Origin of the sequence: Microcoleus sp. A006_D1, from assembly GCF_036702805.1 — a bacterium.
Lineage (GTDB): Bacteria > Cyanobacteriota > Cyanobacteriia > Cyanobacteriales > Microcoleaceae > Microcoleus.
This window is the reverse complement of sequence record NZ_JAUBVZ010000002.1, coordinates 1-57,671: the sequence shown is the minus strand read 5'-3', so window position 1 is coordinate 57,671 and position 57,671 is coordinate 1. Positions and strand designations below refer to the sequence as shown.

Sequence of the window (57,671 nt, the reverse complement as noted above, 5' to 3'; positions counted from 1 at the left end):
TCAAAGGTATTGTTAGTGATATATTGGTCGATCGCTGGCGAATCTCCCTCGTTAACTTAATTCACTCGCATGAGCAAGCACAAGTATTCGTTGCCCAGCTATCCGCCTTCAGGAATCTAGCATCTATTGCATCCATTAAAGAGGATGGCGCCTGAAGCATAAGCTCGATCGAACCTTAGGGAATCAAACTGCCACAAAACCAACAACTCGTCACAAATCGAAACACTTTGGACGCTGCTCTCACCTACCCATTTTTCACCAGATGCCAAGGGGATCGAGTAATGTGTAATTGAGACTTTTAGAGGTAACAGAATACCAAGCGTGACACCGATCAATCTACTGCGAACTGTTTTGCAACTGTCGGCGAGCGCTGGCATTAAATTTGTCCGCACCATCACCGATATACTTACGTATGTCGCACCTAACGATCCCTTTAAAAAATATCCCTTTCCCAAGTCACTTGAGTCCTATTTTGAAGCAGAATCGAGCCGAAATCTGCCAAAATTTTATATTATTTCTTGGCAATCATGAAACTATATCCGAGAAAATACCGAGCTTTCCTAACGCAAAAATTAAATTTTACCAGAAGATTAAAGTGGCTGGCAATTGTCAGCGCGATCGGCATAATTTACTACGGTTCAGGAAAACTAGGCATGGCAGTAGCTCTGCCAATTCCGCCCGGTAGTATTACAGCCGTTTGGTTCCCTTCTGCGATCGCTTGGGGTGCCATGCTGTGGCGAGGATATAACATTTTTCCAGCAATTTTAATCGCTGATTTTATAACGGCAATCCCCAACTACTCTGATGGATCTAACGACTTGTTGATATCGATAGTTGTCTGCTCTGTCGGCTCTTTAGGAGCCGCAATTGAGGCGGGATTAGGAAGTAGACTCATCCGGCAATTCATCCCGATTTTCGCACCTTTTGGTTCGGCAAACTCCGTACTAAAATTTGTGCTAATTGTTGCTATTTGCACCGGATTAAACGCCACGATGGGAGTGACAGTAATTTGCTTGGGCGGAATTTCCCAATGGACGGATTACGGGTTTCTTTGGTTGACTTGGTGGACGGGAAATGCAATTAGTATTATAGTATTTTTGCCCCTGCTGCTGGTTTGGCAGCGAGTACCCCCGATGCGCTGGCAGAGCCAGAAATGGATTGAAGGATTGCTACTTTTGAGCTTGTTGATGGGGACTGGCAAACTTGCTTTTTGGGATAACTATCCCGTACAATACATGATGCTGCCTTGCCTGTGGTGGGCGGCATTTAGATTTGGACAGCACGGTGCAACTGCTGCCATTGTCTTTGTATCGAGTTTGGCGCTGTGGGGTACGGTGAATGGCACCAGTTCTTTCCTGCGCGCTTCCTTGAACGAGTCATTAATATTGTTGCAAACTTTTATGGGAGTAGTGGCAGTTTCAACGCTGCTTTTATCTGCCGTTTTATTGGAGCGAAAACAGGCAGAAATCGGGCTGAAAGTGGCAAATGAAACGCTGGAAATGCGAGTTGAAGAACGCACTCTCAGTTTGACAGAAACCAATGAAATACTGCAAGTGGAAATTGCCGAACGCCAGCAAGCTGAAATTGCGCTGCGACAATCTGAAGTTGACAAGACTCAACTAATTACTTCTCTGCAACAGCAAAAAATGACTGTGGAGCGAACGCTGCAAGACCTAAAAAATGCTCAAGCGCAACTGATTCAAACTGAAAAAATGTCAAGTCTGGGACAACTGGTGGCTGGAGTCGCTCACGAAATCAACAATCCTGTCAGCTTTATTTACGGCAATATCGATCATGCCGCAGAACACTCTCAAGCACTTTTAAAGTTAATCGACTTGTACCGACAGGAATATAGCGATATTAATCCGCAGATTCAAGAGTTAACAGAGGCAATTGAGCTGGATTTCCTGATCGAAGACTTGCCTAAATTGCTGATTTCCATGAAAATGGGTGCTGAGCGCATCCGAGAGATTGTGCTGACGCTGCGCAACTTTTCGCGTCTAGATCAGGCAGATATGAAGGCTGTAAATATTCATGAAGGAATTGACAGCACTCTGATCATTTTGCAAAGCCGGCTCAAGTCCAAAACCGATCGCCCGGAGATTCAGATTGTGAAGCAGTACGGCATCTTGCCGGCGGTGGAATGCTACGCAGGCCAACTCAATCAGGTGTTGATGAATATTCTGAACAATGCCATTGATGCTTTGATGAGTCAAGCTCGCGGGAATGAGGGTTTTATGCCGACGATCGCGATCGCCACTGAAATTATAGACTCCCAATGGGTTAAGATTAGGATTAAAGATAATGGCACTGGCATATCCCCATCAACCCAGGAACGCATCTTCGACCCGTTTTTCACCACAAAACCCGTCGGACAAGGTACGGGGCTAGGATTGTCGATTAGCTACCAGATTGTTGCAGAAAAACATCGCGGACATTTGAAATGCGTTTCCGAACCCTCCAAGGGGACAGAATTTGTGATTGAGCTACCGGTGCAGCAAAAAGTTCTGGCGGCGCGATTAGAATGCCTGTAGTTGTCCGAATCAGCGATCGGCCGGTCGATCGCACTTGCATCCTATCCCAGATTACACGCAAGTGCGATCGCGTGTGAGGAAGTGACGAAGGGCGATCGACTCACAAGTCAAAACAAACTCTTCCATTTTTTTGAGTTTGAGTGTGTACCAATCATCCCTCAGCTCTAAATTTGTTACACAAAACAACGATTTAGGAGTAAAAATCTCCATAACTCGGATTTTGTGGCACTATTGAGTAAATTGTTATAGTAACCATCATCAAACCCCCTAAGTCAGTGAAATAGCTATGTTAGTCCAAGTAACCATAGAGAACTTCCTGTCCTTCAGGGAAGAAACAACGTTCAGTATGGTAGCTGTTAGCAGTGACCAACATCATGCAGACCATCTGGCTGTAGATACAGCAGGTAAGGGACGGTCACTTTTGCCTATCTCTGCTATTTATGGCGCCAATGCAGCAGGCAAATCTAACCTGATTAAGGCAATTGATTTCGCCAAGGATTTGATTGTAGAAGGAACACGTAGTAGTCAGGCTATTCTAGTTACTCCATTTAAATTAGGTAATAACAGTAAAAAACCTAGCAAGTTTGAATTTATTTTTACTCATCACGGGAATCTTTATTCCTATGGATTTAAGTTAAATGCTACCCAAATAATTGAAGAATGGCTTTACATAACCCCCGCAGGCAAAAAACGGGAAGTACCTTTTTTTGAACGGCTCACTTCTGAAAACAAAGAAACTAAAGTAGAGTATGGATCTGCCCTCAAAGGCCGGAGCAAAAAACAAGAACAGTTTCTAGACTTTATTACACAGGGAACACGTCCCAATCAACTTTTCTTAACAGAAGCTGTAGATCGCAATGTTCAGACTGTCAAGCCTGTTGTGGATTGGTTCAGAGATGTCCTAGTTATTATCCCAGCCGAATCTCACTATGAAGCTCTAGAATTTACTATTTTAAATAACGAACAATTTACTAAGTTTCTAAGTAGCTTTTTGAAATTTGCAGGCACTGGTATTGATTCTATAGGAAAAGAAGAAGTGGACTTGGACTTTGATCGCCATTTCCCAGGTATGCCAGATAGTATCAAGGAGAAAATCATTCAAAAATTTGCTGATGCCAATGAAAATTCTATTGCAATGCTTGAAAATCTCACAGGTCAACGATATTTCCTCAAGTATGGAGTAGAAGGTAAGCTAAGCCTCATTCAACTTAGGACTCAACATCGTCATGAGAACGGTAATCTTGTAGACTTTTCAATGGAAGAAGAATCCGAAGGTACGCAGCGTTTAATTAACTTAATTCCTGCACTATTTGCTTTACAAGAAAATCCTGAGATAGTTATTTTACTGGATGAGTTAGACCGCCGTCTTCATCCTCTTCTATCACGAAAATTTATAGAAATAGCCTTGAATTGTAGACAAAAAAATAGTCAGAGCCAACTAATATTTACAACTCATGATACGAACCTTCTAGACTTAGATATTATGCGGAGAGACGAAATCTGGTTTGTTGAAAAAAATGAGCAAGGTGCATCACATATTTGTTCGCTAGCCGAGTTTAAAATTAGACCAGATGTTCAAATCGAAAAAGGCTATTTAAATGGTAGATTTGGAGCTATTCCATTCTTTGGAGATATCCGTAGTTTAGGATGGCTGGATTGTGAAACAGAGTCATCTGACAAACATGATAGCAAACATGAAAAAACGCAATCGAACCAAGCTCCTAGATCGTCAGTACAATAATCGAGATGCCACACTTTTTGTTATTGCTACAGAGGGTAGGGAAACTGAAAAGCAATATTTGTCGATGTTTCGTGACTCTCGTATCAAGATAGAAATATTGCCAACGGGCGAAGATAATAAGTCTGCCCCTCAATATGTTTTGGATCGATTAGATGAATTTGCACAAAAATATAATATGACTCCAGAGGATACTCTATGGCTAATATTTGATGTGGATCGATGGGGAGTAAAAAATATCAGTGCAATCTGCCGTGAAGCCAAACAGAAAAATTATCAACTAGGTATTAGTAATCCTTGTTTTGAGGCTTGGTTATATTTACATTTTGATGACTTAGATCCTAATGATACAACCTGCAAAGATGTAGAAGCAAGGTTGCGAAATAAGTTGGGGTGCTATAATAAGAGCAATCTTAATTTAGATTCGTTTAAGGACTATATTGAGGATGCTGTTCAACGTGCCAATAATTTACATCCCCATCATCAACAGCACTGGCCACCGACGCCTGGTTCCCACGTTTATCGAGTTATTCAGATGCTTCTCAAGGCATTGAAACAATAGTAAAAATTAGTTAATTTTGGCGGATGATAACTTATTAAAGTTACGCTCCGCCAAAATCTCCCATCTAAAAATTAAAATGGTCTTAACCGACTCGTTCCGCTAACTCCAACCACCGCTCAGTCGCGCGATCGATTTCTTTCGTCAATTTAGCCAAACGATCCGATAACTTCTTCACCTCCGCAAACCCGCTCGGAGCATTGTTTGACAAAATCTTCTCAACTTCTTGTTTCTCAGCTTCCAGTCTCGGAATTTGAGCCTCTAACTGCTGGTATTCCCGCTGATCGTTGAACGAAACTTTGGTTGATTTTGCAGTAGAAGTTTTGGCTTTTGAATTGTTAGATTCAGGGGTGCGTGCAAGCTTTTCTTTGTCTTTTTGTGCTTTGAGTTCCTTGGCTTCTTCGGCTTTCTTGTAGTCCAAATACACGGAGTAATTGCCGGGATACAAGCGCAAATTGCCGCCCGGTTCTAAGGCGAAAACCATGTCGATCGTGCGATCGAGAAAATAGCGATCGTGCGAAACCACAATTACGCAGCCGTTAAAGTCTTCCAGATAATCCTCCAAAACCGCCAGAGTCTGCACGTCCAGGTCATTTGTCGGTTCATCGAGAATCAGCACGTTGGGCGCACTCATCAGCACTTTCAGCAGGAATAACCGGCGCTTTTCGCCGCCCGAAAGCTTGTTAATCGGTGCATACTGTTGGTTGGGGGGAAACAGAAACTTCTCCAACATTTGAGAAGCGGTAATGATTTCCCCGTCGGCTGTTTGCACCAATTCCGCCACACTTTTCAGGTATTCAATAACCCGCTGGTCTTCATTCGGCGTCAAATCTTCTGAATGCTGGTCAAAATAACCGATATGAATGGTTGTGCCAATTTCGACAGTACCCGAATCCGTCTTGATGCGCCCGGTGATGATATCCATCAGCGTCGATTTTCCCGCACCGTTGCAGCCAATAATTCCAATCCGGTCTTCGGGAGTGAAATTGTAGGTAAAATCTTTGATTAAGGTGCGATCGCCATAGGCTTTACGAATATTCAACAACTCAATGACTTTCTTACCAATCCGGCGCCCCGCTGTGGCAATTTCGACTTTACCGTTGGATGTTTTGAATTCCTGGGCGCGCATATCCTTAATGCGATCGATCCGAGCTTTTTGCTTGGTACTGCGCGCCTTCGGCCCTTTCTTGAGCCATTCCAACTCGCGCCGCAATACTCCCGCGTGTTTGCGCTGAGTGCTGCTAGCGGATTCTTCTGCTAGGGCTTTTTTCTCCAAGTAATAAGCGTAATTGCCAGCATAATTGTAAAGGTCGCCGCGATCGATCTCCAGAATCCGATTGGTAACGCGATCGAGAAAATAGCGATCGTGCGTAATCAGCAGCAGCGCACCGCGATAGCCGTTCAAATAGTTCTGCAACCACTCCACAGACAGCGCGTCCAAGTGGTTTGTCGGTTCATCCATCAGCAACACATCGGGCTCGGACAACAGCGCCGTGGCTAAGGCAATGCGCTTGCGGTAGCCGCCGGACAAGTCGGCAATTTTCGCATCAAAATCCTCAATCCCCAACTGAGTCAAAATCAATTTTGCCTTGGTTTCCAAGTCCCACGCGCCCACCTCGTCGATGCGCGCCGACACGGTAGACAGGCGCGACATCAACTTATCGGTATCGCCTTTGCCGTGGGACAGTTGATCGGAAATTTCTTCATATTCCCGCACTAAAGCCATTTGTTCGCCGCTGTCGGCAAATACTTGCTCTAAAACCGTGTGACTTTCGTCTAAATCTGGCTGTTGCGGGAGATACACAATTGTAGACCCTGGATTGACCCAGCGATCGCCCGCGTCGATCGACTCCATACCCGCAATCATTTTCAGCAGCGTGGATTTCCCGGAACCGTTAGTGCCGATGAGTCCGACTTTATCGCCTTCATCGAGGCTGAAACTGGCATTACTCAAGAGTTCCTTGATGCCGAAGTCTTTTTTGATCGATCGCAGAGTAAAAATAGTCATCAGTATATCAAGTCATTTACCTAGCTTAGTTTAGCTTAGTTCGATCATGTCCGGTTGCATGGATATGGTCTGTCGTTCCGATGAAAGTTTTTCAAGACAAGGGCGAACTCGATTTTTTAGACTATCTAAATCTTGATAAATGGGTAAACTTTGACTGAAGTGCGATCGGCATTGGGGATTGACAAACAAAAACCGTATACGGTAAAATCTCAATATTAAGATAATTAGACTGCATATTGCGTCTAACTATATATCTAACCTGCTGAGTTATGTGTGAGAATTCAGCCGACTTCCTATCCATGAGATACGATAATCCGGTAGCCCCTAATCCTTAGTTGTAGCGTCTTATAAATATTGGCTGTACAATAATCACACCTGGCTATGTTTTAATTATGCTACAGCTATTTAAGCAAAGTTATAAAAAAGTAGGTTCTTATGTCTAAAGCAGTTAAGCAAGACATCATCACTATGGCAGAAAAGCAAATTCTGGCGGAAGATCAAATTGACGAAAGAAGGCAAGAAATTGACTACGATACTAGGGAATTCACCATCGAATTCATAGTAAATAAATACCTCGAAAAAGATGACGATGATTTCAGTGAGATTTATGTGCCTGAATATCAAAGAGAATTTGTATGGGATATTAATCGTCAATCTAGATTAATTGAATCCATTATTCTTGGTCTGCCTATTCCCGTGCTCTTTGTCGCAGAAATTAAAGAAACTGGAAGACTAGAGATTGTTGATGGATCTCAGAGGGTTAGGACTCTTGCAGCTTTCATGACAAATCAGTTGCAATTGAGGAATCTGAGAATATTAAATGGTCTAAATGGTTCCTGTTTTAAAAATCTCGCACCATCACGCCAAAGAAAATTTAAGAACACTCCGATCAGAATGATAGTTCTCTCAGACAAAGCTGATGAGAAAGTAAGAAATGATATGTTCGATCGAATCAACACCAGTAGCCTTGATTTAACTCCAATGGAGACAAGGAAAGGTGTTTATAGGGGTGATTTTACAGACTTCATCTTTGATTGCGCTACAAATAAAAAACTCATTGAGCTTTGCCCAATTGGTAGATATTTTCAAGATAGAAATGAGGAAGCTGAACTCGTTCTAAGATTCTTTGCTTTTTCTGAAACCTATCCAGAATTTAACCTCTCCGGCGAGAACAATCAAGCCAATCTTGAAAGAACAGGGGTTGCTAGATTTCTTGATGAGTATGTTATTTTGAAAAACCATCATTTCCCAAATGAGGAAAAGCAGAAGAAGTTATCTGATTTTGAGAGGATGTTGAATTTTGTGCAGAAAACTTTTCCAAGTGGATTTAAGAGAAATCATGATTCTGATTCAACTGCACGCCCTTACTTTGAAGCTATTTCAGTAGGTTCTCATCTAGCTCTTGAGCAAAAGCCTAATTTAACTGTTCAAAATTTATGGAACCCTTCAGAAATAAGTAATCAAACCGATTATTTTCGGATTCCAATAGGTCGCTACCAAACTCACAAGCCCCAGAATATGAAAGAAAGAATTGACTATGTTAAAGACAAACTTTTAAGTCAAAGCCTATGAAAGACTTCATCAAAGAATTTAACAGGCGAGTAGCAGAAATCCAAAAATATTTTGAGTTAGTAGATAGAATTGAACAACTTGGTGCATTTTCTACTAATTCAATCACTTTCCCATCAGGTGAATATATTGTTGATAGCGATCTCCAAAAAATATTGAAGTCTCATTGTTACCTGCTATTATACAATCTGGTCGAATCTTCTATTAGAAATGGTATAACTGCAATTCATGATGTTATTTTGACTTATCAATTAACTTATAAAGATTTAAGTCCGAAAATAAAAAGATTATGGTTGCTGAACGATAGAAGTAAAAGCTTTAGAGATTCATATATCAAAAAGGATACTGTAGCAGACAATCTTCAGGAATTAATTGAATCAGTTTTAGATGATGAGATGGTTTCGTTAGATCCATCTAATATTCCAATATCGGGAAATTTGGATGCTAAAACTATCAAAGAACTCATAGATATGTATGGTTTCTTTGGGAATTTAGGAGTTCTGAGTAAAGAAATAGATGATATTCTGAATTTTGTGGTTAAGATACGATGCGATTTGGCACATGGAAATGTTTCATTTTGTGATGCTTCGAGTCAGAGTCTAATAACTTGGAGCAAGTTAGTTGATGACAAAGATAAATTAGTTAAATATTTGACTCATCTGTTGAATAATATTGATGATTACATTGAAAACAAGAAATACAGAACCCAATTGACAAACAAAAATACTCTGCGGTAAAATTAGAAATAAATAAAGCACGGATAATTCCCAAATGAACGATCGCTCCTCAGCAGATTTGATATCTGTGACAGAGTTACACCGCCAGCTTAACGACTTACTCAAACAACTATCACCAGAACGATTGCAGGTACTTACTGATTTTGCCGCTTACTTAGCCAATGCTGAAAGCGAAGCTGCAACTCAAGAACTTTTGGCAATTTCTGGATTGCTAGAGCGAGTTAAGCAAAATCAAGCAACTCCTAAAACTGATTACGCAAGCTGGAGAAATCTGCGCTCCGATGTATGAAGATCGCCTCCATCCTGATGCTCAAAAGGTTTATGTCAATGCTGACAAAGCCCTAGCGAATAAAATTGCCCGATGTTTAGCGCAGAAGCGAGCAAACTCCCCAGTTGCACCCTAATATTAAAGCCCTTAAAGGAGATTTTGCAGGGTACTATCGCTACCGAATTGGAGACTACAGAGTCATTTACTCGATCGACGATGAAATAGTGCAGGTATTTGTTGTGGCGATAGCTAATCGCAGTGAGGCCTATGAACCGTGAGGGCGAGTTGATAAGCCCAGCAGCAAGAGCGATCGCCCGCGTCGATCGACTCCATACCCGCAATCATCTTCAGCAGGGTGGATTTCCCGGAACCGTTAGTGCCGATGAGTCCGACTTTATCGCCTTCATCGAGGCTAAAACTGGCATCTGTCAAGAGTTCCTTGATGCCGAAGTCTTTTTTGATCGATCGCAGAGTAAAAATAGTCATCAGTATATAAAATTATTCACCTAACTTAGTATCAATGGCACTGAAATTTGGTAAATCACGGAGGCCCAAACCATTGGAAACTCATTGTATGCCAGCCAATAATTCAGACTTTTTCAGTGCCATTGGACTAAAGTTCTCACTACAAACCGTTACAGATTGCGGGTAATTGACCAGAGATTGTGTCACCCTTTTGACTGATTTTTCGGTATCTTAGGCGGACACCAAAACAGGTTTTTGCTAGAAACCCCGATCGACTCCAAAATCCCTCGCATCACATCCGTGCAGTACATCCAGTGTCCCAAATCCTCATACATTCGATCGGGATTAAACTCATAATTGTAATGCAGCACATTAGCAAGACCTGCAAACTCATCGGAAGATTGGGGAGAAAGCAGCAGCAATTGAAAAGGTTTTCCCTGACATTGTTTCTCCAGTTTATAGATTAGATCGATCGCACCATGGCGATCGCAAATACCCGTGCGGACAAACAGCACCTTGTCGCAATGTTCCAGCGCGTACCAAAACCGCTCAGAACGTGCCGTATATCGATCGCGCATCCGTTCGTATACCGGAGACATATCGTTAACAGGATCGTCTGTATCCTCAACTTCATGGGCAAAAGAAAGACCAGACCACTTGCTGTGATAAATCCTGCCAGCTTCAGCACTGTAGTTGAGAAAATCAGGATTCCACATATCACAAAAACGGCTGGCGATCGCATCAGCCACATCTGCAATATTGGTAGTGCGCGTCAGATCGAAGGGAAAAGCGGGGCCATCGTACTCCATTTTATACAGCATCATCCGCACGGCACAGCGATCGCCCAGAGGCAAAATCGCCACACGGCTGATATCAGATAATTGACATTTATATTGAAACAAAACAGCCGACTTAGGCGGTGCTTTCACTCGGCTTTCCAGGCCATCTTTGCCAACCATCATCGTGCGAAAGGGTGCGTCGGGATGCAGCGGATCGTCATAGACACCCGCTGGCATGGCTTTCAGGATGCCACGTACTTCCTTCCACATGGGTTGGATGTTGTATTCTTTGTCTGATTCGTTGATAATCCAAAGGTGGGTATCATCCTGTTTCAAAATACCCAAATGTCCGTCATAGAACAACAGTTGTGAGTTGTTCGGCGCAAAAATATTGAAAGCAGCAGTGTATTCTAATTTGGCGCCGGCGGGAATTTCTAGTGTAGTTTCGATCGCCCCATTCTCTTGTACTGCAAAGAAACGTGGCGTCACTGGTTCGGCATTTTTGGCAATGTAGATCCCCGGTATCAATCCTGCTTTGGATTGCAGTGCAGTTTGCATGGATTGCCAATAGGGAGCGATTTTGTAATTGTTTGGTGATGGATTGACAATCCGCAAATGCTTTTCTTCCAGACAAGCAGAGACTTGGAAACCCTCAGTGTCCCAGTAAACTAGAATGTCTTTCGGTTGCCAAAAGTATTGTTTTTCTCGTGCTAATTCGTCTTTGTCGATCGCAAACAAGCTTAGATCGATCGTCTCATACATCAGGTTGTGACCGATCGTGTTAGGATGAGCCGGATCGAAAGATATGCCAGGTTTCCAGCGTCCCTGTCCGTCGTCCAAAACTCCCAACCAATCCAGTATGGGAACGCCCCAATTCAGCATCCGCTGGTGCGTATCTCGCAGCAGCCAATAATGTTCCGACTGATAATCCCCGTGCGGATAGACAGCCCCTAAAATCGGACGTGCTCCGAGTGCCCGCGTCATTTTCACCAACTGCTGCAAACCGCTTTCAAACCGGCGTTGGGCGGCCCGTCGTTCGTGGGGGCGACAGTGGGCTAACCCTTCGTTGCCGAGAGAAAGGGCAATAATCACGATATCTGGTTGTTCTGGGGCGATAACTGAGGGAAATCGGGCGATCGTGCTGGTGACATTCGTCCCCGCTTGAGACACATTCACCAGTTGATGCCCGTATTTTTCCTGCAAAGTTTTTCCCAACTGGGTAGCCCAACCATTGAACATCCAGGCTTTATGGCCTTGCGCGACGGAACTCCCAATAACTGCGATTTTTAAATTTTCAGAGGCTGTTGCTGACGGCTTTTTGACAGCGGGTTCCTCCAGGTATCCGAAGGGATAAGGCTGCAAATAACTAAAGGCGCCATCGTCAACTACGATCGTGCTGGATTTGGGCTCTGGGTCGATCGGTATCCAGCGATCGATACCGAGTCCTTCCCATTCTGCGATGCCGTTGGCATCAATATACACGTACTTATATTCTATTTTCTGGCGATCGGCTAACTCCACAGACATCTGAATGTCTATATCGGTGTACCATACAGGATAGCGATCGGCATTTGTACGTAAATGTACGCATTTGGTGATATCCCACAATCCTAATTCGGGGGTAGAACCGACGATACCGATGGATTCGCCCGTCTGCGTGTGTCCAATAATCTGGAATCGATACATAGGTTTTTTGCCGATTTTAAAGATGCGATGCCGGACAGGAAAGCTGAATCCTCAAAGTTGCTGTGAGGATACCACATACAGTTCTTAAAATATGTCTTTGAAATAACATTAGACCTCTTGTAAAAGTCCTGTTAATCAATTTTTTGGACGGGCGGGACGCCCATCCCACAATAAAAAAATTTGTGGGATGGGCGTCCCGCCCGTCCTAGGTATTTTTGCAGTCTTGTCTATTGAATAGTATTAATAGTCTTTCCTACAGGATTCCTCCCGATTGTGTAGGGGCGAAGCGTTCCGGGGTAGTGGTGCAGAAGCGTCGCCTTTTCGCCTTCTTGATTCTTATACCCAAAGGGTTGCATCGAATTCTCTCATTCAAGAAAGCAGGACTACCCCTTGGTGATTCCACTCACAGAACCATCGCTGGGTATGATTTTGATAACGGCTTTCCCACAGGCATAATTCTACAAAGTTATGTGAATTTTAGCCAACTGTTTTAGATAATTTTCAGTTAGATATTCGCAATAAAATTAACAGCTTTATGCGTAGATATCCGATCGCCAAACCAAACATTTTTCGCATCAACCTGATTTGTGAGCCTAAGTTCTATTACAATAAATTTCGACTCATTTTATAGAAACAATCACTAAATCAGCCCTAAATCGGTAAAAGAACGTGAATCTCCCATTGATAAATCGTGTTCTAGAACACAAAGACCAAATTGCGATCGCCACCAACGAAGGAACCTATACCTATGGGGATTTGCTGCACGCATCCAGTCAAATAGCAACAAATCTGCTTCAGAATGCCGCCGATTTACAGGAAAAGCGAATTGATTTTCTCATCCCTTCTGGCTTTGAGTATGTCGCTACTCAATGGGGAATTTGGCGCGCTGGCGGTATCGCCGTACCTCTGTGCGTGTCCCACCCGCGACCAGAATTAGAGTATGTTATCCTCAATTCTGGAGCATCAACGATTGTTGCTCATCCCAATTTTGAGCAGCTATTGCGCCCGATCGCGCGATCGCACAACCTCCGATTTATCCTCACATCAGAAACCCTTCCCACTCAGATTAGTCCTCTTCCAGAAATAGATATCACCAGACGCGCCTTAATTCTCTACACCAGCGGTACCACCGGAAAACCCAAGGGTGTAGTCACCACTCATCACAATATTCAAGCTCAAGTAACTAGCTTAATCGATGCTTGGGAATGGACATCGGGCGATCGTATTCTCCACGTACTTCCCTTACACCATATCCACGGAATTGTCAATGTCTTAACCTGTGCTTTATGGGCAGGGGCGCAGTGTCATATGTTGAGCAAATTCGATCCTGAAACCGTTTGGAATCGAATTTGTGAAGGTGATTTAACCTTATTTATGGCAGTACCGACAATTTATGTGAAATTGATTGCTGCTTGGGAAACTGCTTCGGGCGATCGTCAAAAAAGCCGATCGGAAAGTTGTGCAAAAATGCGCCTGATGGTGTCTGGTTCCGCAGCATTACCCGTTCAAGTATTAGAAAAGTGGCAAAATATTAGCAATCATTTTCTGCTAGAACGCTATGGAATGACTGAAATTGGGATGGCCTTATCCAACCCTTTACATGGTAAACGGGCGGCTGGATATGTGGGAAAACCTCTACCTCGTGTAGAAGTGCGATTAGTCGATGAAAGTGGAGATGTAGTCGCACCAGGAACACCAGGAGAAATCCAAGTCAAAGGCCCGGGAGTGTTTCTAGAATATTGGCAAAACCCGGAAGCAACGGCTAAAACCTTCCGAGATGGGTGGTTTTGTACTGGAGATTTGGCGGTAGTCGAAAATGACAATTACCGCATTCTCGGACGGATTAGTGTAGACATCATCAAAACCGGAGGCTATAAGGTTTCTGCGTTGGAAATTGAGGAAGTATTGCGATCGCATCCAGAGATTCAAGAATGTGCGGTGGTTGGGGTTGAGGATCTAGAATGGGGTGAGCGGGTTTGTGCGGCGCTGGTATTGCGATCGCAGGGCGAACGCATCTAAATCTTATGTTAGCAGAACCTGGTATATTGGAGAATGATTATTGAGTGCCCACCAAACATTTAATCAGAGTTCGTTCTTATGAAGCTCAAACCTAAAATCACCATTGCCGACCATTTTGCCGACTTAGAAGATCCAAGGATTGAGCGGACGAGACGCCATCAATTAAATGATATTATTACCATCTCAATTTGTGCGGTGATTTGTGGTGCTGACACATGGGTGGATATCGAAAGTTACGGTCGCTCTAAATATGAATGGTTAAATAAATTTTTAGAATTGCCGAATGGCATACCTTCACACGACACAATTGCACGAGTATTTTCTCGCCTCAAACCGGAGCAATTTCAAAAATGTTTTTTGAACTGGATTCAATCTATTAGCTGCTTTAATCCAGGAGAGGTAATCGCAATTGATGGCAAAACTCTTCGCCATTCTTACGATCGGGGAGGAGACAAAAAAGCCATTCACATGGTAAGTGCTTGGGCGACCAGTCAAAGATTAGTGTTAGGGCAAGTTAAAGTTGACAAAAAATCTAATGAAATCACAGCAATTCCGGCTTTACTCAAAGTGTTAGAATTAAACGGAAGCATTGTCACCATTGATGCGATGGGCTGCCAGAGGTCAATTGTTAAGTCAATTGTCGAACAGGGAGGAGACTACGTGATCACGTTAAAAAATAACCAGCCATCTCTGTATGCAAGAGTAGAAGAGTTGTTTAAACAAGCAATGAGAAACAAATATTATGGCTTTACACATACAGCTTATTCGACCAATAAAGAGAGTAATCATGGTCGCTTAGAAATACGACATCACTTAATGTTAAGTAATATAAAAGAGCTAGTTGACCCCGAGAATAAATGGGAGAATCTTCAGAGTATAGGGATGATAGAATCCGTGCGAATAGTGAAGGAGAAAACAACCATTGAGACTCGCTATTACATTAGTAGTTTACCAAACAATGCTCAAAAATTTGGTGAATCAGTCCGAAGTCATTGGGGTATCGAAAATTCATTACATTGGGTATTAGATGTAGGTTTCCGTGAAGATGATTGTCGAATCAGAAAAGATAATGCTCCGCAAAATTTTGCCATTCTTAGACACATTTCCCTCAATCTTTTGAATCAAGAAAAAACTTCAAAAACTGGAGCAAAGAATAAGCGACTTCGAGCCGGGTGGGATGATGAATATTTGACTAAAATTCTCGCTGTTTCAGTTAACTAAATTCTTATAAACAACTCATTTCTAACTATTATACAACTTTTAAATAGTGGTTGTAAGCTTTTTATTATCTCAAAAATGGCAGCAAGTGAAAATCATCATTAATCAGTTCCTCTTTTCTCTTAAAAGTCATTACAAAGTGTGTCTATAGCTTCTAACAATGGTGAATTTATCTTAAAATATACTCACCACCGATGAACAGTGTTCAATAAGATGCGTTCCCCCTGTATTGCGATCGCAGCCTAGTTTAACATTAGAATCTTTCACGAGTTGGGCAAAAGAGCGACTGGCGGTTTATAAAGTACCGACCAAAATTTTGATACTTGAAGAATTACCTCGAAATGCGATGGGAAAAGTGACGAAGCCGACAGTCATTGAGCTATTTGCTTGAGCTTCGCGGTAATACCATTTTTCAAAAATGTTGCTACAACCATCAATTTAACGGAATTGTCACCAATCTCTGGGTTCAGAAACCCGGTTTTTTACAATAAAACTGAATCACGAGACCTCTTGCAAAAATACCTAAGACGGGCAAGATGCCCATCCCACAAAAAGTTTTTTATATTGTGGGATGGGCATCTTGCCCGTCCTAAAATTTGATTAAAAGGACTTTTGCAATAGGTCTACGGTCTTTAATCCCAATCGAAAACCCGGTTTCTTTGGTGTTGATACCTAATCCTAAACTTGTCTATCGCCACTCAACAGGAATTTTAGACTGCTTTCTTGATCGGCAAATACGGTATTTGAAGGTTTTTGATTTGATGATGAAAATGTCGATACCTTGGCAAGCGAGTGACAAGATTCGACATCAAAAAACGGCTCGTGTTCTGCTAAATAGCTATACATTCGAGCCTCTGGATGGAAGTATGTTAAATTTCCGACTTCTGTGGTTGCGATTCCGGCACTGCAACTTCTACATCCGGCGGCAGATTGACAGCAACTTCCGCAGATTCTGTAAGAGATTCTACAATCTCCACCGACTCGGGAGTGCGCTTAGAAAATCCCCAGACAAATATCACAGCAATACTGGCAACTACCAGCCACTGCGGAGGTACTAAATTTTCATTAATTACTTTCACCAGCAATCGCATTCCCACGAAGCCGACTGTAATGTAGCCAGCATCTTCTAGGTGTACGAACTCGTCTAGCCAGCGGATGAACAAGCCGGCCATAAATCGCAGGGTGATAATTCCTATTGTGGCGCCTGTGAGCACCAGCCAAGTTTGGTCAGAAATTGCGATCGCCGTGGTAACGCTATCCAAAGAAAATGCTAAATCCGTCAAAGCAATCACTGGAATTGCTTTCCACAGAGACGAAAATCTGGGGCCGTGATGTTCTCCTTCGGAGTCAGAATCTGAGGAAAAGTGCTGGAAAACTAGCCACAGTAGATACAGCGCTCCCAGCAGTTCAAACTGCCAGAACTGGATCACCCAAGTCGCTGTTAAAATTAGTGCTATCCGCAGTACAAAAGCAATTATTAAACCGAGGTTGAGAGCTTGTTGCTGTAGCTTTTCATTTTCCAAACCTTTGGAAATAGATGCCAGGGCGATCGCGTTGTCAGCCGAAAGCACCGCCTCTAAAGCTACCAAAACCAACAATAATAAAAAGGTGTCAACTCCCAAATTTGGGGAAGCGTCGAGAAATTGATCTAGCATTAATTAATTTGTGCACCTAAGATTTGCAAGCTAAGAGCGCAGTGCAAATCACCGGCTCTGTCTAAAATGAGTGTCACCTTTATTTATCTTAACCTAGTGCGGCAACTTTGTCGCGGGCGATCGCTCTCAAGGCAGTTCCGCAACCAGCAATGTACGGGATTTTAACGGATGTAGCGGATTTACGCGATCGATGTTGAGCCTCCGGTTACAGTTGAGCACTCAGTACAATGCCATCTTCGGCGGCAAGCGCCAGCATCAGGGCTTAGGGTTGATATCAGTCTAGGAGACGGACAAAAGTATTGTCCGCCCCCTCAATAGCTAATTAGCTATCACTCCCACTCGATCGTTCCCGGCGGCTTAGAAGTAATATCGTAAACCACCCGGTTAACGCCCTTAACCTCATTCACAATCCGGTTCGAGATCAATTCCAACAAATCGTAAGGAACCCGCGCCCAGTCAGCCGTCATCCCATCTTCGCTCTTAATAAATCGTAGAACGATCGGGTAAGCATAGGTGCGCTGATCGCCCATCACGCCCACACTGCGAATCGGCAGCAAAACTGCAAAAGCTTGCCAAAGTTCGTTGTACAATCCGTGTCGGTTAATTTCTTGACGAACTATAAAGTCCGCATCCCGCAAAATATTCAGTCTCTCTGCGGTAACTTCTCCCGTAATCCGAATCGCCAATCCCGGGCCTGGGAAAGGTTGTCGGTTGACGATTTCTTCGGGAAGCCCGATCGAGCGGCCGACTTTTCGCACCTCATCCTTGAACAATTTTCGCAGCGGTTCAATCAGCTTAAAGCACAAATCTTTAGGCAAGCCGCCCACATTGTGGTGGCTTTTAATTTTAACAGCAACTCGTTCGCCACTTTTCGGGTCTGCATTCGTATCAGCCGATTCAATCACATCAGGATAAAGAGTACCTTGGGCGAGATAATCGAAGGGGCCGAGGCGCTTCGATTCTTCTTCAAATACACTGATAAATTCGTGGCCGATCCGCTTGCGTTTTACTTCAGGATCTGTAACGCCTTCAAGTTGAGCCAAAAAGCGATCGCGAGCTAGAACGTACTGCACCGGAATGTGGAATTCCTCTTGAAATAATTTCACCAACCGTTCCGGTTCGTACTTACGCATAAACCCTTGGTCGATAAACATACAGGTAAGTTTGTCGCCGATCGCCTGGTGCAGCAAGAAAGCTAAAGTTGAAGAATCAACCCCGCCGGATAGAGCCAACAAAACTCGTTGGTCTCCCACTCTGGCTCTAATATCGCGAATAGTTTCCTCGACAAAAGTAGCTGTTGTCCAAGTCGGTTCGCACTCGCAAATATGATAAACAAAATTGCGAATCAAAGCTTGTCCGCCGATCGAGTGAACCACTTCTGGGTGAAACTGAACACCGTACAAATTTTTCTCGTGGTGAGCAACAGCAGCAGACGGAGTATTGTCCGTGTGAGCGAGGATTTCAAAGCCAGGAGGCAAATCGCTACAGGAGTCTCCGTGGCTCATCCACATCGTGGCGCCTTCTTCGACATTTGTCAGCAAATCTGTAGGATCGTCAATAAATAGCGATGCCTTGCCGTATTCGGCTAACTTAGCCCGCTCAACTGTCCCGCCGAGCTGCTTTACCATCAACTGCATCCCGTAGCAGACGCCCAACACCGGTATTCCCAAATTCCAAATTTCCGGGTCGCATTGGGGAGCTTTTTCATCGTAGACAGAACTCGGGCCTCCTGAAAGAATAATTCCTTTAGGAGCGATCGCTCTTAACTGTTCTGCCGTAGTGCGGTAAGAAATAACTTCAGAATATACTTGAGTTTCGCGAATCCTGCGAGCAATCAGTTCGGAATATTGCGAACCGAAGTCGAGAATCACGATCGTCTGGCGGTCTACTTTCCCCAGAGAAGAGTTTGTGAGGTCTGATTCAGTTTCTATTTGAGTAGTCACGGTTATTGCGTAGTTGCTAATTGCTAATTGGGCAGAACGTAGCGGAGTATTTGTCGCCGCCGAGATCCAATATTGATGAATGCGAGCGAGCATTAGTCGCTAGGAATAAATCTTATTTAGACTAGATTGCTGTCCGCGATGTTAGTCGATTAATATGGTCTGCGACCAGCATAGATTTACTTCGAGCCTTACCATGATTAATGGAACTATTGAATCACAAATTTCTTCAGGACGCAACCCAGTATAATCAAGGTCTAGGGACTGAAAATTATTAGTTGTTAAATATTATCCCGATCGCTCTTTTAAAAAGAATTACGGGATATTCACACTACATTAACAAATTTGGGTCAAAAATGTATCCCCTATGTCACTTTTAACAATAATTTTGCGATCGCGCCCAAACATCACCGAACCCACGGGGATACGCTGGTTAGTGTGAGTAAAAATGCAATCCGACGATCGCAAGTCGATTTGTCGAGCAATGTCGCCGTAAATTCGATCGACCAAATTGCTGTTAGTTGCAGCATCCAAAGCCCGCAGTTGCCCGAGAGCATCTTCGGCTGTCGCGGCGGCAAAAATTGCGGAACAGGCTTCTTGCGGCATTCCAGCTCGAGCACAGTAAGCTGTCAGAATTTCCCTGCGCCCGTCAGCGAGGTGGTGGTGAGTATGAAAAATCCCCGCCGCCAATTTCATCAATTTACCGTGATAGCCAAACAGCAAGATCGATCGCACGCCCTGACATCCAGCCTCTACCAGAAGCGGGCCCAGCCAGTTAGCGGTTTTCACCAGCCGCTGCGGATTGACGCCCAGTTGTCGCGCCAAATCCAACCCGTTTTCACCGATGCAGAAAACTAAACAGTCAAACAGTTCGGCTTTTTGTTGCAGTTGTTCGCGGTAAACTTCCAACTGTCCGGGGGCGCTCAGCGGTTGAGAAATGCCAGTTGTACCCAGCAGCGAAAGTCCTTCTACGACGCCGAAAGCTTCGTTAGAAGTGCGGGTGGCCAGTTGGCGCCCTGACGGCAGAATCAGGGTGACGGTGATTTTTTCTCCCGGTGCGAGTTGTCGCCCCAGATTCGTGAGCAGCAGCCGCATCGCATAATCATAGATCGCCGCTCCACCACCTACTTTGTGATGTCCAATTCCCTCGCCCCCAACAATCGCGATTTGCTCTCCCTCGCACCCGCGAACCAATTCCACCATTGCCCACACGGGGGTATGGCGAGTCAGATCCAGGTTGTCCCCCGGCTCTGAGCGAGTCACGCCTAAAGCGGTATCAGTTTTGAGCACCGACGCCTGTTCGATCGCAATTTCTGCCGTGATTGGCGGCAAGAGTAAATCCACTGATACGCTATCTACACACTTAGTAGCATCACGCAAGCACCGCAGTGCTGCAAGTGCTGCGGCACAGGCAAATACTGGCAGTGTATACCCGGATAAAGGTTGAGTTTTTGTCACGAAAATTCAAGAATCCGTAAATTTGCCGGCGATCGACATCACGCACTAGCAGTGATACCCCTTAAGCATTTAAGCTTAATTCTAGGGTTTGCTATTATTATCAGTTAACGTGATTTTTGTCAAGTGATATTTTGTCTTGTCAGTTGCCCTGAAGCAAGGAACAGTTTTTTTAGAAGTGCGATCAGCAACTCGATCGTATTTCATTCTATAGATTTAGCTAGCTGTAAAGGTTTGAGAGCCCAATGGAGGAGATCTCGCGAAATTTGTTTTGGCCCTTGGGGCGACTTGTTTGAGGGGGAATTCGAGCAATTTTTGGCCCTTGCGAAATGCTGCGATCGCTTCCTTGTTAAGCCCTAAAACCTACTTTTTTATAATCCGCAAATTAATATCTCCCAAGCGGTTGATGCCCCAGCGAGCGCTTGTCATCTATATTTATAACAATTACCCGGAAGTGCCAGTCTAGCTTTCAAGCTAACATCTTGAAAGCGTGGCTGGTTTTATCTTATCAACAGGCTAGCTCAGCAATTATCCCCAGAAAATTAAATTGTATTGACGCCAGCGCGTGAAAAATAATTTAATCCCCAGCAAGCCCAAGACCTTTACAAAGCAAGGATTTTGCAATTCTTTAATCTTTAATCTAAAATCCTATGACTATGGTTGAACCAGTTGCAGAGTTAATTGAGCCTCTATCTCTTCAGGCTCCTGAAATACTAGAAAAGACAAGATCTCAACTCGTTCTACCTTCAAAAACAGCCCTCAAAATTCCCAAACAAGACATTCGACCGACCCTGAAAGCCTCAACTATAGACGGCGTTTTTGCCACTGTCTTCGAGTCGGCGACAGGCGGCGTGCTCCTCAGCAACTTCTTGCTGCAACTCGGCGCTAGCAGTGTGGAAATAGGTATATTATCCGCTATTCCGATGGTGGTAAATTTCTTGCAACCATTAGGAGCCTACATCGCAGACCGTACAACCAGCCGCCACTGGTACAACCTAGGGATATTCGGCTTGTCGCGGCTGCTGTGGCTGATGCTGGTGGTGGCAATTTTTTGGGGATCTGCTCGCGCTGACCTTCATCAACTGCTGGAGTGGACGCTGGTGACTGTCTTCGCAGCTAGCGTGCTGGGAGCTTTTGCTAGTGCTAACTGGTTTAGTTGGATGGCGGCCGTGGTTCCTCACCGCTTGCGGGGACGCTATTTTGGCTTTCGCAACAGTGCTACCAGCTTAATTACTTTGCTGGGAGTGCCGTTGATGGGATTTTGCGTGTCAACTTGGGGCACCGATCCAATTTCGGGCTACGGTGTTGTTTTATTTTTGGGAGTTTTGGCGGGACTGATTAGTTTGGGATGTCAATTCTGGATGGTCGATGTGAATCCGCAGGTATACGGAAAAGATGCAGAGACCGATCGACTCCCAGAGAAAAAAGAAAACTATGTAACAGATTTTGTACCTTCTGTGCTGAAAGATTCTAATTTCTTAATATTTATCCTTTACTTTAGCGTGTGGACGTTTGCAGTTAATCTCAGCGCGCCTTTTTTTAATGTCTACCTGCTGAAAGATTTAAGCTTGGATGTGAGTTTGGTAACGGTTTACAGCAGTTTGAGTTCGGGAGCAAATCTGCTGCTGCTGATGTTTTGGGGCAAGTTGGCCGATCGCTGGGGAAATCGCCCCTTGCTAATTGCTGTTGGACTGGTGGTGGCTGTAACGCCTTTGCTGTGGTTGGGTACGGGCAATTACCCGTTTGCGGTGTGGGTGTGGCTGCCGCTGCTGCACTTGCTGGGAGGAACGACTTTAGGGGCGATCGCCCTTTGTACTAACAATATTCAAATGGAGATAGCGCCGATCGAGCAACCTTCGACTTATTTTGCGATCGCCGCAGCAGTTTCGGGAGTAGCTGGGGCTTTGGGAACTACCGCCGGCGGCTTTCTTGCCGAACTTCCGGGCATGAGTTTGGGGGCACTGTTTGCCCTTTCGGCTGCTGTGCGGCTGCTGGGATTGCTGCCGTTGATTTTGGTGCGAGAACCCCGCAGTGTGTCGCTGAGGTCGATCGTCCCGAGTTTTGTATTTTTGCAACTTAAACGATTAACGGCCAACGATTAACCGTTAAAAGTTAATTGTTGACCGTTGAAAAGCTTTTTTTGATCTTTCAGCATAGGTGCTGATCAAGAAAAAATTACTTTTGATTATTAACTAGCAATTAACTAATAACTGGGTTTGTCCCCAATTATTAATTACTTGCTAGCAATTGACTGTTGACTAATTACCAATGACCGATCGCCAATAGATTAAGCTTGACGCGAGTAGTATTCCACCACTAGCAGTTCGTTAATCTGAAGAGCAATCCACTCACGTTCGACAATGCCGTTAACTTTGCCAACCATTTTTTGCTTATCAAATTCCAAGTGACTGGGCAAGTTAGCCAAGCCTGGGTCTTTGAGATTAGCTTCAACCATTGTGCGCGATCGCTCTTTATTTTTCACTGCAATCACTTCACCAGGCTTGCACTGATAGCTGGCGATGTTCACTTCACGATCGTTCACAGTTATATGACCGTGATTTACCAATTGTCTAGCGGACGGAATGGTTGGAGCCATTCCCATCCGAAACACAGTATTGTCCAAGCGCATTTCCAAGAATTGCAGTAACACTTGACCTGTGGAGCCGGTGACACGGCGGGCTTTGCGGACGTAACGGAGCAATTGGCGTTCCGTCACACCGTAATTGAAACGGAGTTTTTGCTTTTCTTGCAAGCGAACCGCGTACTCAGAGAGTTTTTTGCGGTTTTGACCATGCTGCCCAGGCGGATAATCCCGTCTGGGAGTTTTGCGGGTTAGACCCGGCAACTCTTTCAGGCGACGGACGATTCTTAATCGGGGGCCTCGATATCGAGACATTTATTTTCCTCTCTAATTTCTGTATGCAATTTTATGCAGACTCTATATTATATGTTTGTAACGGTCAAAATTCCAACAAATATCAATAAAAAATATCGATCGACCGCAGCGCGATCCAGAATGTGCGGTAAATTTTGAAGTAAAAGCCGATCGCGCGATCGACCCAACCAGCCCAAAAAACTCACAAATCGAGCTGCCATGCACAACCGCAATTTTTTCCGCACTGCTACCCCAAAGCCAGCACCGCGCTGGATGTTGGCTCTCGGCACTCCCCTAGTAGCGCTGAGTTTGTTAGCAGCAGCCCTGCCAATCTCGCCAGCATCAGCCATCACTCTGAGATTCCCTCGCACTCAAAATCCCTATCGCGTCTGTGCTAAGGAATTAATCGAAGCCGGAGTCGGGGCCGAGGCAGCAGCAGCAGCTTGTGCCGACGCGCTCCACCCCCGGGACATATCTAGATGCGCCCTGCAAATCAACCGCAAAACCAATATTTCTGGCCTCGAAGCGCTCTCTAGCTGTCGGCAGGTGAGGCGCCCCGACGAATTGACGACTTGCGTAGTGAACATTAATAGCAAAACTAAAACTCAACCTGCTGCTGCTCTGTTAGTGCTTGATGGGTGCCGCCGCAGTTTATTACCAGAACGGTTTGCTGAATGCGTCGTCGGGTTGAGCGGCAGGCTCGACTTTCCCACGGACAGGTTAGTTGCCACTTGTCTCGACCCCAGGGACAGAGTGAGCCAGTTGGACGGGCGTCCTGCACCGACGCCTCCTGCGGAGCTAATTTCACCGCCTTCGCGGCTCAATTAATCACTGTTGACTGTTGACTGTTAACTGTTGACTGTTGACTGTTAACTGTTAACTGTTGACTGTTGACTGTTGACTGTTGAGTAAGCGGTAAGGTGCGCAGTGCGCACCCTACATAAGTCGGTTCTGCCTAAGTCTTGTGATTGTTACCAATCACCAATAACCAATAACCAATAACCAATAACCAATAACCAATAACCAATAACAACTAACCAATAACCAATAACAACTAACCAATAACCAATAAAATGTCAGAAATGTTTGCTCAAATTACAGTAGAAGAATTAGGTCGCTACTTAGCAAAAACCAATGCTGAGAAATTGCAGCTTGTGGATGTGCGGGAACCTTACGAAATTGAACTCGCGGCGCTACCGGGATTTGCAGTTTTTCCGCTGAGCGAATTTGCTGAATGGTCTGGTGAAATTGACGATCGACTAAACCGCGACACAGAAACCCTAGTGCTGTGCCACCACGGAGTGCGATCGGCTCAAATGTGCCAGTGGTTGAGCGATCGAGGATTTACCAACGTTAAAAATATCGTTGGCGGCATCGATGCTTACTCAATGGTGGTCGATCGCACCATTCCCCGCTATTAATCCGATGTCCGCTCCAACTACCACTCGCGTTCGAGCGGACATGATATGAATCCTAATTCACCGCAGCAAATCGAAAATTTAAGAGGGTGCTCATAGTCAGCCTATCGCGCCCGTGCCTTTTCGAGTCGTAAAGAGCCTCATCAGCCGCCAGTACCAGCGTTGCTGCATCATTATCCGGGCCCGGAACAACGCTGGCAATTCCCAAACTAATTGTCACCACAGAATTAGGCAAACATTCAACACTCTCCGGCTTAAAAACAATATTCAAAGCTTTAATTTTCGATCTAACGTGTTCGGCAACCAGCAGAGCGCCCGCCGCATCAGTTTGAGGTAAAATCACGGCAAACTCCTCGCCACCGTAGCGAGCGGCTACATCAGCGGGACGATCGAGCGATCGGCGAATTGCTTGAGCGACTGATCGCAAACAACTATCTCCAGCTTGATGTCCATAGGTATCGTTATAAATTTTGAAATAATCGATATCGCACAAAATCAAAGATATCGGAGACCCGTCACGAGCCATATGTTTCCATTCCGCTCGCAAGCAGCTATCAAAATGTCGTCTGTTGCCAATTTGAGTAAGTTCGTCTACATTCACTAAACCTTGCAGCCTTTCATTTTCTTGCTGCAACTCCTCAAAAACAACAGCCGAGAAACCATCTTCGCACAAATTTTGCTCTTGAAAATACAGGCGATATAATTCGCAAGACAAACTACAGTTATTTCCCTCTAATTTGACCAGTCCCATGCTATCTAACTGATAGGCCATTAAAGGTTCGAGGTGAATGCTATTTTTGGCATCGAGAACTTGTTGGAAGGCGGCGGCGAGTTCGGGATTCTGTTGAATCGCGATCGACTGATTTCGCAGGTAGTCGCTATAAATTCCGCTTTGAGTAGGAGCTGCTGTTAATAGTTCTTCTAACTCGGCTCGCCCCAACTCCTCCCCAATCGACAGGCGGTTTTGCTGCAAAATTGTCAGGTGGTAGAGTGCTAAATGCACTAAATAAGGATGCCCGCCTACCATTTGCATTAATTGCTCGATCGGATAGCTATCGCTCCAGTTCAGTCCGTGTCGGCGCGCCAAATCTTGGACTTGTTCGGCCGTGAATTCTGAGAGTTTAATCGGCAATCCTACATTAAATGGAGATTGATTGAGACTCAAAGCAATATAAATTTCTGTCGAGTGAATGACGGCGATGCGGAGTTTTTGCCAGGTTTCGCTAGCGCGAGCTTGCTCGTACCAAAAACGGAGCAGCGGCAGGAATTCTTGAGCAATCTTGGCGCGTTCAAATACTCGGTTTACTTCGTTGAGTACCAAGACAACGGGACTGTCAATTTGTTCGAGCAAATAGTTTTCAAAGTAAAGAGAGCAGCTTACTTTGCTCCCCATATCTTCATCCCAGAATTCATCGAGATTTGGTTCGAGTTTGAGTTGTCGAGCGACATTTACACACAGCCAGCGCAAAAATTTATCTAAAGTAGCAAAAACTGCTTCGTCGGCTTGCTGAAAGTCTACAGTAACTGTGCGGTATCCCCGATCGACCGCCGCGTTAATTATCCGCAGCATCAGCGAACTTTTGCCCATTTTTCGGGGAGCTTTAATGCGAATTAGGCTCCCGGGCTTGCCAATTTCTGCACAAGCTCGGGCTTCGGCGGGCGATCGATCGATATAAAATGGAGAGTCGATCGGTATCGGGCCGCCGGGAAATTCCAGGTGTGCAACCGTTTGGATTAAGTTTGGTGATTTTTCGATTCCTGCCATAGTCCTTCTGCGAAGCGATACCCTGACTGTATCTTACCTTTGTCAGGTTAGGGGGGTAGAGGATCGGTGTCAAAGACTTATTGACAATCCTACAAAATGTAAGTTTTTCGGGACTTCCCACGACTGACTTTGCTATAGTAGTGTGACTTTACCCAATGTCAAACCCTGCTTCAACACTTCTCCAGACCGACAAAAATTCGACGGCGGCCCAGACGCGATGATTCTTGGCCTCTAGCTGAAAAGTCAGTCGTCTGTCGCCGATGTCAAACAGGATTCGCCACTATCAAAGGAGAAATAATCATTGTCACGCCGCTACCTGTTTACCTCTGAATCCGTCACTGAAGGGCATCCCGATAAAATCTGCGATCAAATTTCAGATACGATTTTAGATGCCTTATTGACTGAAGACCCTACAAGCCGCGTCGCTGCCGAAGTTGTCGTCAACACGGGCTTGATGCTGCTGACGGGCGAAATTACTACCAAAGCTCACGTAAATTACATAGAGTTGGCGCGGAAAAAAATAGCCGATATTGGCTACATCCACGCTGACAACGGATTTTCTGCTAATAGCTGCTCGGTGTTGGTGGCTCTTGACTCTCAGTCTCCCGATATCGCCCAAGGGGTGAATACGGCTCATGAAAGTCGGGAACAATCTAGTGAAGAGGAGTTGGATGCGATCGGCGCTGGCGACCAAGGCTTGATGTTCGGCTTTGCTTGCAACGAAACGCCGGAATTGATGCCTCTGCCGATTAGTTTAGCGCACCGGATTTGCCGTCAACTGGCCGCAGTCCGCAAAACTGGTGAATTGCCTTACCTGCGCCCTGACGGCAAAAGCCAAGTTACTGTAAGTTACGAAGACGGGAAACCTGTTGGCATTGATACGATCTTAATTTCTACGCAGCACACTGAGGCGATCGGCGATATCACTGATACAGCCGCGGTTCAAGCCAAGATTAAAGCAGATCTTTGGACTGCTGTTGTCCAACCCGTGTTTGCCGATATTAGCATCAAGCCGGATGCAGAAACTCGCTTCCTTGTCAACCCCACTGGCAAATTTGTTGTCGGCGGGCCTCAAGGAGATTCGGGTTTGACTGGCCGCAAAATTATTGTGGATACCTACGGCGGCTATTCCCGTCACGGCGGTGGTGCTTTTTCGGGAAAAGATCCCACGAAGGTAGACCGCAGCGCGGCTTATGCTTGTCGCTATGTTGCTAAAAATATCGTGGCTGCTGGTTTGGCCGATAAGTGCGAAGTGCAGTTGAGTTATGCGATCGGCGTGGCGCGCCCTGTGAGCATGATGATCGAAACTTTTGGTACTGGCAAAGTTGATGACGATCGCCTTTTGGAAGTTGTGAAGCAGCATTTTGAACTGCGTCCGGCGGGCATCATTCAGGCATTTAACTTGCAGAATTTGCCTGCCGAAAGAGGCGGCCGTTTCTATCAAGATGTGGCGGCTTACGGTCACTTCGGACGCACTGATTTAGACTTGCCTTGGGAGCAAACTGATAAGGCTGAGCTTTTGAAAGCAGCCTTGAGCCAGCAGTTGTCTGGAGTAGCTAAATAGTAAAATTTCAGGGGCGGGCTCTTCCGCCCACCCCACAAGAAATTTGATTAATTGTGGAACGGGCTTCTAGCCCGTTGCTAAGCGCATTTAAATTACATATTCGGTACGATGCTCAGAGCAACGTATCACTCATTGTTTGATTTTTCACACACAATTTAAATGTAGAACAGCTTAACACCCCACAAGAAATTTGATTAATTGTGGAACGGGCTTCTAGCCCGTTGCTAATCATAAAAAATTGTACAAAATCTGGTAAATCATTAGACTCAATGCCATTTTTAGAGCCATTCCAGTCAGTGATTAGCCGTTTCAAATCTTTATTAAAACAGCAGTTTGCGGTTCCAGTCAACGCAAAAAATCTACTAACGCCAACCACCTTTGAGCCTAACAATCCAGGAATTCGCGGCGTTTGGATACCCAGCACCGACTGCAAAGTTCTAACTTCAAAACAGCGGATTGCTGAAGCAATGAACTTTCTGGCAGATACGGGATTTAATACAGTTTTTCCTGTAGTTTGGAACCGAGGTTTCACTGCTTATCCTTCTCAAATTATGCGCGAACAATTTGGGGCGGAAATTGACGCGCGCTATCAAGGGCGCGACCCTTTGGCAGAATTAATTGTTGAGGCTAATAGAGTTGGTTTAAAAGTTATTCCTTGGTTTGAATACGGATTTGTGAGTTCTTACGATCTCAATGGCGGTCATTTGCTGGCAAAAAAACCTGAGTGGGCGGCGTATGATTGTAACGGCAATTTACTTAAGAAAAATAAGTTTGAATGGATGAATTCTCTTGACCCGGAAGTGCAAGATTTTTTGCTGGGGTTGATGCTGGAAGTTGCTAGGAATTATCCGGTAAATGGGGTTCAAGGAGACGATCGCATTGCACTACCCTGTGAAGGCGGTTATGACGAAAAAACCGTTAAACGCTACCGCCAAGAGTGCGGGATAGAACCGCCGCAGAATCCGAGAGAGGGACATTGGCTGCACTGGCGCGCCGATCTGATTACTGAGTTTGTGGCGCGATTGTACCGAGAATTGAAGGCGATTAGTCCTGATTTGTTGCTGTCGATGTCGCCGAGTCCTTATGAATGGGGACTGGTGGAATATTTGCAAGATTCTAAGTCTTGGGTTGACAGAAAGTTGGTCGATATGCTTCACCCGCAGTTTTACCGCCGCGATTTTAACGGTTATAAACAATTGGTCGATCGACTGATTGGAGAACAACTCAGCGGCGAGCAATTACAGTGCGTGTCGCCCGGTGTTTTGTTGGCGAATCGAGGCAGTAAGTATAGCATGAATCCAGAGCTGTTGTTGCAAGTAATTGCTTACAACCGCCAGAGAGGTATTCAAGGAGAAGTGCTATTTTTTTACGAAGGTTTGCGAGATAACGGTAACGCTTTGGCGGAGGTTTTGAAAAATGGGCCCTACGCTTGTTGACAGACTGTATCAAATCCGCGTGTTTCCGGTTCGCTGCGTTCAACCGAGCCGCTCAATATTTGAAGCCAATCTGGTATAAAATGATCTAGGGAAGCTCGCCTAGTTAAGAGCGCAGGGATGCCAAGCAGCAAGCGCTACTAATTGTTAAGCCTCGCGCCCCAAAAAAACAGATAAGGAATCATTAGGGAGTTATAACAATAGTGGAATCAGAGATATTTTATCAGGGGTGCATCTTTTTTTTAGAAGTTGAGTGTTGTAGGCGCCGCCGTATTTTTTTAAAGACCGCTAATTTAAAAGAGCTATCTCACGCGATCGCCAAAATATGAGGATAAATCAATGAACTCAGCAGCAACCCTCATCCAAGAGCTACCAGAACTCAGCGACGATCAATTTAACCAAAAATATTTGAAACAAAAACAAGGGATGCACGCATTGGCGGCAATATTGCCGCAAATAGAACAGCAAAGTCTGGCTTTGCGCGCCATAAAATTAGCCCTAAAAGTAAATTTAAAACTCGGCTCGAAGCTAGCAGGAACGGTAAAGCCAGAATTTCAAACAGCCACACTAAAATTAATCGCAAAAATCAAAACTTCGCCGCTGCGAAAAATTCAACTGCTGGCACTAACTCGTTCCGACATGGCAATTCCGATGCTGGTAAAAGCATTGAACCATAAAGACAGTGCGGTGCGCCTTCATTGCATTCGGGCGATCGGCCTCATTGGTTCGGAAGCGGCAGTAATTGAATTAGCCCGATCGCTCGAATCGGAAGATTCCCAAGTGCAAGCTTGGGCGGCTTGGGCCCTAGGAGAAATCGACTCGAAACCAGCCGCCGCCGCACTGTTCAAAGCCCTCAACCACAAAGCCGCCGGGGTGCGCGCCTGGGCGGTTTGGGCCTTGGGCAAAATTAACCCGAAAACAGCCGTCCCCGCACTACTCAAAGCCCTGAAACATCAAGACTCCGAGGTGCGCTGGCGGGCGGCGGTCAACTGCGGGAAAATCGGCTCTTCTGAAGTAGTTCCCGGGCTGATGAACGCCCTCAGAGATGAAAATCAGATCGTCCGCGCTAGGGCGGCGGCGGCTTTGGGGAAAATCGGGGCGATCGATGCTGTACCCCGGTTAGTAGAATTGCTTCACGATCCCGACTCCTATGCAGTTTCCTTGAGGGCCGCCGAGGCCTTGGGGCAAATCGGCACGGAAACGGCTGTGTCCGGGCTGCTGCAAGCCCTCAACCATGAGGACTCAGATGTGCGCGGCAGTGCAGTTTCTGCCTTGGGGGAAATTTGCAGCGAGGTGGCTGCGGTGGCGGTAATGCGATCGCTCTCGGATCGAGATATTTTCGTGCGCGGCAGGGCGGCGGTTGCCCTCGGGAACATCAATACAGCCGGAGATGCTAACTTGCAAACAATGGTGGCGGCGGGACTGGCGATCGCGCGAGGGGATAGCGAATCCTATGTCAGGTGGAGAGTTGCTGCTGCTTTGGGGCAAATTGGGACAGAGGAGGCCGTAGCAGGTTTGGTGTGGCTGCTGGCGGACGAAACCCCTGGAGTGCGCCAAAAGGCTGTTAAATCTCTGGGTCAAATTGGGTCTCCGGCTGCTGTTTTGGCTCTGGAAGCAGCTTTAAACCGCGAAGTTGCTGACGTTCGCGCCCTGGCTGCACAATACTTGCCGGATGTCCGCGCTGAGGTAAAAACAGTTTATTTTGATTCGGAAGTTGCTGCGGGTTTCTCGGGTGAAAAACTGCCGAAAATCCTGATTGCTTCGGAAGCAGAAGCCGGCGAATACATTATCGATCGCGCTGCGGGACGCCAGCTCAAATACCTGATCTCGATCGGCACTCCCGGCGTGCCCGAACCCAAAAGTTTTCACAAAGTACAAAACCGGCTGCGACTATCGTTTAACGACCTCGAAATCCCCGTTGACGACCCGGATCGCGTCTTGCCTACACTTGATGACGTACTCCAAATTATTGACTTCGCTCAGAAAATGTCGGCGCACCCCGGCAATTTGCTCGTCTGCTGCCAAAGCGGCATCAGCCGTTCTGCGGCTGCGGCTTTGACTGTTTGTGCTGTGCTGACCGGCCGCGGCCAAGAACGGGAAGCTTGGGCTTTGCTGCTCGCCGCCAGACCCCAAGCCCGGCCGAATCGCTGGATGGTGGAATTGGCAGATAGAGCTTTGGATAGAAACGGTAAGTTAGCACTTGCGATCGAATTGACCGCTACAGAGGTCGCAATTGCCAACAGTTGACTCGCAGGAACCCGGTTTCTTTTGGTAAGTCATAAAGTTATACTAAACTTACAGAACTTTGCCTCAGACTTGTCGAAAGCGGGGCAGCGATGCAAAAAGTCGATCGCGCCTGGTGCAGAAGTGCGATCGACTGCCGCATTTATGACATTCTGTGCTAGAAAGTTGTCGGGTGCTCAACACAAACCGTCAAGCAATCGTCGCATTGCTGGCAGCCAAACCCCAAAGCTGATGAATCGGGTGCATTGTCAACAGACAATATCAGCTTTGGGCGAATCACAGGCAAAACACATCAGACAGAAAATTCTGTCTGTAACATTCTATGCGGCAATAATTCGCTGCCGGAATAAATATTTAATTTTTTGCCTGCTGGAGACTTTTACGAGTCGAAAAAGTAATTTGGCAACAGCCATCAACAGCCTAATTATCTATTAGACATCAACCGAATTTAAGTTTCTCCTCAGACTCGATCGGAGTTTCAGATACTTTTTCGCAGATGTCTACTGGAAAACAAACAAGCTTTTCCGTTTGGAGAACTTAAGAGCGTGGTAGATTTCAACAGAATACAGCGGTTGCATATGTCAAAAATTAACTTGTTCAAAAAAACAGGGAACGCAGCAAGTTTATCGGTTGCCGTTTGGGAAGGTAAGAATGAGTTAAATCCAGAGTTAGAACAATTTAACCAGCATAAAAAACCTGTGGTAACGCCAGAGGTTAACCCAAAACAAAGCAATGTAGGTAAACTGATGAGGCTCTTTGTGTCAGAACAAATTTCTTCTGTAGAAACCGCACATCCCAAAGTATCCATCCATGATTTTGTGGAAAGAGCCTCCTTGAAACTCAGCAAAATTTTGCCATCTAACATTGCAGGTTGGCGCATCCATCAAAAAATTGGCGGTGGGTATTTTCTAGCAATAGGAATCGGCTTTATTGGCTCCATGAGCGGACTGGTGATTGCCGACTACCACCAAGGAGAAGGATTAAAACAACTCAATGATGCTCACGCACAAGCGCAATTGCTCGGCAACTTTAAAGATGCAGCGCTGGCTGCACAATTGCAGGGAGCACAGCTAGATTCTTTTGTAGATAATGCTGCCAAGCTGCGACTGCAAGAAAAACAGTTTTCCCAGAGTATTCTCAAGGCAAAAAACTTGCGGTTTCGCATCGAAAAGTTTGCTGATAGCCAACCCGCTTGGCTGGTCGCAAAGCCGGAAGTTCTCAAAAGTTTACTGCAAGATTGCACGGAAGATTTAGAATCCTACGCCGATAATCTCAAATCAACTTTGCAGAAAATCCAGCAATCGCAACTGTCGCCTCGGGAGATAGAGTCGGCCCGAAAAATGTTGGCTACAGAAAGCGGAGAAGGTGCAAAAGTGCTCGACAGCCACCTTGAGGAATTGAGCAAAGTCCTCGATATTGCCCAGCAGCAAGAGCGGCAAGGCGGTGTAGTGATGGAGAATGCCCAAGGAATCGAAAAGGGCATCATCATGATTAGTATGCTGCTTTCGGTAGCGATCGCCGGAATTGTGGCTTACCGTACCAGTCGGGCGATCGCCAAACCAGTCATCAGCGTCACCCAGGTAGCCGAACAAGTAGCCTCCGAGTCGAATTTTGATTTGCGAGCACCCGTCACCGGACAAGATGAAATAGGCTCATTAGCTGTGTCTCTCAATCACTTGATCCAGCGAGTTTCAGAACATACAAAAGAATTGGAACAAGCTAAGGAAGAAGCCTTAGCGGCTAGCACTGCTAAAAGCCAGTTTGTCGCCAATATGAGCCACGAGTTGCGGACGCCTTTAAACGCGATTATCGGCTACAGTCAACTACTGTTAGAAGACGCTAGGGATTTCGGATACAAAGATTTTGTTGATGACTTAGATAAGATTGAAAATGCTGGTACGCACTTACTATCTTTGGTTAACGATATCCTCGATTTGTCTAAAATTCAAGCTGGGGGGATGAAACTCAACATCGGAGAATTTGACATCACATCCCTGGTAGAGAATGTGGCGATTGCGATGAAATTGTCGGTAGAAAAGAATGGCAACGTTTTAGAAATAGAGTGCGATCATCAAACTGTCCGCACAATGCACGCAGATTTGGCAAAAGTGCAGAAAGTGCTGCAACATCTGCTGAACAATGCTGCTAAGTTTACCAAAAACGGCAGGATAAAAATCAGCGTCAGCCGCATTGAGGGCATTGGAGAATCGAATGCAGCTAAGCTGTCGGATGTTGACAATTCAATGGCTGCGGGCTGCACGAAATCGAGTTCGATTGCTTGTCCAGTTGCTCATGTCGAAGCATCTGATTGGATTTGCTTTCGAGTTAAAGATACCGGGATTGGGATGTCTGAGGAACAGCAGCACCAATTGTTTGAAGCCTTCGCGCAAGCTGATTGTTCGGCGACGCGCCAGTACGGCGGCACTGGATTGGGGCTGACAATTAGCCGCCACTACTGTCAGATGATGGGCGGGGAAATTTTGGTGGAAAGTGAGGAGGGAAAAGGGTCTGTTTTCACTGTCCGCATACCCGCCGGAAATAGTTAATCTCAAATGCCGCGATGTTGGTTTACTCATTCCCGGGCTTTTCCTGGGAATGGGTTTGGGCGCGATCGGGCTAACTCAAACTCAGATTAATTTTCGATTATTTAGGAGGCTCGGCGCGCGCGGTTTTTGATATAGTATGGAACGAAACCCAACGCCTTTGATTTTACAAAATAACATAAAACAGCTTTTGAGATCTATGAATTTTATCACGTTGAAATTGATCTGATTTAAACCGCCATGTCTCTTGATACAAATCTTCCGATGATAATTGTATGTCTTCTGTATGGTATCCATTTTGATTCCAAAACTTAAAAAACTGTTGAATTCTATTTTTTAAATCCGTAGGACTAACACAAAGAAAATAATTAATTCCTGACTGACTTTTCTTAATAGTATTAGCTAAGTTATTGATTTCAAATCCTGTAACATCTAATATATTTGAAAATATATGTAATTTAATAGTTGTGTTTGATGTTGACAAATCATCTATATTTAAATATTGAAGCTGTTTATCGATCGATCTAATCTCTAGATTATCAGAATCTAAACGCAAATGATTAATATGTAGAATGCCACGACTTAAAGCTATTTTGGAAGGTTCAATTAATGTGATCTGATCTATTTTTATACCAGATAAATTCTTCTTTCTTAGATAATCAAGCAAGCAAGTTGTTCCTAATGCTTGTCCACATCCATAATCAATTATCTCTATATTTAGATATGTTTGGGATTGAGTTAAATCACTAAATAATTTGTCTAATAAATACAATAGTTTATAGTAATGAGAACCACCATAAAAAGCAAAGTAAGCCAAAAGAGTATTTTCTTCAGCTAAAATGTTGAAGCCATGTGCTAGTTTAGCCCAATAATCTCCCCAATTGTTGCGCGGTATTTGAGAGCGAAAAGTCTCGATATTATACTCATATATTGACCAAATATCTTTTGAGATGAACAATAAATTTTGTGCATATAAAGTATTTATTTCTTGAAGATTTCTACTCTTCTTGATAATTTTATATTTGGGTTCCTTGATTTTTCCTAAAACAGGAATACTTTCTTTTTCTATCGTTATTCCTGACTGGTTTTGATCGTTAAGTAATTGTAAAATTTGTCTTTCTTGACTTTTGAGATCGACAATTACAGTTTCCAGATTGTCTCGCTGTGTATTTAGAGAGTTAATCTCTTCTTTAAGCTGCTCAATTTTTAGAAGGATTGAGTTGTATTCTGCTTCAATCGTTATTTTTAATTTAGTTTTGCTATCAATTACTCGTACAAGTTTTTGGTTTTGATTTTTCCGATCTAAAATCTGATTTTCAATGCTTTTTAAGTTTTCGGTATGGCTGCGGAGCTGTTTAAGTTCTAGTTCAGTTTTTTTGCTTAAAACCAACGCACTACCCAGCGTGCTAATTGTCGCTATACCACCGATGACAGCACTTTTCGTAACATTTTTATCTACTACTATACCTAAACTAAAAGCAATACTAAAACTTAATGTACCTAATAAAAATAAATTTTTCATAACTCCATCACCTATGATTTAATAATTTAAAGGATATTCATGATATTTTGTTTGAGTTGATCAAACTGGTTTGATAACTCTAAAAGTTAAATTGATTCTGCGATCGAGCAATTTATAATTTTTGGGTATCTGATGTTGCCAGTAGTGCTGGGTTTCACCTTTCATCAACAGCAAACTACCGTTGGGTAAATCAATATCAACTTTATCTTTTTTTGATATTTTATGCTTTAAGGAAAATCGGCGAGTCGCCCCAAAGCTAACTGAAGCTATAATAGGATTTTTTCCTAATTCTGGCTCGTCATCACTATGCCAGGAGACGCTATCTTTCCCATCACGATATAGATTGATCAGAACGCTATTAAAAGTAACTTCTGATATCTCTTCAACCTTTGATTTTATTGATTTTAGTGTGGAATTCCAAGGTTCTGGATGCTGTTCTATACCGGAATAGGTATAGGATTTACCTTCATCTCCATACCAAGCTGTTAGTCTGGGTAAGGGCATTGTTTTTCCAAATAAATGAATGATATCTTGTTTCCATTTAACACTATCATTTAAATCTAAAAACAATTGGTCGCTTTCTGTGCTGCTAAATAAAAATGGATAGAGTATAACTTCTCCATCATTTTTAATCAAGACTTCTTTTTGCATACTTTTTTATAAAAATAGATTACTGCTATCTAGCCGATCGTCCCAAAGTCTAAGCTGATGATACATAATTTCATGAACTCGCATTAAGGAGTGTGCAATAGTGATTTTACATAATTTTTATGAGTATAGCATAGACCGACCTCAAAATCTAGTGGCAACTCCTAGACTGGGACAAACACCCTATGCTCATTTTCTACGAATACCTCACCTTCGCCGCTACCCAAGGTTTGAGCTAAACTTTTCAAGAGTGCGCCCGCTGAGTGAATCGCTGAAAATAATAAATTTCAACCCTTTTAGTCTGCTCACCCTACGACTATTCACCGTAATGATACTTACAACTGGCGATCGCAATTTCGACCTCCGTCACTCGGTAAACTAAACGATGTTCATTATCGATGCGCCCTTACCTAGACACTTAACTCGTATTTCAGAGGTTCAGGTTTACCCAATCCTTCAAAGGGCGATCTATATCTTTAATCAGTTCAACAATTTTACGATAAATCTTTTTGTCCAATTTCGCCCATTCGTTAAAATCTGCAAAAGCCGAGGATTCAAAAACAATTCTTCTGCTCATTCCAAATCCTGTAAGTTAACTTCAACTAAATTTTGACCATTTTTAACATTTTCAACTGCTCTAAAAAGTCGATTCTTGTTGATGCCTGAATTTAAAAAATATTCGGTTTCATCAAATTCAGTAACAATAATTTCAATCTCTTTATATCCAAAAATCTCTTTGATTTTTTCTAAGAAATTGCGATCGAGTTCGCTAGCTTTTAAACGATAAACTGTTGACATCATTTTTACCTATTTTTGATTCTGATAATTATATAGTAGCGCCTAAGCTGTTAAGCACTTTTCCGTAGCGCCTCGGAACAAAAATCGCCTCATAGGATGGGTTAAGGGAACGAAACCTAATACCCGCCGATTCTTTAAATAATTATGGCACAATCTGCCTTATTGCCGAATCACCCCATCCGATCATTCTCACCTTCTCCCCCCAAAACCCGCACCTGAGCCAAAATATGATTATTTGGCTGCAACATACTATCTTAGAGACTTGAAGCCATACTCAACCCAAAAAAATGAGGTAAAATATACAAAAACCCTAAGCGTAACGAAAAATGACTCCAGCTAACTATCAACTTTACCTCAACTTTGAGCAAATTTTAGCCTTGGTCAAACAACTGCCATATCCCGAAAAATTGCAATTAAGTCAAGAGCTTGAAAAAGAAACATTAAACAATAAATTAACAGCACTTTTAGAGTCATTCAAAACCGATGAACTCTCCTTAGAAACTATTGAGCAAGAAGTAGAAGCAGTTAGAAGCAAAATTCATGCCAGAAACACAACCAATTAAAGTAATTATCGACACTAATCTTTGGATTAGCTTTCTGATTGGCAAACAATTAGTCAATCTCAAAGAATTAATGGTAAATCAAACCATCCAAGTTGTATTTTGCGAGCAACTTTTAGAAGAAATCAGTCTTGTTACCCAAAGACCTAAATTGCAAAAATATTTTTCCGCAACGAAAGTTCGGGAATTGATTGAATTATTGAAAATAATTGGTTTATGTATAGAAATAACCTCAGAAGTTTCTATTTGTAGAGATGCCAAAGATAATTATTTATTGGCTTTAGCTAAAGATAGTCAAGCTAATTTTTTGATTACGGGCGATGGAGATTTATTAACTTTGACGAGTTTTGAAGGTACACAAATTTTAACTTATCAAGATTTTTTAACCAAAATCTAGTAGATATTTACTCGTCACCAGTTATCATTAAAAGTTGCAGAACCCCGCGCCGGACACGGCATTGCCGTGTCGCTACGGATATCGATCGCAATTTAGCCAACAATCAAGGCAAAGCCGATCGATTTTGTGGTTCTATCTATTCATTTTCCCACAGCAGCAGGCTGCTTGCGGTTACGCACTTCCAGATAAATCAACAAAGCATTAACATCAGCCGGATTCACCCCGCCAATTCTCGCCGCTTGGCCAATAGTCAACGGCCTGATTTTAGTCAACTTCTCGCGCGACTCCTTCGAGAGAGTTGTAATTGTCATATAATCCAAATCCGCAGGCAATTGGCGGCGTTCGTGTTTGGCAATATCATCGATTTGATTTTGCTGTCTTTGCAAATAACCGGAATATTTGATGTCGATTTCTGCACCATCTTTCTCAGCTAATTTTAGGCTCGCATTGCCTAAATTGTGCCGTTCCAAATCCACATAGTGAAAACCTGGACGGCGGAGCAAATCAGCCAGAGTTATTGAACCTTTAATCGATTGTTGAGTGTCAGCAAAAATTGCTTTACCAAGCTCTTCATGTTCTTTGACGCGAGTCGAGTACAAACGGGCTTTTTCTGCCACAATATTAGCTTGTTTTCGCTCAAATAACTCCCAGCGCCGATCGCCAATCAAGCCAATTTCCCGTCCCAGCGGAGTCAAGCGTTGGTCAGCATTGTCCGATCGCAATAATAACCGGTATTCCGATCGCGAAGTCAGCATCCGGTAAGGTTCCCGCAAATCCTTCGTACACAAATCATCAATCAAAGTACCGATATAACTTTGCTCGCGGGCAAACACAATCATCTCTTGATTTTTCGCAAACCTAGCCGCATTAATCCCCGCCACAATCCCCTGTGCAGCCGCCTCCTCATATCCAGTTGTACCGTTCACCTGACCCGCGCAAAACAGCCCTTCAATCTTCTTAGTCATCAGCGTTGGATAGCACTGAGTAGCCGGCAAATAATCGTACTCCACAGCATAAGCAGGGCGCATCATCTCGCACTTTTCCAAACCCGGAAGAGTCCGCAGCATTTCCAGTTGCAAACTTTCCGGCAAACCAGTCGAAAATCCTTGAATGTAAAGTTCAGGAATATCCCTACCTTCCGGTTCAATAAAAATCTGGTGACTTTCCTTATCTGCAAACCGCACGATTTTATCTTCAATACTCGGACAATAGCGCGGCCCCTTCGCATCAACCCAGCCACCGTAAACCGGAGAAAGGTGCAAGTTGTCTCTAATTAATTGGTGAGTTGCGGGCGTGGTTCGAGTTAAATAGCAGGGCATTTGTTCCCGTTCCACCCAAACTTCTGGATCGAAACTAAACCAGCGAACATCTGCATCTCCCGGCTGCGGTTCCAGGTTGGTGTAATCGAGGGTGCGCTTGTCAACTCTTGCCGGAGTTCCTGTTTTCAATCGCCCGGTTTCAAAGCCCAAACGGTTGAGAGTTTCTGTCAAACCGACGGCGGCAAATTCTCCGGCACGTCCGGCGGGCATCGACTTGTTGCCTACCCAAATTGTGCCGCCTAAAAAAGTTCCGGTAGTCAGAATTACGGCTTTGCATTCAAAGGCTACGCCGAAGTATGTTTCAACGCCGATTACTTCTTCGTTTTTGCCCAAAACTAAGTCTGTAACCATCGCTTCGCGGATGGTCAAATTCTCTTGGTTTTCGACAATATTGTTCATGACGGCGGCGTATTCCCGCTTGTCGGTTTGTGCTCTCAGCGCCCAAACTGCGGGGCCTCGCGAAGAGTTGAGGATGCGTTTTTGTAGGTAGGTGCGATCGGCCATTTTGCCAATTTCTCCACCTAGGGCATCGACTTCGTTGGTAAGTTGAGTTTTAGCGGGGCCACCGACGGCTGGGTTGCAGGGTTGCCACGCGATTTTGTCGAGGTTGAGGGTGAGTAAAAGGGTGCGACATCCGAGGCGAGATGTGGCGAGGGCGGCTTCGCAGCCTGAGTGTCCGGCACCTACTACGATGATGTCGAAACTGTCTTGGAATTGTACTGGGGTTTGTGCGGTCATGGCTAATTTAGGGGAAGCGCAGGCGACAGACAGGATTTTCGTCTCTATCTTTAGTTTAATCTAAGTTTAAGGTTCAAAGATACTTATAATAATGTAGCATTTATATTCAAAAGGTTGCTACAAGGCGATATGACAATTCTATTTTATGTAGATGAGGGTGGCACTACCTGGAACGATAAACAGACAAATTTATTTTTTTTAGCTAGCTTTGCGATCCATGTCCAGGACTGGTCACAAATGGAGAGAGAAGTTTCAGCACTTAAAAAGGAGCTATTGAGTCGAAGGGAACCAGAAGACTGGGAACTTAAGGGGCGTGATATTTGGCAAGGGCTGGGTTCATTTAAGAATTGCAAACAGGAAATTCGCCTTGGATATTTTAAGAAAATTTCCCAAACTCTGAATCAGTTACCTTGCCATATATTTGCTGTTCAAGTGAATAAAAAAAGATTGCAGGAAACCCGGGGAGATATAAAAGATGACATTGACTTGTATCGCTTAAGTTTTAATCAACTATTAGAGCAGCTAGATGATTATTTAAAGCAATATAACGAAACTGGAATATTACTTATGGATTCGCGATCGGCTCATCATACCAGCATTCAGGATGACAGATTGATCAGAGTGTATCGAGATTGGAAGTCACAAAAAGAATCTTCTAACTTTGTGGAATTACCTTTATTTGGGGTCTCAAACTTTTACACGGGTTTACAGATAGCAGATTATGTGGTGTATTTGAACGATCGTAGTTCAAAGGAATCAGAGACAGCCCGTGGCAATGCCGAATTGGAGGAAGCATTCAATCTACTTGAGCCGAAAATGCAGTTGGTTAAAATTCCTATTCTCCAGCATAAAATCCACTTTGAAGACCGCTCAAATGAAGGGTAAGTTTAAATGCGAATCCACGACTATTATAGTCGTGGATTTCGCCCTTACTGAGTGTTCAAAAGAACAATCTACGCCTTGGCAGGGCGTTGTTTTGTCTGTTATTAAATGTTCAAGTGTTTCAGCTTGACAGGCGCACGGGATCTCAACCGTACCATAACTCCCCGTGCAGTTCGGGGCACCTTGTCTTTGATAGGCGCACGGCATTGCAACCGCGCCATACCTCCCCGTGCAGTTCGGGGCACCTATCATTTAATATCAGTATATAGTATAATAAAAGGTTTTGTCAAATATCGAACTGTCATAATTGAGGTAAACTAATCCAGATCTCAGCCATGCGATCGCCCGCAACATCCCCCCCCAAAATCCAGCACAATCGATCGCCCTCAACACAACCATCTGCGCTATAACAAAAAATAATTAACAACCGTACACAGCAAATGAAATATTTCTTCTTATCCGACGGCTGGAAAGTGGGGCGCGTCTGGGGAGTTGGCGGCGAGTGGACAGTAGCAGGCTGGAGACGCCAGCCGGACATCCAACAGCTCAACCTCTCTCTTTGCGATCGCAACGAAAAAATGTGGCTCTACCGCGTCGAAGACGCCGTACTCATGGTAGAAGTCCAACCCTCAGCCCCCCCAGATCCCGCAGATCCCGCAAAAAATATCGGTAGCGTCACGCTTACCAGACTGATCGATGCCGAGCAAGTCCTCGAACGCCTTGGGACGATCGCCACCCGCTGCGAAATCGACCACCCACAATTAATGTAAGGCCGAACATATTGCAATCGGTTCTAACACTCGATACACTTCTTTAAATAACTTTCATTTTTATACCTCCACCTGTGAAGGTAGAAAGGATTCGGCAAAAGGCAGAATTTAAAGCCCGCAGGTAACTGCACGGGATTGAGAATCTGATTTTTCCGTCAAAATAGACATCATCACTTACACCTTGGAGAACCGCAGTCAATGGGACTACCCTGGTATCGCGTACACACAGTCGTCTTAAATGACCCAGGTCGATTGATTTCTGTACATTTAATGCACACTGCCCTCGTGGCAGGTTGGGCCGGCTCAATGGCCCTTTACGAACTAGCAGTTTTCGATCCCACAGACCCAGTTCTGAACCCGATGTGGCGTCAAGGGATGTTCGTACTACCCTTCATGACCCGCTTAGGAGTTACGGGTTCTTGGGGCGGTTGGAGCATCACCGGCGAAGGTAACGTCGATCCTGGCTTCTGGTCTTTTGAAGGCGTCGCCGTCGCTCACATCATCCTCTCCGGTTTGCTGTTCTTAGCAGCAGTCTGGCACTGGGTATTCTGGGACTTAGAACTTTTCCGAGATCCTCGCACCGGCGAACCAGCCCTCGATTTGCCAAAAATGTTTGGCATTCACTTGTTTCTCTCCGGCTTGCTTTGCTTCGGCTTCGGCGCATTTCACCTTTCCGGACTTTTTGGCCCGGGAATGTGGGTTTCCGACCCCTACGGCCTGACCGGTCACGTCCAACCAGTGGCACCTTCTTGGGGCCCTGAAGGCTTCGATCCGTTCAATCCGGGTGGCATCGTGGCTCACCACATTGCAGCGGGTGTAGTCGGCGTAATTGCCGGTTTGTTCCACTTGACAGTGCGGCCGCCGGAACGTCTTTACAAAGCCCTGCGGATGGGTAACATCGAAACTGTACTTTCCAGCAGTATCGCTGCTGTGTTCTTTGCAGCTTTCGTGGTTGCGGGTACTATGTGGTACGGTTCTGCTGCTACTCCGATCGAGCTTTTCGGCCCGACTCGCTATCAGTGGGACGGCGGCTATTTCCAACAAGAAATCGATCGCAGAGCTCAAGCTAGCTTAGCCGGAGGCCAAAGCTTCCAAGAAGCTTACGAAAAAATTCCCGAAAAATTGGCTTTCTACGACTACGTAGGCAACTCACCAGCTAAAGGCGGTTTGTTCCGCGCTGGCGCCATGGTCAACGGCGACGGCATTGCTAAAACCTGGCTGGGCCATCCAGTATTTACAGACAACGATGGTCGGGTGTTGTCGGTACGCCGCCTCCCCAACTTCTTTGAAACTTTCCCAGTCATTTTGACGGACAAAGATGGAGTCGTTCGCGCTGACATCCCCTTCCGCCGCGCTGAATCAAAATACAGCTTTGAACAAAGCGGAGTTACTGTCAGCTTCTACGGTGGCGAACTTAACGGTCAAACCTTTAATAATCCTCTAGATGTTAAGAAGTTTGCTCGCGCCGCCCAAAAGGGTGAAGTATTTGAATTCGATCGCGAAACCTTGAAATCAGACGGCGTTTTCCGGACTTCAACTCGCGGTTGGTTCACTTTCGGACACGCTTGCTTTGCTTTGCTGTTCTTCTTCGGCCATATCTGGCACGGTTCTCGGACTATTTTCCGCGACGTATTTGCTGGAGTTGAGTCTGACATGGAAGAACAAGTCGAGTGGGGCTTGTTCCAAAAGCTGGGCGACGTAACTACCAGAAGAGAAGAATCTCTCTAGTTTTCGCCAGCCTCGCTGACACCGGGAAACTTCTCCGGTACACAAAAACCCGGTTTCTTGAAGAAACCGGGTTTTTTTAGTTAATAAGAAAAGCAGCAATAATTAAGATAAAATAATATAGCAAGGGAAGATAGGGAAATTTTAACATGGAAAGTGTTGCTTACATTTTGATGCTGGCTTTAGCCTTGGGCGTGATATTTTTTGCGATCGCCTTTCGCGAACCACCTCGGATTGGCAAATAATTAGCTATGCGCCTGCTGCCTTCGGTCACGCTAAAATCGTCTAAAAACCTTTGTATCTCTCGTTTATAGCTGAGGCCCGATCCCCCTCGCATCCCCCGGATAGTCGGGGGACTTTGAGAGAATACTCTGTCCCCCCTGATAGTCGGGGGACTTTGGCGCTCTTGTCCCCCCCTTCCTAAGGGGGGCTAGGGGGGAACGAGGCCTAGTAGTCAAACAGCAGTCTGGCAATACGTTTGACCTCAAGTTGACACATAAACTCACCAAAGCACAGGGGATTTAAGCCCCCACCTTTAGGTGGATTGTTTTTAGGTAGGGGCTTAAATCCCCTGCCTAAAAACTTCGCACTCAAGCAGTCAACTGTCAACTGTCAACTGTCAACTGTCAACTGTTAAGGCTGTATCCTCAGTAATTTTTCTAGTCCAGCCATTTATCTAACCGCCCGGTTAGATGAATGGCAATTTGCTGGCAACGCCTGTTAAAATCAGCAATCATGCGCTGTTCCTCCTGCCAACACACAAATAGCCGCGTTCTCGAATCGCGTTCAGCCGAATCAGGTCAAAGCATCCGTCGGCGACGCGAATGTTTGAACTGCCAGCACCGCTTCACAACTTACGAACGCATAGAATTTGTGCCGATTACGGTGATCAAGCGGGACGGCAAACGCGAATCATTCGATCGCTCAAAATTAGTTAGGGGACTGGTTCGGGCCTGCGAAAAAACAGGTTTGTCTTCCGGCCAACTAGAAAGCCTGGCCGAAGAAATCGAAGCGCAACTCCAAGGTCGATCGCTCCGAGAACTCGCCAGCTCAGAAATTGGGGAACTGGTACTGCTGCACCTGCGGCCGCTCAGCGAAGTCGCTTACGTCCGTTTTGCCTCCGTATACCGTCAATTTCGAGGCATCAGAGATTTTGTAGATACCCTAAATCACCTTCAGCATCCCCTCAACGAAGCTGAAGATCCAGAAACTCGATCGCAATTTGACCCAGATTTGCTGGATGCGGATACTGGCGATCGACAAAGCCCCGAATCCTGCGCAACTCCCAGCTCAACTCGCTTAAATTAATTTATAGAAATATTCTGGGAGATTGAAAACCGTGTCGCGAGGAAGGCCGGGAGTTCGAGCGACTGAAGGGACTCTCATTCGAGCGAGTGTTCTTTTTTCTCAGTAAGAGTGCTGGGTGTGATATGATCATCATCGGTCTAAAATTGAGTATAACTAGACAACGTAAAAACTTAACTACATTAGTTGAGTGCGTAGTCACACCGATAGGTGTTGCAGTTTAGGAAAGCTAAATTTGAACAAAACCTAACTAAAGGTCGGTGACTAATTAAATACGGTAAGGCATACCGAAATTTACGCTTCTGGAGAAACCGACCTCTACTTAGACTGGAGTAATCCTGTCGCCAGCAAGTCGGCTCGTTGAATGAAGAATCTCAGTTTATTTATACCTGAGAGTGTCAAAATAGTCTACTTGACTCTGAAATGTTAAGATTAAAAATTCTAACACAGAGTTGGGAGTAAGAGTAATGGCAAGCGCTGGCGTGCAGTTGCACCCAGCAAAAGTTAGCAAAAACTGACTTTAGTAAAAGATTTTGCAAGAAGTTAACCGCTTTTTCACCAAAATCTCTAATATCTGCCGGCACAAACGAAAAACATGAAGGAGAGAAATCCTAGGAAACTATTCGCATGGTCAATCTCAAAACCACAGTCAAAGACATCGGCTTTACTCACGAAGATTTTGCAGCCCTACTCGATAAATATGACTATCACTTTAGCCCGGGCGACGTAGTAGCCGGTACAGTTTTTAGTATAGAACCCAGGGGCGCTCTGATTGATATCGGTGCTAAAACAGCAGCGTACATTCCCATTCAGGAAATGTCGATCAATCGAGTCGAAAGCCCAGAAGAGGTATTGCAATCAAACGAAACCAGAGAATTTTTCATCCTCACCGATGAAAACGAAGACGGACAATTAACCCTGTCCATCCGGCGCATCGAGTATATGCGGGCTTGGGAAAGAGTGCGACAACTGCAAGCAGAAGATGCTACCGTGCGATCGCAAGTATTCGCCACCAACCGAGGCGGCGCACTCGTCAGAATTGAAGGCTTGCGAGGCTTTATTCCCGGTTCTCACATCAGTACCCGCAAACCGAAGGAAGAATTAGTCGCCGAAGAATTGCCATTAAAATTCTTAGAGGTAGACGAAGACCGCAACCGCCTAGTGTTGAGTCATCGTCGCGCCTTAGTCGAACGCAAGATGAACCGCCTCGAAGTCGGGGAAGTGGTCATCGGTACAGTACGCGGTATCAAGCCTTACGGTGCGTTTATCGACATCGGTGGTGTCAGCGGCTTGCTGCACATCTCAGAAATTTCGCACGACCACATCGATACGCCTCATAGCGTCTTCAATGTCAACGACGAAGTGAAAGTGATGATCATTGACTTGGATGCTGAGAGAGGCCGGATTTCTCTCTCCACCAAGCAATTGGAACCGGAACCGGGCGCGATGGTCAAAAATCGCGAATTGGTTTATGAAAAAGCTGAAGAAATGGCAGCTAAGTTCCGGGAGAAAATGCTCGCTCAAAAGCAAGCTAAAGCAGGCATAGATGTTCCTGTAGACTCAACTGATGCTGATGATGATATCTCCGACGAAATACTCGAAGATGTGCCCTCAGCAATGGAAGAGGATGAGCCGGAAGTAGCAGCCGAAGCCGCACCAGAGGTAGCAGCGGGAGCCGCACCAGAGGTAGCAGCCGAAGCCGCACCGGAAGTCGCAGCCGAAGCCGCACCGGAAGTAGCAGCCGAAGCAGCGCCCGAAGTCGCAGCCGAAGCCGCACCAGAGGTAGCAGCCGAAGTAGCACCCGAAGTCGCAGCCGAAGCCGCACCCGAAGTCGCAGCAGAAGCCGCACCGGAAGTAGTAGAGGAAGAAGTTCCTTCTACGACGGTCGAATAACATCACAGTTAGTGTGATTAAAAGAGGGGAAATCCCCTCTTTTTTTGTCTTTAATGTGTCAATTATTAATAATTAGTTATACTCCAATATGGTTCAGTTAACACTATTTATGCCCCGGAGATCCCCCTCGCATCCCCCGAAAGCAAGGGGGACTTTGAGAATACTATTGTCCCCCCCTTTAACTGGTTCCCAGGCAGAGCCTGGGAACCGATGTCACTCTTGCTCTGCCTGGTAACGAGTATAATGCCTGGTAATGAGTATAATCATTTAGGATTGCTATATAATAAAGGCAGCCTAATTAGCGTTGCCAGATTTTCATGCAGTTTGAGTGGAATGAAGCGAAGAATCTAGACAATATTCGCAAACATGACATTGATTTCGTAGATGTCCCTGAGATGTTTGATAAGCTGTTCTGCATTTAAACGGTGTGTCAAAAATTAATCAAATTCTTGTGGGACGTTGCTCTGAGCATCGTCCCGAATATCCAATTTAAATGCGTAACAGCTTAGTCCAATGCTAATTGAGCTAGACAACCGTTTTGATTATGGCGAAGACCGTTGGTTCGGTATCGGTTTCCTCGGTAACGGCATCGCGGTTGTTGTTTGGACAGAACGGCAGAATGACGTGATTCGGATAATTTCAGCACGAAGGGCAAATCGATATGAGCGCCAAAAACTTGAGCAATACCTCTCGTACTAATTGGGAAGCATTGGAGGAGATGGAAGATGAAGGGATTGATTACTCTGACATTCCACCGTTGACGGCAGAGTTTTTTGATCGCGCTACCTTAAGAATTCCTGCGCCTCAAGCACAGCGATTAGTTCAAATTGATCCAGATGTTTTGAAGTGGTTCCAAGATCAAACCGGAGAACATAGAGCTTTAATCAACTCGGTTTTGCGTCGCTACATAGAAGGCGGTGGTGAGCATTCATCAGTTTGACACAATATGCTTGGGTTAACAAGGTAATTGCGATCGCGCGCACCTCACAAAGATTGAGAATTAACCTAGTCTCGGCGATTGCTCTCCCGTAGCGCAATGACAAATAGCGTTAACAATCGCGTATTGGTCTATGACTACGTTTGACGTTAAATTAACACTATTTATGCCCCGGAGACCCCCCTAAATCCCCCTTAAAAAGGGGGACTTTGAGCAACAATATTAGTAGGGTGCGTCGCTGTTAAATTGTTGATAGGTACGATCGGGATTGTTCGTGGCGACACACCCTACGATCACTGTTGCATTAATTTTCAAAATTGGTATTACAGATTGTATCTGTAAAGGGGAGACAAGACGCGCAAGTCGCTTTTACTGTTATAATTAACACGGAATCTGTCATAGCGCTGTATACCGATCGCGCCACTGAAAAAAAAGCTCATTAAACTAAGCACAGATACCTTGTCAAAGCTAGCCTCTCGTAATCTCCGCAACAGCAGATACAGTTAGGAGATCGCGCTCATCTAATCGCTCCAACAGTGTACCTCATCCTTAAGCTAGTTGCATAATGTCGGCAACTTAATCTCTAATAAACATAGTCCGAATTACTCAGCCGCGCGCTCAACAGATATATTTGCTGCTAAATAACTGAAGTCCAGGACTTCACATTATGACTTCTAATCAATCCTTTCCAGAAATTACAGCCGAATCGATCGCGCCAGCCATCCTCGACAGCGCACAATTAGCCACAACCGAGGCCCCCTTTCCCATTGTGGGGATTGCCGCCTCAGCAGGAGGGCTGGAAGCATTTACGGGGTTGCTCAGCCATTTGCCAGTAGATACGGGTATGGCGTTTGTGCTGATTCAGCATTTAGCCCCCGATCACAAGAGTTTGCTCAGCGAGATTCTCGCCAGAACGACGCAAATGCCTGTTACTCAGGTAACAGACGGCATGGCTGTAGAGCCGAATCAAGTCTACGTCATTCCGCCCAACACCAAAATGGTGGTATCTCAAGGCGTGCTGCAACTATCTCCCCGCGAGAAGATTTATGGCAAATATATGCCGGGAGATGCGTTTTTTACCTCATTGGCAGTCGATCGCGGACACAAAGCCATCGCCGTAGTATTATCCGGGGGAGACGGCGACGGTTCACTGGGACTCAAGGCAATCAAAGCAGCCGGAGGCATGAGTTTTGCTCAATGTGAAGCCACGGCAAAAGTCGATAGTATGCCGAATACCGCTATTGCTACAGGAAATGTCGATTTTGTTCTGCCACCGGAAAAAATTGCCGAGGAACTGGGAAACTACAGTCGCAGTTCCTTTCTGACTCGGCCGCTTCCCCTGACAAAAGTTGAGGAATTGCCCGAACAGGGAGATGCCCTGGCCACTATTTTTGCGCTGCTGAAATCGACCGCAGGCGTTGATTTTACCCACTACAAACCCACCACGATCGCTCGACGCATCCAGCGGCGGATGGTGTTGTACAAGCTGGAAACCTTGGATGATTATGCCGAACACCTGCGACAGAATTCGGCTGAAGTCAAAGCTTTGTATGAAGAAATTCTGATCCACGTTACCGGTTTCTTCCGCGATGCCGAAGTATTTGACAAGTTGAAAGAGCTGGTTTTCCCCACGATTACCAAAAATAAATCGGCAAATGATCCGATTCGGATTTGGGTGGCGGGATGTTCCACAGGTGAAGAAGTTTATTCGATCGCCATTTGCTTGTTAGAGTTTTTGGGCGATCGAGTTATTCCGCCGCCGATCCAGATTTTTGCCACAGATATCAGCGAAGGGGCGATCGGCAAAGCGAGGTCTGGCTCCTACTTAGAAAACCAGATGGTAGATGTTTCACCAGAGCGCCGTCAACGCTTCTTTATTCGCACCGAAGAAGAAGGTAGTTATAGAATCTGCAAATCAATCCGCGAAATGTGTGTATTTGCCCGACAAGACTTAGGTAGCGACCCGCCTTTTTCCAATCTCGATTTAGTTAGCTGTCGCAATGTGCTGATCTACTTGGGAGAATCATTGCAAAAAAAAGTGATGCCGATTTTTAATTACAGTCTTAACCCAACAGGCTTTCTCCTGTTAGGCAGTTCTGAGAGTACCGGAAAATTTTCAGACTTGTTTAATTCAGTGGATAAAAAGTCTAAAATTTATGCCAAAAAGTTGACTGCAACACGTCCAAGTTTTGCGTTTACGCCGAGTTCCTATCCCGTCGCTAAAGTAGCTGAACAGCAGGGAAGAAATGAAAATTTGATGAAGGGCTTTGACTTACAGCGAGAAACTGAACAACTGATTTTGAATCGCTATGCCCCAGCCAGTGTGGTTGTCAACGAGCAGATGAAAATCCTGCAAGTGCGGGGAGACATCGATCCTTACTTTAAAGTGGCAGCCGGAACGCCGGACTTAAACTTGCTGACAATGGCAAGGCAAGGATTGCTTGTCGATCTTCGCACCGCGATTTATCAGGCACAAACGCAGAACGCGACTGTTAGGAAAGCAGGGGTATCGGTTGAATGGGGCGGGCGATCGACTCTCGTCAATCTTGAGGTGATGCCGTTCCAGCCACAGGCTGTCGAAACACGCTTTTTATTGGTGTTATTTGAAGAAGCTGCACCCACAGCGCTCAACTTCAGCACCCTCACTTCCCAAAGCGGCGAGCAAGGTGATTTAGATCGTGAAAATGAGCGGCTGAGGCAGGCAATTGTCACGGCTAATCAAGAAAAAAATCTGGCTCAAGCGCACCTGCAATCGCTGATCCTGGAGCAGGAAAGTCTCAACCAAGACCTCAAAATTGCCAACGAAGAAATCCTATCGAGCAACGAGGAGTTGCAAAGCACCAACGAGGAGCTAGAAACTGCCAAAGAAGAGATTCAAGCTACTAACGAGGAACTCACCACCACTAACGAGGAACTTCGCAGCCGATATCTTGAACAAAACCTGGTAAATAATGACCTGACAAATTTGCTGGCTAGTATCAAGATCCCAGTCTTAATGCTGGCAAACGATTTACAGATTCGACGCTTTACGCCAACGGCGCAGCAACTTTTTAATCTGATTCCCACAGATATTGGACGACCTTTTAGCGATATCCGATCGACTCTTGAGGTTCCTGACTTGGAACAGATGATTTTGCAGGTGATTGATACTCTCCACACGAAAGAACAAGAAGTTCAAACTCAAGCGGGATATTGGTACAACCTCCGCATTCGTCCTTACCGCACCACGGAAAACATGATTGACGGTGTGGTAATGGTTTTGATTGATATTGATGCTCTTAAACGCAGTGTCAGAACCTTGGAAGAGGCCCGCAACTACGCTGAAACTATCGTGGAAACTGTGCAAACGCCTTTAGTCGCGCTAGATGCTGATTTCCGAGTGAATAAAGCCAATCGATCGTTCTATGAAACGTTTGAGGTTTCATTCTCAGATACATCAAAATCTTCGCTGTTTGAGCTAGGAAACGGGCAGTGGAATATCCCCCAATTGCGATCGATCTTGGAAGATATTCTGGTTAATGATGTTGAGCTACTAAACTTTGAGTTGGAGCACCTGTTTGAGCAGATTGGGCAGAAAATTATGCTGCTGAATGCTTGTAAACTTGAACGAGAAGACCAAGCTTTAATGATTCTGTTGTCGATCGAGGATATCACCGATCGCAAGCAGTTTGAAATACAGCGATCGCAGTTATTGGAGCACGAACAGTTGGCCCGCCAACAGGCAGAAAGGGCCAACCGTACTAAGGATGAATTTCTGGCGAATCTCTCCCACGAGCTCCGCAATCCCCTGACTCCGATCCTGGGATGGGCACAAATGCTGCGCTCTGGCCAGCTTAAGGGAGCAGCCGTTACTACCGCCCTAGAGGTGATCGAGCGGAGTGCGAGGGCGCAATCTCAGTTAATCGAAGATATGCTGGATATTGCCCGAATTACGAGCGGCAAGCTGGCTCTCGATAGCAGTCCGATCGATCTGCGGTTAGTGGTGCAAGGTGCGATCGACGGGGTGCAATTATCAGCGGATGCCAAAAACATTGAAATTGTTTCGGAGTTGACTTCTGCGACTGTTTTAGGCGATGCTGCTCGCTTGCAGCAAGTGGTGTGGAATCTGCTATCGAATGCGATTAAGTTTACTCCAGCCGGGGGACGGGTGGAAATTGCCTTGGAGTCGATCGAGCATCACGCTAAACTTCGAGTCAAGGACACCGGAAAAGGCATTCGGGCCGAATTTTTGCCGTATATTTTCGATCGTTTCCATCAAGGCGATGCCAGTAGCACTAAGGCTAGTCAAGGGCTGGGATTGGGTTTGTCGATCGTGCGCCATCTGGTAGAATTGCACGGGGGAACGGTGCAAGCAGAGAGTCCGGGTGAGGGACAAGGAACTACAATCACGATGAGATTGCCGTTGCGAGATTTGCCTGAAATGTTGACAGGGGCGATCGATTTAGAGCCAATTGTATTGGCTGCGCCTGTGAATGTATCGAGTGATGATGTTCCTTCTTTGGATGGTTTGCACGTTTTAGTTGTGGATGATCTAATCGATACGCGCGATCTGTTAAAATTTGTGATCGAAGGCTACGGGGCGGAGGTTTTGACAGTTGGAAATGCCCGAAGTGCGATCGTGGCTTTGACGGACAATCCCGGCAGATATGACGTGCTAATCTCGGATATCGGGATGCCGGAGGAAGATGGGTATTTCTTGATTCGAGAAGTGCGAGCCCTTGCTGCGTCAGCCGGAGGGGAAATCCCAGCCGTGGCGCTGACTGCGTATGCTAGTGACAAAGAGCGGCAAAGGGCGATAAATGCTGGTTTTCAAACACATATTGCTAAGCCTATCAAGCCTGTTCAATTAGCATTAATTGTAGCCAATTTAGCAGGGAGATTTTAAATATTTGGGAGATAAGAGTAGGCTGTTGAACTCTTGTCTCCCCCCCCGGAGATCCCCCTAAATCCCCCTTAAGAAGGGGGACTTTGAGAAGAGTCTTGTCCCCCCCTTCTTAAGGGGGGTTAGGGGGGATCTCCGGGCTGAGAGGAGAAGGATTATGACAAAATAGGTTCAGTTAACACTATTATGCCCCGGAGATCCCCCTAAATCCCCCTTAAGAAGGGGGACTTTGAGCGAGTTCTTGTCCCCCCCTTCTTAAGGGGGGTTAGGGGGGATCTCCGGATCGAGAGGAGGAGAATTATGACAAAATTAAACGACTCCAATTTCCACCTACCTTACAACCCAAAACTTATCCCAATCGCCCAGGAACTTCGGAAAAATCCAACTCCAGCGGAAAAGAAACTTTGGCAAGATTTTCTGAGAAATTTCCCTTTTCGAGTTTTGAGACAGCGGCCGATCGACAATTTTATTGTAGATTTTTATTGTGCTGCTTTAAGATTAGTAATTGAGGTTGATGGAGAGAGTCATTTTACCGAACAGGGTAAACAATATGATCTAGAAAGAACAGGAATTTTAGAGGGGTATGGGCTGAAAGTTGTCAGGTTTACGAATGTTGATGTGTTGCAGTGTTTTGAGGGAGTTTGTCAGGAGTTGTTGGCGGAGGGCGATCGTAATAGCTAGGGCTCTTCTCCCCCCTAACCCCCCTTCTTAAGGGGGGGACAAGAAGCGATCGGGCATCTCGTAATAGCCGAGGCCAGATCCCCCCTAGCCCCCCTTAAGAAGGGGGGGACAAGAGTATTGGATATCGCGCTAAAAACAATTGCCAAAAACAGCACAACATGAGACAATACAAAAAAATATAGAAATTATTGCGGAGTTATGATTCTTGGTAACTATTAAATGTCGGGGCATTACCTTCTCTAATATCCAAGCCGTAATCTTCGACAAAGACGGCACTCTAGAGGATTCTCAGGAGTTTTTGAGATTATTGGGAATTAAGCGATCGCGCCTCGCAGATGCTCAAATTCCGGGCGTTGGAGAGCCTTTACAAATGGCTTTGGGTATCAATGGCGCTAGCATCGACCCCACGGGTTTGTTAGCAGTCGGTAGTCGCAGGGAAAATGAGATTGTGGCGGCGGGATACATCGCGGAAACTGGCAGGGGATGGCTGGAATCTTTAACTATTGCGCGCCGCGCTTTTGATGAAGCTGACGAAATGTTTAAAAATAGTGCTTCTTCTCCTTTATTTGTCGGCAGTTTGGAAGTGCTAAAAAATCTTTCTGAAGCTGGTTTGAAGCTGGGAATTCTGTCGGCTGCTACGACTGCGGCAGTGCAGAAGTTTGTGAAACATCACGAATTAAGCGATTGGATTCAGTTAGAGATGGGTGTGGATTCAACGCTTCATAAACCCGATCCGAAATTGTTTTTGCAAGCTTGTGATCAACTAGGAGTAAATCCCGCAGCTACTTTGATGGTGGGAGATTCAGCGGGTGATATTCAGATGGGTAAAAATGCTGGCGCGGCTGGCTGCATCGGGATTTGTTGGGGAAATGCTGAGGTTAGTCATTTGGAAAAGGCTGATGTGGCGATCGCATCTTTGGATGAAATTACAATTTTAGCAGATTGAGTAAACATCAGATCAATTCCGGTTGCACCGGAATTGATCTGAGTTCCTACTGAGATGTTGTAGCATTGTCAATAATCCTTTTATGAACAGGCAAGATGCCTGTTCCACAAGAGATGAATTTTTTTGTGGAACAGGCATCTTGCCTGTTAAGCGAGTAGGGACACGGCAATGCCGTCTCCTCCAAATCAGGATACGGCATTGCCGTTTCCCTACAAACAACGCAAACCCAGAATGATCACATCTCTTTCAACGCCGTCAAGTTCGGCAACTTGCGGCAGATATCCCCACTGCTGAAAGCCAAATTTCTCGAACAATGTTAAACTCGGCTGATTGTGAGCAAAAATTATGCCCATGAGTGTTTTAAGCTGCAATTCTGGACTCCGCACAATTGCCGATTGCAATAATTTTTGTCCGATTCCGCAGCGTTGGCGATCGGGTGCGACGTAGATGCTAACTTCTGCTGTATGCTGATAGGCGGCGCGTCCGTAGAAAATCTGCAAACTCAGCCAGCCAACAATATTTTGTTCTGATTCCATTACCCAAATCGGCCAGGAATTGGGGGAGTGTGCTCTGTACCACGCGAGGCGGCTTTCGACGGAAACAGGTTTTAAATCTGCTGTGGCCATTCCGCCTGGTATTGCTGCGTTGTATATTTGGACAATTGCGGGTAAATCGCTTTCAACTGCGTCGCGGATTTTCATAGTTTAAGGAAGTTCGGCAACGGATTTGGTAACGGATTTAACGGATGTATTTGTAGGGTGCGCAATGCGCACCTTACAGTTATAAGTAGCGCGTCAAACGATTTTTTTTGTAATTCTGTAATTAACCGTCAACATTCAGATTGTACAGTTCCATGACATCGCTAACGGGCATCCGCGAATTTGCTCCCAAAGTCAGCGGTGATGTGTGCCCTCGCTGCAAGTGTTCTGCCGCCGCACAGCCGATCATTGCTGCGTTATCTGTACAATATTTCAATGGGGGAAACAATACTCGTAAGTTGTTTTTGACTGCGGCAGCTTGTAAATGTTTTCGGAGTCCGCTGTTGGCTGCGACTCCTCCACCGACTACTATAGTGCTAAGTCCGAAATTTAGTGCACAGTCGATCGCCCTTTTAGTTAAACCCTTGGCTACCGTTTCCTGAAAGCTAGCCGCAATATCATTAATTGTAGACGCAGCCAAGACGCCTTCGCCACCAGCATTAATATCTTGTTTTTTGAGTTTCTGCACTAATTGCAAAACTGCTGTTTTCAACCCACTAAAACTGCTGTCGTAGGGATGATAGCCACCACCGGGCAGCGAAATTCTGCCTTCTGGGAGGGGGTATGCTTGGGGATTCCCAAGGGCTGCCAATTTGTCCATCAGCGGCCCGCCGGGATATCCTAGCTGCAACAGTCTCGCGACTTTATCAAAAGCTTCGCCCGCCGCATCGTCGCGGGTTTTTCCTACTGTTTCGTAAACGCCGCAATCTTTGACATAAATTAAGCTGGTGTGTCCTCCGGAAACTAACAAACACAAAAACGGTGGCTGTAAGTCGGGTTCGATTAGGTAAGAAGCGTAGATGTGCCCTTCGAGGTGGTGGACGCCTAAAAAAGGTTTTTGGTGGACTATTGCCAAGCTTTTCGCCGCTGTCAGCCCGACTAACAATGCACCGACTAAACCGGGGGCACAAGTCGCTGCAATGCCGTCAATTTCTGACCAACTCAGGTTGGCTTCACTCAGACACTGGGCAATTACCTGATTTAGCATTTCTAGATGGCTCCGCGAAGCTACTTCCGGGACTACCCCACCGTACTGCTCGTGGATCTTAATTTGTGATGCTACAACATTGCTGCAAACTTGACGATTCTTAACAATTGCTGCTGCTGTTTCGTCACAACTTGTTTCGATCGCGAAAATGGTTGCCATTAACTGGTAATTTTATTTGATAGGTTAGCTATTGCTAGCTTAACTAATTCGGCGCAAGTCCCCCGCTATACTTGTACTCAGGTTATAGCTCGCGGGAGCATCTGCCCCCCGAAGGACATGGCTCGGCTATCATCGGATGCAAGCCAGCAATATCCTCGCGGTATTGCTAGGTCGGCACTGACCGATGAAACCCGAATCCCTCATTCTATTGGGCTTTGCCGCATCAATGATGGATACTTTACACTGTCAAGAATGCGGTAATCTGGATTCGCGATCGGCAAGTTGAAATGCTTGTAAAAAAACTTATTGTTTTGTAACAAAAGGAAACAATTTCATGCGACGATTGTTTGCTGCAATTTTAGTGGTTAGTCTGTGGATCAGTTTTGCTCCAGTTGCTTCGGCTTACAATTTGGTGCCGTGCAAGGACTCTCCCGCATTCAAGGAACTGGCTAAAAATGCGCGTTCTACCAATGGCGACCCGGCATCTGCGAAGGCAAGATTCGATCGCTATTCTCAAGCTATGTGCGGCCCGGAAGGATACCCGCACTTGATCGTAGACGGCAATTTGGCTCATGCTGGCGACTTTTTGATTCCTAGCATACTGTTCTTGTATATGGCTGGTTGGATTGGTTGGGTGGGCCGCGCTTACCTGCAAGTTACCAAAAAATCAGCAACTCCAGAGGAAAAAGAGATTATTATCGATGTTCCTTTGGCAATCAAATCTATGCTGAGCGGCGTTTTGTGGCCTCTGGCTGCTATCAAAGAACTCACCACTGGTGAACTGTTTGCCAAGGACGACGAAATTACTGTTTCCCCCCGCTAAAATTGGGAAATGGACAAGTGCTAATAGCTAGCACTTAATCAACAGTTAACTACAAGTTAGCAGTTAGTAGCAGATCGATCGGTACTTACCAACTGTCTGGAATTTTCAGGAGCAGAATTTATGCAATATTTTGTCAAGTTTCTTTCGACCGCACCAGTATTGGCTATCCTTTGGGTCACTATTCAAGGTGCGGCTTTGATTGAATTTAACCGCTTTTTCCCCGACCTGCTTTTCCATCCGATGCCTTAAGATTTGACCGAAATTAGGTCGCAAAATCTCGGGCTAAAAAGTTGAGAGTTTTGAATTTTGAGCTTTGAGTTAAAGGTTAATTGAAAGCTCAAACATCAAAACTCTCAAACTATATATAGCCTTTCTCAGTGACATGAGGTGAGCATAGGGCATAGGGCATAGGGCATAGGGCATAGGGCATAGGGCATAGGGCATAGGGCATAGGGCATAGGGCATAGG

General features: G+C 45.3%; 50 protein-coding genes and 1 pseudogene. 33 read left to right on the top strand and 18 right to left on the bottom strand.

What is annotated here, in order from left to right; all coding sequences use genetic code 11:
* Window positions 1–527: 527 nt before the first annotated feature.
* Complete coding sequence (locus QUB68_RS03140; RefSeq protein ID WP_332989322.1) at window positions 528–2,534, top strand: MASE1 domain-containing protein; 2,007 nt, start codon at window positions 528–530, stop codon at window positions 2,532–2,534.
* A gap of 51 nt (window positions 2,535–2,585) precedes the next feature.
* On the opposite strand, the gene QUB68_RS03135 is transcribed toward QUB68_RS03140, so the two are convergent.
* A complete protein-coding gene (locus QUB68_RS03135; protein WP_332989320.1) occupies window positions 2,586–2,744 on the bottom strand; it encodes a hypothetical protein in 159 nt (52 codons plus the stop codon).
* 76 nt (window positions 2,745–2,820) lie between these two features.
* Here QUB68_RS03135 and QUB68_RS03130 point away from each other — a divergent pair, with 76 nt between their 5' ends.
* Entirely contained in the window at window positions 2,821–4,275 is a 1,455-nt protein-coding gene (locus QUB68_RS03130) for an AAA family ATPase (RefSeq protein ID WP_332989318.1), read from the top strand.
* A complete protein-coding gene (locus QUB68_RS03125) occupies window positions 4,229–4,834 on the top strand; it encodes an RloB family protein (RefSeq protein WP_332989316.1) in 606 nt (201 codons plus the stop codon). The genes QUB68_RS03130 and QUB68_RS03125 overlap by 47 nt, the downstream gene beginning before the upstream one ends.
* 82 nt (window positions 4,835–4,916) lie before the next feature.
* Here the strand turns inward: QUB68_RS03125 and QUB68_RS03120 are convergent, their stop codons facing one another.
* Window positions 4,917–6,839, bottom strand: a complete 1,923-nt coding sequence (locus QUB68_RS03120) for an ABC-F family ATP-binding cassette domain-containing protein (protein ID WP_332989314.1) — start codon at window positions 6,837–6,839, stop codon at window positions 4,917–4,919.
* Between the two features lie 435 nt (window positions 6,840–7,274).
* On the opposite strand from QUB68_RS03120, the gene QUB68_RS03115 reads away from it, so the two are divergent.
* The 4 genes from QUB68_RS03115 to QUB68_RS29925 all read left to right on the top strand — a co-directional run bounded on the left by QUB68_RS03115 (window position 7,275) and on the right by QUB68_RS29925 (window position 9,691).
* Entirely contained in the window at window positions 7,275–8,411 is a 1,137-nt protein-coding gene (locus tag QUB68_RS03115) for a DUF262 domain-containing protein (RefSeq protein WP_332989312.1), read from the top strand.
* A complete protein-coding gene (locus QUB68_RS03110) occupies window positions 8,408–9,145 on the top strand; it encodes an MAE_28990/MAE_18760 family HEPN-like nuclease (RefSeq protein WP_332989310.1) in 738 nt (245 codons plus the stop codon). Before QUB68_RS03115 ends, QUB68_RS03110 begins: the two co-directional genes overlap by 4 nt.
* A gap of 34 nt (window positions 9,146–9,179) precedes the next feature.
* A complete protein-coding gene (locus QUB68_RS03105) occupies window positions 9,180–9,434 on the top strand; it encodes a hypothetical protein (RefSeq protein WP_332989308.1) in 255 nt (84 codons plus the stop codon).
* A gap of 104 nt (window positions 9,435–9,538) precedes the next feature.
* The gene (locus QUB68_RS29925) at window positions 9,539–9,691 is read left to right on the top strand and encodes a type II toxin-antitoxin system RelE family toxin (RefSeq protein ID WP_442923037.1); all 153 of its coding nucleotides are present in this window, start codon (window positions 9,539–9,541) and stop codon (window positions 9,689–9,691) included.
* 31 nt (window positions 9,692–9,722) lie between these two features.
* Here the strand turns inward: QUB68_RS29925 and QUB68_RS03100 are convergent.
* Both QUB68_RS03100 and QUB68_RS03095 read right to left on the bottom strand, forming a co-directional pair.
* Window positions 9,723–9,899: pseudogene (locus QUB68_RS03100) on the bottom strand (ATP-binding cassette domain-containing protein); the annotation flags it as partial.
* A 182-nt stretch (window positions 9,900–10,081) separates the two neighbouring features.
* The gene (locus tag QUB68_RS03095) at window positions 10,082–12,343 is read right to left on the bottom strand and encodes a DUF1796 family putative cysteine peptidase (protein ID WP_332989304.1); all 2,262 of its coding nucleotides are present in this window, start codon (window positions 12,341–12,343) and stop codon (window positions 10,082–10,084) included.
* 669 nt (window positions 12,344–13,012) lie between these two features.
* Between QUB68_RS03095 and QUB68_RS03090 the strand changes: the two genes are divergently transcribed.
* Complete coding sequence (locus tag QUB68_RS03090) at window positions 13,013–14,362, top strand: acyl-CoA synthetase (protein WP_332989302.1); 1,350 nt, start codon at window positions 13,013–13,015, stop codon at window positions 14,360–14,362.
* 78 nt (window positions 14,363–14,440) lie between these two features.
* The gene (locus tag QUB68_RS03085) at window positions 14,441–15,583 is read left to right on the top strand and encodes an ISAs1 family transposase (RefSeq protein WP_332989300.1); all 1,143 of its coding nucleotides are present in this window, start codon (window positions 14,441–14,443) and stop codon (window positions 15,581–15,583) included.
* Window positions 15,584–16,449: 866 nt separating this feature from the next.
* On the opposite strand, the gene QUB68_RS03080 is transcribed toward QUB68_RS03085, so the two are convergent.
* From QUB68_RS03080 to cbiD, 3 genes are all read right to left on the bottom strand, one after another.
* The gene (locus QUB68_RS03080) at window positions 16,450–17,235 is read right to left on the bottom strand and encodes a TerC family protein (RefSeq protein ID WP_332989298.1); all 786 of its coding nucleotides are present in this window, start codon (window positions 17,233–17,235) and stop codon (window positions 16,450–16,452) included.
* A gap of 329 nt (window positions 17,236–17,564) precedes the next feature.
* Window positions 17,565–19,178, bottom strand: a complete 1,614-nt coding sequence (gene guaA, locus QUB68_RS03075; RefSeq protein ID WP_332990146.1) for a glutamine-hydrolyzing GMP synthase — start codon at window positions 19,176–19,178, stop codon at window positions 17,565–17,567.
* 333 nt (window positions 19,179–19,511) lie between these two features.
* On the bottom strand, window positions 19,512–20,633 hold the full coding sequence (gene cbiD, locus QUB68_RS03070; protein WP_332989296.1) for a cobalt-precorrin-5B (C(1))-methyltransferase CbiD: 1,122 nt from the start codon (window positions 20,631–20,633) through the stop codon (window positions 19,512–19,514).
* Window positions 20,634–21,280: 647 nt separating this feature from the next.
* Between cbiD and QUB68_RS03065 the strand changes: the two genes are divergently transcribed.
* Entirely contained in the window at window positions 21,281–22,732 is a 1,452-nt protein-coding gene (locus QUB68_RS03065) for an MFS transporter (protein WP_332989294.1), read from the top strand.
* Window positions 22,733–22,917: 185 nt separating this feature from the next.
* On the opposite strand, the gene rpsD is transcribed toward QUB68_RS03065, so the two are convergent.
* Together rpsD and QUB68_RS03055 are read right to left on the bottom strand one after the other, a co-directional pair.
* Entirely contained in the window at window positions 22,918–23,526 is a 609-nt protein-coding gene (gene rpsD / locus QUB68_RS03060; protein WP_106148122.1) for a 30S ribosomal protein S4, read from the bottom strand.
* Window positions 23,527–23,573: 47 nt separating this feature from the next.
* Window positions 23,574–23,726, bottom strand: coding sequence for a hypothetical protein (locus QUB68_RS03055; protein ID WP_332989290.1), 153 nt, complete (start codon window positions 23,724–23,726; stop codon window positions 23,574–23,576).
* On the opposite strand from QUB68_RS03055, the gene QUB68_RS03050 reads away from it, so the two are divergent.
* Window positions 23,725–24,333, top strand: coding sequence for a hypothetical protein (locus tag QUB68_RS03050; protein ID WP_332989288.1), 609 nt, complete (start codon window positions 23,725–23,727; stop codon window positions 24,331–24,333). The two genes, QUB68_RS03055 and QUB68_RS03050, sit on opposite strands and share 2 nt — an antisense overlap.
* A gap of 245 nt (window positions 24,334–24,578) precedes the next feature.
* On the top strand, window positions 24,579–24,926 hold the full coding sequence (locus QUB68_RS03045; protein ID WP_332989286.1) for a rhodanese-like domain-containing protein: 348 nt from the start codon (window positions 24,579–24,581) through the stop codon (window positions 24,924–24,926).
* 52 nt (window positions 24,927–24,978) lie between these two features.
* Here QUB68_RS03045 and QUB68_RS03040 read toward each other — a convergent pair whose 3' ends face one another.
* A complete protein-coding gene (locus QUB68_RS03040) occupies window positions 24,979–26,688 on the bottom strand; it encodes an AAA-like domain-containing protein (protein WP_332989284.1) in 1,710 nt (569 codons plus the stop codon).
* A gap of 301 nt (window positions 26,689–26,989) precedes the next feature.
* On the opposite strand from QUB68_RS03040, the gene metK reads away from it, so the two are divergent.
* The 5 genes from metK to QUB68_RS03015 all read left to right on the top strand — a co-directional run bounded on the left by metK (window position 26,990) and on the right by QUB68_RS03015 (window position 34,475).
* Window positions 26,990–28,252 carry a methionine adenosyltransferase gene (gene metK / locus QUB68_RS03035; RefSeq protein ID WP_332989282.1) on the top strand — a complete coding sequence of 421 codons (1,263 nt, stop codon included), beginning with the start codon at window positions 26,990–26,992 and terminating at the stop codon, window positions 28,250–28,252.
* Window positions 28,253–28,521: 269 nt separating this feature from the next.
* Window positions 28,522–29,688, top strand: coding sequence for a glycoside hydrolase family 10 protein (locus tag QUB68_RS03030; protein WP_332989281.1), 1,167 nt, complete (start codon window positions 28,522–28,524; stop codon window positions 29,686–29,688).
* A gap of 336 nt (window positions 29,689–30,024) precedes the next feature.
* Window positions 30,025–31,932 (top strand): HEAT repeat domain-containing protein, encoded by a 1,908-nt coding sequence (locus QUB68_RS03025; protein ID WP_332989280.1) that lies wholly within the window; start codon window positions 30,025–30,027, stop codon window positions 31,930–31,932.
* Between the two features lie 21 nt (window positions 31,933–31,953).
* On the top strand, window positions 31,954–32,364 hold the full coding sequence (locus tag QUB68_RS03020; RefSeq protein WP_332989279.1) for a hypothetical protein: 411 nt from the start codon (window positions 31,954–31,956) through the stop codon (window positions 32,362–32,364).
* A gap of 110 nt (window positions 32,365–32,474) precedes the next feature.
* Window positions 32,475–34,475: a sensor histidine kinase gene (locus QUB68_RS03015; RefSeq protein ID WP_332989278.1), complete on the top strand. Its 2,001-nt coding sequence runs from the start codon at window positions 32,475–32,477 to the stop codon at window positions 34,473–34,475.
* Window positions 34,476–34,638: 163 nt separating this feature from the next.
* Here QUB68_RS03015 and QUB68_RS03010 read toward each other — a convergent pair whose 3' ends face one another.
* From QUB68_RS03010 to QUB68_RS02990, 5 genes are all read right to left on the bottom strand, one after another.
* On the bottom strand, window positions 34,639–35,994 hold the full coding sequence (locus QUB68_RS03010; RefSeq protein ID WP_332989276.1) for a hypothetical protein: 1,356 nt from the start codon (window positions 35,992–35,994) through the stop codon (window positions 34,639–34,641).
* Window positions 35,995–36,054: 60 nt separating this feature from the next.
* Window positions 36,055–36,645, bottom strand: a complete 591-nt coding sequence (locus QUB68_RS03005) for an alpha-ketoglutarate-dependent dioxygenase AlkB family protein (RefSeq protein ID WP_332989274.1) — start codon at window positions 36,643–36,645, stop codon at window positions 36,055–36,057.
* Window positions 36,646–36,958: 313 nt separating this feature from the next.
* Window positions 36,959–37,042: a type II toxin-antitoxin system YoeB family toxin gene (locus QUB68_RS03000; protein ID WP_332990144.1), complete on the bottom strand. Its 84-nt coding sequence runs from the start codon at window positions 37,040–37,042 to the stop codon at window positions 36,959–36,961.
* A gap of 30 nt (window positions 37,043–37,072) precedes the next feature.
* Entirely contained in the window at window positions 37,073–37,219 is a 147-nt protein-coding gene (locus QUB68_RS02995; RefSeq protein WP_332989272.1) for a hypothetical protein, read from the bottom strand.
* A complete protein-coding gene (locus QUB68_RS02990) occupies window positions 37,216–37,440 on the bottom strand; it encodes a hypothetical protein (protein WP_332989270.1) in 225 nt (74 codons plus the stop codon). Before QUB68_RS02990 ends, QUB68_RS02995 begins: the two co-directional genes overlap by 4 nt.
* 119 nt (window positions 37,441–37,559) lie before the next feature.
* On the opposite strand from QUB68_RS02990, the gene QUB68_RS29920 reads away from it, so the two are divergent.
* Genes QUB68_RS29920 through QUB68_RS02980 form a run of 3 tightly spaced genes read left to right on the top strand, consistent with a single transcriptional unit; the run spans window position 37,560 to window position 38,397 of the window.
* Window positions 37,560–37,706 (top strand): NACHT C-terminal alpha/beta 1 domain-containing protein, encoded by a 147-nt coding sequence (locus tag QUB68_RS29920; protein ID WP_442923043.1) that lies wholly within the window; start codon window positions 37,560–37,562, stop codon window positions 37,704–37,706.
* Between the two features lie 60 nt (window positions 37,707–37,766).
* The gene (gene vap15 / locus QUB68_RS02985) at window positions 37,767–38,003 is read left to right on the top strand and encodes a type II toxin-antitoxin system VapB15 family antitoxin (protein ID WP_332989268.1); all 237 of its coding nucleotides are present in this window, start codon (window positions 37,767–37,769) and stop codon (window positions 38,001–38,003) included.
* Window positions 37,981–38,397: a putative toxin-antitoxin system toxin component, PIN family gene (locus QUB68_RS02980; RefSeq protein ID WP_332989267.1), complete on the top strand. Its 417-nt coding sequence runs from the start codon at window positions 37,981–37,983 to the stop codon at window positions 38,395–38,397. The genes vap15 and QUB68_RS02980 overlap by 23 nt, the downstream gene beginning before the upstream one ends.
* A gap of 140 nt (window positions 38,398–38,537) precedes the next feature.
* On the opposite strand, the gene mnmG is transcribed toward QUB68_RS02980, so the two are convergent.
* Complete coding sequence (gene mnmG / locus QUB68_RS02975) at window positions 38,538–40,454, bottom strand: tRNA uridine-5-carboxymethylaminomethyl(34) synthesis enzyme MnmG (protein WP_332989264.1); 1,917 nt, start codon at window positions 40,452–40,454, stop codon at window positions 38,538–38,540.
* Window positions 40,455–40,583: 129 nt separating this feature from the next.
* Here mnmG and QUB68_RS02970 point away from each other — a divergent pair, with 129 nt between their 5' ends.
* The 11 genes from QUB68_RS02970 (at window position 40,584) to QUB68_RS02920 (ending at window position 54,475) form a co-directional block, all read left to right on the top strand.
* Entirely contained in the window at window positions 40,584–41,339 is a 756-nt protein-coding gene (locus QUB68_RS02970) for a DUF3800 domain-containing protein (RefSeq protein WP_332989262.1), read from the top strand.
* 437 nt (window positions 41,340–41,776) lie between these two features.
* Window positions 41,777–42,106 (top strand): hypothetical protein, encoded by a 330-nt coding sequence (locus QUB68_RS02965; protein WP_332989260.1) that lies wholly within the window; start codon window positions 41,777–41,779, stop codon window positions 42,104–42,106.
* Between the two features lie 198 nt (window positions 42,107–42,304).
* Complete coding sequence (gene psbB / locus QUB68_RS02960; RefSeq protein WP_332989258.1) at window positions 42,305–43,834, top strand: photosystem II chlorophyll-binding protein CP47; 1,530 nt, start codon at window positions 42,305–42,307, stop codon at window positions 43,832–43,834.
* Between the two features lie 146 nt (window positions 43,835–43,980).
* Window positions 43,981–44,076 carry a photosystem II reaction center protein T gene (locus QUB68_RS02955; RefSeq protein ID WP_096830854.1) on the top strand — a complete coding sequence of 32 codons (96 nt, stop codon included), beginning with the start codon at window positions 43,981–43,983 and terminating at the stop codon, window positions 44,074–44,076.
* Window positions 44,077–44,566: 490 nt separating this feature from the next.
* Window positions 44,567–45,139 (top strand): transcriptional regulator NrdR, encoded by a 573-nt coding sequence (gene nrdR / locus QUB68_RS02950; protein WP_332990142.1) that lies wholly within the window; start codon window positions 44,567–44,569, stop codon window positions 45,137–45,139.
* Between the two features lie 624 nt (window positions 45,140–45,763).
* Window positions 45,764–47,029, top strand: a complete 1,266-nt coding sequence (locus tag QUB68_RS02945) for a 30S ribosomal protein S1 (protein ID WP_332989256.1) — start codon at window positions 45,764–45,766, stop codon at window positions 47,027–47,029.
* Window positions 47,030–47,542: 513 nt separating this feature from the next.
* Window positions 47,543–47,728, top strand: coding sequence for a BrnT family toxin (locus QUB68_RS02940; RefSeq protein WP_332989254.1), 186 nt, complete (start codon window positions 47,543–47,545; stop codon window positions 47,726–47,728).
* Window positions 47,691–47,969 carry a BrnA antitoxin family protein gene (locus QUB68_RS02935; RefSeq protein ID WP_332989252.1) on the top strand — a complete coding sequence of 93 codons (279 nt, stop codon included), beginning with the start codon at window positions 47,691–47,693 and terminating at the stop codon, window positions 47,967–47,969. The genes QUB68_RS02940 and QUB68_RS02935 overlap by 38 nt, the downstream gene beginning before the upstream one ends.
* A 664-nt stretch (window positions 47,970–48,633) precedes the next feature.
* Window positions 48,634–52,851, top strand: a complete 4,218-nt coding sequence (locus QUB68_RS02930; protein WP_332989250.1) for a chemotaxis protein CheB — start codon at window positions 48,634–48,636, stop codon at window positions 52,849–52,851.
* 297 nt (window positions 52,852–53,148) lie between these two features.
* On the top strand, window positions 53,149–53,529 hold the full coding sequence (locus QUB68_RS02925; RefSeq protein ID WP_332989248.1) for an endonuclease domain-containing protein: 381 nt from the start codon (window positions 53,149–53,151) through the stop codon (window positions 53,527–53,529).
* A 205-nt stretch (window positions 53,530–53,734) separates the two neighbouring features.
* Complete coding sequence (locus tag QUB68_RS02920; RefSeq protein WP_332989246.1) at window positions 53,735–54,475, top strand: HAD family hydrolase; 741 nt, start codon at window positions 53,735–53,737, stop codon at window positions 54,473–54,475.
* Window positions 54,476–54,684: 209 nt separating this feature from the next.
* Here QUB68_RS02920 and QUB68_RS02915 read toward each other — a convergent pair whose 3' ends face one another.
* On the bottom strand, window positions 54,685–55,176 hold the full coding sequence (locus QUB68_RS02915) for a GNAT family N-acetyltransferase (protein WP_332989244.1): 492 nt from the start codon (window positions 55,174–55,176) through the stop codon (window positions 54,685–54,687).
* A 121-nt stretch (window positions 55,177–55,297) separates the two neighbouring features.
* Window positions 55,298–56,380 (bottom strand): tRNA (adenosine(37)-N6)-threonylcarbamoyltransferase complex transferase subunit TsaD, encoded by a 1,083-nt coding sequence (gene tsaD / locus QUB68_RS02910; RefSeq protein ID WP_332989240.1) that lies wholly within the window; start codon window positions 56,378–56,380, stop codon window positions 55,298–55,300.
* A 334-nt stretch (window positions 56,381–56,714) separates the two neighbouring features.
* Between tsaD and QUB68_RS02905 the strand changes: the two genes are divergently transcribed.
* Both QUB68_RS02905 and psaJ read left to right on the top strand, forming a co-directional pair.
* Window positions 56,715–57,203: a Photosystem I reaction center subunit III gene (locus QUB68_RS02905; protein ID WP_332989239.1), complete on the top strand. Its 489-nt coding sequence runs from the start codon at window positions 56,715–56,717 to the stop codon at window positions 57,201–57,203.
* Between the two features lie 120 nt (window positions 57,204–57,323).
* Window positions 57,324–57,452, top strand: coding sequence for a photosystem I reaction center subunit IX (psaJ, locus tag QUB68_RS02900; protein ID WP_332989237.1), 129 nt, complete (start codon window positions 57,324–57,326; stop codon window positions 57,450–57,452).
* Window positions 57,453–57,671 lie beyond the last annotated feature (219 nt).

Excerpts from the sequence above, each read along its gene's own strand:
- QUB68_RS03140 (WP_332989322.1), top strand. The coding sequence starts at position 528 with ATGAAACTATATCCGAGAAAATACCGAGCTTTCCTAACGCAAAAATTA.
- QUB68_RS03135 (WP_332989320.1), bottom strand. The coding sequence starts at position 2,744 with ATGGAGATTTTTACTCCTAAATCGTTGTTTTGTGTAACAAATTTAGAG.
- QUB68_RS03130 (WP_332989318.1), top strand. The coding sequence starts at position 2,821 with ATGTTAGTCCAAGTAACCATAGAGAACTTCCTGTCCTTCAGGGAAGAA.
- QUB68_RS03125 (WP_332989316.1), top strand. The coding sequence starts at position 4,229 with ATGAAAAAACGCAATCGAACCAAGCTCCTAGATCGTCAGTACAATAAT.
- QUB68_RS03120 (WP_332989314.1), bottom strand. The coding sequence starts at position 6,839 with ATGACTATTTTTACTCTGCGATCGATCAAAAAAGACTTCGGCATCAAG.
- QUB68_RS03115 (WP_332989312.1), top strand. The coding sequence starts at position 7,275 with ATGTCTAAAGCAGTTAAGCAAGACATCATCACTATGGCAGAAAAGCAA.
- QUB68_RS03110 (WP_332989310.1), top strand. The coding sequence starts at position 8,408 with ATGAAAGACTTCATCAAAGAATTTAACAGGCGAGTAGCAGAAATCCAA.
- QUB68_RS03105 (WP_332989308.1), top strand. The coding sequence starts at position 9,180 with ATGAACGATCGCTCCTCAGCAGATTTGATATCTGTGACAGAGTTACAC.
- QUB68_RS03095 (WP_332989304.1), bottom strand. The coding sequence starts at position 12,343 with ATGTATCGATTCCAGATTATTGGACACACGCAGACGGGCGAATCCATC.
- QUB68_RS03085 (WP_332989300.1), top strand. The coding sequence starts at position 14,441 with ATGAAGCTCAAACCTAAAATCACCATTGCCGACCATTTTGCCGACTTA.
- QUB68_RS03080 (WP_332989298.1), bottom strand. The coding sequence starts at position 17,235 with ATGCTAGATCAATTTCTCGACGCTTCCCCAAATTTGGGAGTTGACACC.
- QUB68_RS03065 (WP_332989294.1), top strand. The coding sequence starts at position 21,281 with ATGACTATGGTTGAACCAGTTGCAGAGTTAATTGAGCCTCTATCTCTT.
- rpsD (WP_106148122.1), bottom strand. The coding sequence starts at position 23,526 with ATGTCTCGATATCGAGGCCCCCGATTAAGAATCGTCCGTCGCCTGAAA.
- QUB68_RS03050 (WP_332989288.1), top strand. The coding sequence starts at position 23,725 with ATGCACAACCGCAATTTTTTCCGCACTGCTACCCCAAAGCCAGCACCG.
- QUB68_RS03055 (WP_332989290.1), bottom strand. The coding sequence starts at position 23,726 with ATGGCAGCTCGATTTGTGAGTTTTTTGGGCTGGTTGGGTCGATCGCGC.
- QUB68_RS03045 (WP_332989286.1), top strand. The coding sequence starts at position 24,579 with ATGTCAGAAATGTTTGCTCAAATTACAGTAGAAGAATTAGGTCGCTAC.
- QUB68_RS03040 (WP_332989284.1), bottom strand. The coding sequence starts at position 26,688 with ATGGCAGGAATCGAAAAATCACCAAACTTAATCCAAACGGTTGCACAC.
- QUB68_RS03030 (WP_332989281.1), top strand. The coding sequence starts at position 28,522 with ATGCCATTTTTAGAGCCATTCCAGTCAGTGATTAGCCGTTTCAAATCT.
- QUB68_RS03025 (WP_332989280.1), top strand. The coding sequence starts at position 30,025 with ATGAACTCAGCAGCAACCCTCATCCAAGAGCTACCAGAACTCAGCGAC.
- QUB68_RS03010 (WP_332989276.1), bottom strand. The coding sequence starts at position 35,994 with ATGAAAAATTTATTTTTATTAGGTACATTAAGTTTTAGTATTGCTTTT.
- QUB68_RS03005 (WP_332989274.1), bottom strand. The coding sequence starts at position 36,645 with ATGCAAAAAGAAGTCTTGATTAAAAATGATGGAGAAGTTATACTCTAT.
- QUB68_RS02995 (WP_332989272.1), bottom strand. The coding sequence starts at position 37,219 with ATGAGCAGAAGAATTGTTTTTGAATCCTCGGCTTTTGCAGATTTTAAC.
- QUB68_RS02990 (WP_332989270.1), bottom strand. The coding sequence starts at position 37,440 with ATGTCAACAGTTTATCGTTTAAAAGCTAGCGAACTCGATCGCAATTTC.
- vap15 (WP_332989268.1), top strand. The coding sequence starts at position 37,767 with ATGACTCCAGCTAACTATCAACTTTACCTCAACTTTGAGCAAATTTTA.
- QUB68_RS02980 (WP_332989267.1), top strand. The coding sequence starts at position 37,981 with ATGCCAGAAACACAACCAATTAAAGTAATTATCGACACTAATCTTTGG.
- mnmG (WP_332989264.1), bottom strand. The coding sequence starts at position 40,454 with ATGACCGCACAAACCCCAGTACAATTCCAAGACAGTTTCGACATCATC.
- QUB68_RS02970 (WP_332989262.1), top strand. The coding sequence starts at position 40,584 with ATGACAATTCTATTTTATGTAGATGAGGGTGGCACTACCTGGAACGAT.
- QUB68_RS02965 (WP_332989260.1), top strand. The coding sequence starts at position 41,777 with ATGAAATATTTCTTCTTATCCGACGGCTGGAAAGTGGGGCGCGTCTGG.
- psbB (WP_332989258.1), top strand. The coding sequence starts at position 42,305 with ATGGGACTACCCTGGTATCGCGTACACACAGTCGTCTTAAATGACCCA.
- QUB68_RS02955 (WP_096830854.1), top strand. The coding sequence starts at position 43,981 with ATGGAAAGTGTTGCTTACATTTTGATGCTGGCTTTAGCCTTGGGCGTG.
- nrdR (WP_332990142.1), top strand. The coding sequence starts at position 44,567 with ATGCGCTGTTCCTCCTGCCAACACACAAATAGCCGCGTTCTCGAATCG.
- QUB68_RS02945 (WP_332989256.1), top strand. The coding sequence starts at position 45,764 with ATGGTCAATCTCAAAACCACAGTCAAAGACATCGGCTTTACTCACGAA.
- QUB68_RS02940 (WP_332989254.1), top strand. The coding sequence starts at position 47,543 with ATGCTAATTGAGCTAGACAACCGTTTTGATTATGGCGAAGACCGTTGG.
- QUB68_RS02935 (WP_332989252.1), top strand. The coding sequence starts at position 47,691 with ATGAGCGCCAAAAACTTGAGCAATACCTCTCGTACTAATTGGGAAGCA.
- QUB68_RS02930 (WP_332989250.1), top strand. The coding sequence starts at position 48,634 with ATGACTTCTAATCAATCCTTTCCAGAAATTACAGCCGAATCGATCGCG.
- QUB68_RS02925 (WP_332989248.1), top strand. The coding sequence starts at position 53,149 with ATGACAAAATTAAACGACTCCAATTTCCACCTACCTTACAACCCAAAA.
- QUB68_RS02915 (WP_332989244.1), bottom strand. The coding sequence starts at position 55,176 with ATGAAAATCCGCGACGCAGTTGAAAGCGATTTACCCGCAATTGTCCAA.
- tsaD (WP_332989240.1), bottom strand. The coding sequence starts at position 56,380 with ATGGCAACCATTTTCGCGATCGAAACAAGTTGTGACGAAACAGCAGCA.
- QUB68_RS02905 (WP_332989239.1), top strand. The coding sequence starts at position 56,715 with ATGCGACGATTGTTTGCTGCAATTTTAGTGGTTAGTCTGTGGATCAGT.
- psaJ (WP_332989237.1), top strand. The coding sequence starts at position 57,324 with ATGCAATATTTTGTCAAGTTTCTTTCGACCGCACCAGTATTGGCTATC.